The organism is Paenibacillus sp. CF384 (genome assembly GCF_900106745.1).
Lineage (GTDB): Bacteria > Bacillota > Bacilli > Paenibacillales > Paenibacillaceae > Paenibacillus_Z.
The window spans coordinates 57,672-115,342 of the sequence record NZ_FNNV01000019.1 but is presented as its reverse complement, the minus strand read 5'-3'; the positions used below and the strand labels follow the sequence as shown (position 1 = coordinate 115,342).

General features: G+C 47.8%; 54 protein-coding genes (2 of these 54 cut by a window edge). 43 read left to right on the top strand and 11 right to left on the bottom strand.

The window, feature by feature from the left end; translation table 11 throughout:
- From BLW29_RS25560 to BLW29_RS25495, 15 genes are all read left to right on the top strand, one after another.
- A protein-coding gene (locus BLW29_RS25560) for an ATP-binding protein (protein ID WP_305728489.1) crosses the window boundary here: on the top strand, positions 1-260 show its 3' portion. The gene continues 31 nt to the left of window position 1, outside the view; the window shows 260 of its 291 coding nt (coding positions 32-291); the start codon falls outside the window, past its left edge; its stop codon occupies positions 258-260.
- 27 nt (positions 261-287) lie between these two features.
- Positions 288-1,535 carry a molybdopterin-dependent oxidoreductase gene (locus tag BLW29_RS25555; RefSeq protein ID WP_090984959.1) on the top strand — a complete coding sequence of 416 codons (1,248 nt, stop codon included), beginning with the start codon at positions 288-290 and terminating at the stop codon, positions 1,533-1,535.
- A gap of 320 nt (positions 1,536-1,855) precedes the next feature.
- Positions 1,856-2,068, top strand: coding sequence for a hypothetical protein (locus BLW29_RS25550; RefSeq protein WP_090984957.1), 213 nt, complete (start codon positions 1,856-1,858; stop codon positions 2,066-2,068).
- Complete coding sequence (locus BLW29_RS32175) at positions 1,986-2,312, top strand: spore germination protein (RefSeq protein ID WP_143044466.1); 327 nt, start codon at positions 1,986-1,988, stop codon at positions 2,310-2,312. The genes BLW29_RS25550 and BLW29_RS32175 overlap by 83 nt, the downstream gene beginning before the upstream one ends.
- 182 nt (positions 2,313-2,494) lie before the next feature.
- Positions 2,495-3,364: a helix-turn-helix transcriptional regulator gene (locus BLW29_RS25545; protein ID WP_090984955.1), complete on the top strand. Its 870-nt coding sequence runs from the start codon at positions 2,495-2,497 to the stop codon at positions 3,362-3,364.
- Between the two features lie 211 nt (positions 3,365-3,575).
- Entirely contained in the window at positions 3,576-5,579 is a 2,004-nt protein-coding gene (locus BLW29_RS25540; RefSeq protein WP_090984953.1) for an ABC transporter substrate-binding protein, read from the top strand.
- A gap of 98 nt (positions 5,580-5,677) precedes the next feature.
- Complete coding sequence (locus BLW29_RS25535; protein WP_090985053.1) at positions 5,678-6,676, top strand: ABC transporter permease; 999 nt, start codon at positions 5,678-5,680, stop codon at positions 6,674-6,676.
- Entirely contained in the window at positions 6,673-7,830 is a 1,158-nt protein-coding gene (locus tag BLW29_RS25530; protein WP_090984951.1) for an ABC transporter permease, read from the top strand. The genes BLW29_RS25535 and BLW29_RS25530 overlap by 4 nt, the downstream gene beginning before the upstream one ends.
- Positions 7,831-7,841: 11 nt before the next feature.
- Positions 7,842-8,861, top strand: a complete 1,020-nt coding sequence (locus tag BLW29_RS25525) for an ABC transporter ATP-binding protein (RefSeq protein WP_090984949.1) — start codon at positions 7,842-7,844, stop codon at positions 8,859-8,861.
- Between the two features lie 15 nt (positions 8,862-8,876).
- A complete protein-coding gene (locus BLW29_RS25520) occupies positions 8,877-9,896 on the top strand; it encodes an ABC transporter ATP-binding protein (protein WP_090984947.1) in 1,020 nt (339 codons plus the stop codon).
- Positions 9,893-10,300, top strand: coding sequence for a hypothetical protein (locus BLW29_RS25515; RefSeq protein WP_090984945.1), 408 nt, complete (start codon positions 9,893-9,895; stop codon positions 10,298-10,300). The genes BLW29_RS25520 and BLW29_RS25515 overlap by 4 nt, the downstream gene beginning before the upstream one ends.
- Positions 10,275-10,739: a hypothetical protein gene (locus BLW29_RS25510; protein ID WP_090984944.1), complete on the top strand. Its 465-nt coding sequence runs from the start codon at positions 10,275-10,277 to the stop codon at positions 10,737-10,739. The genes BLW29_RS25515 and BLW29_RS25510 overlap by 26 nt, the downstream gene beginning before the upstream one ends.
- Positions 10,740-10,772: 33 nt before the next feature.
- Positions 10,773-11,537 (top strand): DeoR/GlpR family DNA-binding transcription regulator, encoded by a 765-nt coding sequence (locus BLW29_RS25505; RefSeq protein ID WP_090984942.1) that lies wholly within the window; start codon positions 10,773-10,775, stop codon positions 11,535-11,537.
- Between the two features lie 13 nt (positions 11,538-11,550).
- Positions 11,551-12,672, top strand: coding sequence for an acyltransferase family protein (locus BLW29_RS25500; protein WP_177186824.1), 1,122 nt, complete (start codon positions 11,551-11,553; stop codon positions 12,670-12,672).
- A gap of 164 nt (positions 12,673-12,836) precedes the next feature.
- A complete protein-coding gene (locus BLW29_RS25495) occupies positions 12,837-14,930 on the top strand; it encodes a glycoside hydrolase family 43 protein (protein WP_177186823.1) in 2,094 nt (697 codons plus the stop codon).
- A 94-nt stretch (positions 14,931-15,024) separates the two neighbouring features.
- On the opposite strand, the gene BLW29_RS25490 is transcribed toward BLW29_RS25495, so the two are convergent.
- The gene (locus BLW29_RS25490; protein WP_090984936.1) at positions 15,025-15,531 is read right to left on the bottom strand and encodes an Rrf2 family transcriptional regulator; all 507 of its coding nucleotides are present in this window, start codon (positions 15,529-15,531) and stop codon (positions 15,025-15,027) included.
- 223 nt (positions 15,532-15,754) lie between these two features.
- Between BLW29_RS25490 and BLW29_RS25485 the strand changes: the two genes are divergently transcribed.
- From BLW29_RS25485 to BLW29_RS25440, 10 genes are all read left to right on the top strand, one after another.
- The gene (locus BLW29_RS25485) at positions 15,755-16,249 is read left to right on the top strand and encodes a cupin domain-containing protein (protein WP_090984934.1); all 495 of its coding nucleotides are present in this window, start codon (positions 15,755-15,757) and stop codon (positions 16,247-16,249) included.
- Between the two features lie 14 nt (positions 16,250-16,263).
- Positions 16,264-16,752, top strand: coding sequence for a cupin domain-containing protein (locus BLW29_RS25480; protein ID WP_090984932.1), 489 nt, complete (start codon positions 16,264-16,266; stop codon positions 16,750-16,752).
- A 58-nt stretch (positions 16,753-16,810) separates the two neighbouring features.
- Complete coding sequence (locus BLW29_RS25475; protein WP_090984931.1) at positions 16,811-17,269, top strand: cupin domain-containing protein; 459 nt, start codon at positions 16,811-16,813, stop codon at positions 17,267-17,269.
- 43 nt (positions 17,270-17,312) lie between these two features.
- Complete coding sequence (locus tag BLW29_RS25470; RefSeq protein ID WP_090984930.1) at positions 17,313-17,966, top strand: FMN-dependent NADH-azoreductase; 654 nt, start codon at positions 17,313-17,315, stop codon at positions 17,964-17,966.
- Between the two features lie 396 nt (positions 17,967-18,362).
- On the top strand, positions 18,363-19,322 hold the full coding sequence (locus tag BLW29_RS25465; RefSeq protein WP_090984928.1) for an ABC transporter permease: 960 nt from the start codon (positions 18,363-18,365) through the stop codon (positions 19,320-19,322).
- Between the two features lie 40 nt (positions 19,323-19,362).
- Positions 19,363-20,277, top strand: coding sequence for a carbohydrate ABC transporter permease (locus BLW29_RS25460; RefSeq protein WP_090984926.1), 915 nt, complete (start codon positions 19,363-19,365; stop codon positions 20,275-20,277).
- Between the two features lie 69 nt (positions 20,278-20,346).
- On the top strand, positions 20,347-22,044 hold the full coding sequence (locus tag BLW29_RS25455; RefSeq protein ID WP_090984924.1) for an extracellular solute-binding protein: 1,698 nt from the start codon (positions 20,347-20,349) through the stop codon (positions 22,042-22,044).
- A gap of 122 nt (positions 22,045-22,166) precedes the next feature.
- Positions 22,167-23,810: a helix-turn-helix domain-containing protein gene (locus BLW29_RS25450; protein WP_090984922.1), complete on the top strand. Its 1,644-nt coding sequence runs from the start codon at positions 22,167-22,169 to the stop codon at positions 23,808-23,810.
- 128 nt (positions 23,811-23,938) lie between these two features.
- Positions 23,939-24,994, top strand: a complete 1,056-nt coding sequence (locus tag BLW29_RS25445; protein WP_090984920.1) for an ABC transporter substrate-binding protein — start codon at positions 23,939-23,941, stop codon at positions 24,992-24,994.
- 16 nt (positions 24,995-25,010) lie between these two features.
- Positions 25,011-25,811, top strand: a complete 801-nt coding sequence (locus tag BLW29_RS25440) for a (2Fe-2S)-binding protein (protein WP_090984918.1) — start codon at positions 25,011-25,013, stop codon at positions 25,809-25,811.
- Between the two features lie 56 nt (positions 25,812-25,867).
- On the opposite strand, the gene BLW29_RS25435 is transcribed toward BLW29_RS25440, so the two are convergent.
- The 5 genes from BLW29_RS25435 to BLW29_RS25420 form a co-directional block, all read right to left on the bottom strand.
- The gene (locus BLW29_RS25435) at positions 25,868-26,962 is read right to left on the bottom strand and encodes a Ger(x)C family spore germination protein (RefSeq protein WP_090984916.1); all 1,095 of its coding nucleotides are present in this window, start codon (positions 26,960-26,962) and stop codon (positions 25,868-25,870) included.
- Entirely contained in the window at positions 26,959-28,059 is a 1,101-nt protein-coding gene (locus BLW29_RS25430) for a GerAB/ArcD/ProY family transporter (RefSeq protein ID WP_090984914.1), read from the bottom strand. The genes BLW29_RS25435 and BLW29_RS25430 overlap by 4 nt, the downstream gene beginning before the upstream one ends.
- Entirely contained in the window at positions 28,056-29,495 is a 1,440-nt protein-coding gene (locus BLW29_RS25425) for a spore germination protein (RefSeq protein ID WP_090984912.1), read from the bottom strand. The genes BLW29_RS25430 and BLW29_RS25425 overlap by 4 nt, the downstream gene beginning before the upstream one ends.
- Before the next feature lie 185 nt (positions 29,496-29,680).
- On the bottom strand, positions 29,681-29,845 hold the full coding sequence (locus BLW29_RS31550; RefSeq protein ID WP_177186822.1) for a hypothetical protein: 165 nt from the start codon (positions 29,843-29,845) through the stop codon (positions 29,681-29,683).
- 7 nt (positions 29,846-29,852) lie between these two features.
- Positions 29,853-31,781: a hypothetical protein gene (locus BLW29_RS25420; protein ID WP_090984910.1), complete on the bottom strand. Its 1,929-nt coding sequence runs from the start codon at positions 31,779-31,781 to the stop codon at positions 29,853-29,855.
- A 236-nt stretch (positions 31,782-32,017) separates the two neighbouring features.
- Between BLW29_RS25420 and BLW29_RS25415 the strand changes: the two genes are divergently transcribed.
- From BLW29_RS25415 to BLW29_RS25390, 6 genes are all read left to right on the top strand, one after another.
- Positions 32,018-33,211 carry an ROK family protein gene (locus BLW29_RS25415; RefSeq protein WP_090984908.1) on the top strand — a complete coding sequence of 398 codons (1,194 nt, stop codon included), beginning with the start codon at positions 32,018-32,020 and terminating at the stop codon, positions 33,209-33,211.
- A gap of 167 nt (positions 33,212-33,378) precedes the next feature.
- A complete protein-coding gene (gene xylB / locus BLW29_RS25410) occupies positions 33,379-34,893 on the top strand; it encodes a xylulokinase (protein ID WP_090984906.1) in 1,515 nt (504 codons plus the stop codon).
- Positions 34,894-34,895: 2 nt separating this feature from the next.
- On the top strand, positions 34,896-36,770 hold the full coding sequence (locus tag BLW29_RS25405) for a glycoside hydrolase family protein (protein WP_256208900.1): 1,875 nt from the start codon (positions 34,896-34,898) through the stop codon (positions 36,768-36,770).
- A 19-nt stretch (positions 36,771-36,789) separates the two neighbouring features.
- On the top strand, positions 36,790-37,701 hold the full coding sequence (locus BLW29_RS25400) for an ABC transporter permease (protein WP_090984904.1): 912 nt from the start codon (positions 36,790-36,792) through the stop codon (positions 37,699-37,701).
- A 25-nt stretch (positions 37,702-37,726) separates the two neighbouring features.
- A complete protein-coding gene (locus BLW29_RS25395) occupies positions 37,727-38,611 on the top strand; it encodes a carbohydrate ABC transporter permease (RefSeq protein WP_090984902.1) in 885 nt (294 codons plus the stop codon).
- Positions 38,612-38,734: 123 nt separating this feature from the next.
- Positions 38,735-40,369 carry an extracellular solute-binding protein gene (locus BLW29_RS25390; protein ID WP_090984900.1) on the top strand — a complete coding sequence of 545 codons (1,635 nt, stop codon included), beginning with the start codon at positions 38,735-38,737 and terminating at the stop codon, positions 40,367-40,369.
- A 101-nt stretch (positions 40,370-40,470) separates the two neighbouring features.
- Here BLW29_RS25390 and BLW29_RS25385 read toward each other — a convergent pair whose 3' ends face one another.
- Entirely contained in the window at positions 40,471-41,013 is a 543-nt protein-coding gene (locus BLW29_RS25385; protein ID WP_090984898.1) for a TetR/AcrR family transcriptional regulator, read from the bottom strand.
- Positions 41,014-41,118: 105 nt separating this feature from the next.
- Here BLW29_RS25385 and BLW29_RS25380 point away from each other — a divergent pair, with 105 nt between their 5' ends.
- A complete protein-coding gene (locus BLW29_RS25380; protein ID WP_090984896.1) occupies positions 41,119-42,108 on the top strand; it encodes an SDR family NAD(P)-dependent oxidoreductase in 990 nt (329 codons plus the stop codon).
- A 413-nt stretch (positions 42,109-42,521) separates the two neighbouring features.
- Here the strand turns inward: BLW29_RS25380 and BLW29_RS25375 are convergent, their stop codons facing one another.
- Genes BLW29_RS25375 through BLW29_RS25365 form a run of 3 tightly spaced genes read right to left on the bottom strand, consistent with a single transcriptional unit; the run spans position 42,522 to position 46,272 of the window.
- Positions 42,522-43,619 (bottom strand): GerAB/ArcD/ProY family transporter, encoded by a 1,098-nt coding sequence (locus tag BLW29_RS25375; protein ID WP_177186821.1) that lies wholly within the window; start codon positions 43,617-43,619, stop codon positions 42,522-42,524.
- A 27-nt stretch (positions 43,620-43,646) separates the two neighbouring features.
- A complete protein-coding gene (locus BLW29_RS25370; RefSeq protein WP_090984892.1) occupies positions 43,647-44,759 on the bottom strand; it encodes a Ger(x)C family spore germination protein in 1,113 nt (370 codons plus the stop codon).
- Between the two features lie 7 nt (positions 44,760-44,766).
- Entirely contained in the window at positions 44,767-46,272 is a 1,506-nt protein-coding gene (locus BLW29_RS25365; RefSeq protein WP_256208899.1) for a spore germination protein, read from the bottom strand.
- A gap of 196 nt (positions 46,273-46,468) precedes the next feature.
- Between BLW29_RS25365 and BLW29_RS25360 the strand changes: the two genes are divergently transcribed.
- The 4 genes from BLW29_RS25360 (at position 46,469) to BLW29_RS31920 (ending at position 48,898) form a co-directional block, all read left to right on the top strand.
- On the top strand, positions 46,469-47,308 hold the full coding sequence (locus BLW29_RS25360) for an alpha/beta fold hydrolase (protein WP_090984890.1): 840 nt from the start codon (positions 46,469-46,471) through the stop codon (positions 47,306-47,308).
- A 69-nt stretch (positions 47,309-47,377) separates the two neighbouring features.
- A complete protein-coding gene (locus tag BLW29_RS25355; RefSeq protein ID WP_090984888.1) occupies positions 47,378-48,502 on the top strand; it encodes a hypothetical protein in 1,125 nt (374 codons plus the stop codon).
- A complete protein-coding gene (locus BLW29_RS25350; protein ID WP_090984886.1) occupies positions 48,486-48,665 on the top strand; it encodes a hypothetical protein in 180 nt (59 codons plus the stop codon). The genes BLW29_RS25355 and BLW29_RS25350 overlap by 17 nt, the downstream gene beginning before the upstream one ends.
- A gap of 98 nt (positions 48,666-48,763) precedes the next feature.
- Complete coding sequence (locus BLW29_RS31920; RefSeq protein WP_256208897.1) at positions 48,764-48,898, top strand: hypothetical protein; 135 nt, start codon at positions 48,764-48,766, stop codon at positions 48,896-48,898.
- Positions 48,899-49,383: 485 nt separating this feature from the next.
- Here BLW29_RS31920 and BLW29_RS25345 read toward each other — a convergent pair whose 3' ends face one another.
- Complete coding sequence (locus BLW29_RS25345) at positions 49,384-49,854, bottom strand: GNAT family N-acetyltransferase (protein ID WP_090984884.1); 471 nt, start codon at positions 49,852-49,854, stop codon at positions 49,384-49,386.
- Positions 49,855-50,085: 231 nt separating this feature from the next.
- Here BLW29_RS25345 and BLW29_RS25340 point away from each other — a divergent pair, with 231 nt between their 5' ends.
- The 7 genes from BLW29_RS25340 to BLW29_RS25310 all read left to right on the top strand — a co-directional run.
- A complete protein-coding gene (locus tag BLW29_RS25340) occupies positions 50,086-52,284 on the top strand; it encodes a helix-turn-helix domain-containing protein (RefSeq protein ID WP_090984882.1) in 2,199 nt (732 codons plus the stop codon).
- A 246-nt stretch (positions 52,285-52,530) separates the two neighbouring features.
- A complete protein-coding gene (locus BLW29_RS25335; RefSeq protein WP_090984880.1) occupies positions 52,531-53,505 on the top strand; it encodes an ABC transporter permease in 975 nt (324 codons plus the stop codon).
- Between the two features lie 67 nt (positions 53,506-53,572).
- Complete coding sequence (locus tag BLW29_RS25330; protein WP_090985048.1) at positions 53,573-54,418, top strand: carbohydrate ABC transporter permease; 846 nt, start codon at positions 53,573-53,575, stop codon at positions 54,416-54,418.
- A 112-nt stretch (positions 54,419-54,530) separates the two neighbouring features.
- Positions 54,531-56,198 carry an extracellular solute-binding protein gene (locus BLW29_RS25325; protein WP_256208903.1) on the top strand — a complete coding sequence of 556 codons (1,668 nt, stop codon included), beginning with the start codon at positions 54,531-54,533 and terminating at the stop codon, positions 56,196-56,198.
- Positions 56,199-56,353: 155 nt separating this feature from the next.
- Positions 56,354-56,578 carry a hypothetical protein gene (locus tag BLW29_RS25320; protein WP_143044464.1) on the top strand — a complete coding sequence of 75 codons (225 nt, stop codon included), beginning with the start codon at positions 56,354-56,356 and terminating at the stop codon, positions 56,576-56,578.
- 138 nt (positions 56,579-56,716) lie between these two features.
- Positions 56,717-57,196, top strand: coding sequence for a GAF domain-containing protein (locus BLW29_RS25315; protein ID WP_090984875.1), 480 nt, complete (start codon positions 56,717-56,719; stop codon positions 57,194-57,196).
- Between the two features lie 277 nt (positions 57,197-57,473).
- On the top strand, positions 57,474-57,671 hold the start of the coding sequence (locus tag BLW29_RS25310) for a FecCD family ABC transporter permease (protein ID WP_256208894.1). The gene runs 861 nt beyond the window's last position; only the first 198 of its 1,059 coding nucleotides appear in the window; the start codon lies at positions 57,474-57,476; its stop codon lies beyond the right edge, outside the window.

Below are 57,671 nucleotides of genomic sequence, written 5' to 3'. Positions count from 1 at the left end.
CTGTGGCGTCTGTACCTGAGGGACCGAGAATTCGCATCACGGTTTATGACGAGGGAAATGGTGTCCCTTCAGGCGAAGAAATGAAAATTTTCGAGCGCTTTTACCGGGTGGACCGCTCACGCAGCCGCGAGAGCGGCGGAGCGGGGCTTGGTTTATCGATTGCTAAGCTGTTCACGGAGGAAGCTGGCGGAACAATTGGAGTCGAACCGAATCCATCAGGAGAGGGCAGCCAATTCTGGTTCACTTTATACCAGGCATGATTGTTACCGAGTAGGAGGGGAATAGGCGTGGGAGAGCTGCTGAGTAGAATTCGCAAAGGATTCGGCAAGAAGCTGGCGCTGCTTCATACTTGGAACGGATGGATCGTTGTGATCCTTGCTTTATCCGGGCTCATGCTGCTAGGCGGATACTGGAGAGGCGTCTTAGGCGAAGGCAGGGTCTGGCTGAAATGGATCCATATCGTCATTGGGATTGCTTCTATGCTGCCGGTAGTATTCTATTTGCTTCTGGCGGCTAAGCACTGGAAGCAGTTGAAAGAGAAGCGGTGGCAGAAGCTGAATATCTTGGTAGTGCTAGGTTTACTGCTCGGCTGGTTTTTGTCCGGCGTACTGCTCTGGCAGTTCAGGGCAGTCGGCCCGAGATTAGCCAATTCAGCACTTTGGATTCATGACATGCTGACTTGGGGCGGAATACCTTATGTCATCTACCATTCTATTACTAGGCTGAGGTGGCTGAAGGAACCGGGCAAGCGCACTGTGAAGACTGGTCGAGAAAAGGCAATGCCTGCCTCCGATAAGGTGGTCCCCCAATCGGTTTATTCACGGCGAGCTTTTGTAAAATGGACAATCGGGGCAGGAATTGCCGTGGCAGTTGGCCCTTCATTCCTAAAGTGGCTAAACAATTCAATTGGCAGCGGGATTGGCGAAAGTAGTACGAACATGAACCAATTGGCTGCAAATAATGGAAACCAATTGCTTCCGGCGCCACAGGCTCTCCCTGCTTCGTCGCCTCCGATTGGCGGAGGAGCGCAAGGGAGGTTCCGACTCTATACGGTTACGCCGATTCCTAAATTCAACAATAACAACTGGTCTTTTACAATCGACGGGCTAGTCGACAATAAAATGATCTGGAATTGGGAGCAATTCGTAGCGTTAAAGCGAAAGGCACAAGTTAGTGATTTTCACTGCGTAACAGGTTGGTCAGTGTACAACAATACATGGGAAGGAATCCGGTTGAAAGATATGCTTCAGCAAGCTGGCATTCAGCCAGGTGCCAAGACGATCAAATTTCACTCTGCTGATGGGGTGTATACAGACATGTTAACCTTGGAGCAGGCGCAGATGGAAGATGTTATGATTGCGGTTCTGCACGATGGAAACCCGATCTCCAATGATTTTGGAGGTCCAGTGCGACTCATCGTCCCCAAGATGTATGCCTATAAGTCGGTCAAGTGGCTTAGCCGTATCGAAGTAATCGAGGGGACAGATATTGGGTATTGGGAGCAACGAGGCTATTCGAGCGATGCATGGGTATAGACATTAAAAAAAGGGGATGTTCTACCCTACCGACGATCTGTTGAGATGAAAGCGAAGGGAAGCGCTGCCGCAATGGAGGCTGTTTGCAACCCATTGTAATAACGCCAATCTTGCTCTTCTAATTCGATAGGCTCCGGCTGCCTTTTGGCGTCCGGAGCCTTTTTCGCATAGTTTGTTGTTTACGCAGCTCCCGTTAATTGGCAGTGTCACGAGGCAGCGACTAAGCTATCCATTCAGGATTGGAAGCCTCGTAGAGGAATGATCCATTTCGTTCTGGGTATATTACTTCAATATACCTAAATTTGGGAGAATGGATTCACATGTTGAAGACAGAGCAAACAGACCTAGAAGCGTTGCTGCGGATGTCGAGCCAATCGAGTGATTTCAAAGCGGGCAAGATCTCTTGTTCGAACCGGCAGCTGCACATCGCGTATTTCACTACTTTAATCGATCAAAAGCTGCTTCAGGAATACGTCATCCAGCCGATACAGAAATGCGCCTCGACGGCTATCATCGAAACGCTACAATATTGAGATTACGGATCAAATCGATGTTATTCAATCGAAGCTGTTTAAAGGTGCGGTTATCTGTAGGCTTCATGAATCGGATTCCGTATGCGCCTTGATTCACTTGGATAACAAGCGGGGAATCCGGACAAATAACGATACGGAGAACGAGTTCAGCGTTATTGGTCCGAAGGTGGGTTTCGTCGAGGATGAGGATACGAACTTAAGTTTGATCAGGGCGCTGCTTCAGGAAACAGCGAAATCTCAGTGAATAGTCGCAGCGGGGATGGCGAATGTCGTCGAAACTAAGTTTGTTGTCGACAGCGCCTTGCCTCCGTTAAGGAGTCATGCAAAAAATTATAACCGCTCAGAAGGAACTCTTTATTACGTGTAGAAATTACACATAATAGTAAGCGCTTCCATATCCTGATCGTATAAACGGAGGATGATGTGATGCATATTTACAAGGCAGTCGACTTTATCCATCAAGATGAGGGAATAGCGCTTTATAAAGTAGCCAATCACACACATGAGCCTGAGCACACTCACAACTTTGTCGAGCTGGTTTATATCTTGCACGGGACCGGAAATCATCAGGTGAATAATCAAAGCTATCATGTTCGCAGAGGTGATTTATTATGGATGAATGTCGGTGACAGACATTCCTTCCATGCCGAGCAAGACATGCAGTACATGAACATATTAATTCAAGCTGATTATTTAAATGAGCAGTCGACTACATATGAGCCTGAGCGCAGCTTGATCAACCATAGGCTGTTTCAGGAGTTTCAGCAGCCTATGCAAGGTGCCTTGCAGCACATTCGTTTTCAGGGCAAATCCATTCTGGAGCTGGAGGAGCTGCTCGAATCGATGTTCGGAGAGTACCTCTCGAAGAAGAACGGTTATCGTGCGATGTTGTGCGGTTATACGATGCTGCTGCTCGCATCGTCGTTTCGCAGAATGCAGGACAATCTGCAGACGCAGTTGACTGTAGACATCCATGAAATATTACCGAAGCTGTTGTCCTATATCGAGCAACACTACGCATCACCAATCACACTGCGGGATTTAGCCAAAGAAAGCTATTATTCGCCGCATTACATCAGTAAGACATTTAAATTATGCTGCGGCTACACGTTTACCGAATATTTGCAGGAAGTGCGTCTTCGGGAAGCGAAGCGTATGCTGTTAGAATCGACTGAATGCGTGGGAGCGATCGGCAGAATGGTCGGCTATCCGGATAAGGCGCAATTTTATCGGTTATTCAAACAATACTTCGGCATAACGCCCCAGCAGCTTCGAGAACAAGCATTGAAAACTTGAACGATGAGACTATGAGAAAAGTCCCGAATGGGGCTTTTTTGTCATTTATGGCCGTAAATCGCCGAATGTTGTCAGGGAGTAGACAATCTTTACTTCTTTCCGAAAATACGGTAAAAACCAAAAACATTTATTGAAATATGTGGGTTTATCGCCTAATAATTGTGGTGAGTCCACAAACTCAAAAATAAACAGAAGTATCGGAGGGTTGTAAATGAAGGTGAGACTGTTGGCGACTGCTCTTGTAACCGCTCTCATTTTTACAACGGCTTTAACCGGGTGTTTTGACAATTCGAAGAACAATTCGAATTCATCGAACTCGGCGAACAAGACAAATACAGAAAGCACCAGTAACACCAATGAGACGGTAGCAAACAACAAGTCAGACAACACATCAGACAATACGAATGCTTCATCGGAAGCAACCGGGGATGGAGCGATTACGGAGTTCCATCAATCCTCGTATTTGGACGGCAAGAACCTTCCGGATGTGAAAGACCGCTTACCTGCAGATTACAAAATCACTAACGAGGTAGCAGAAGGACAATTGAAGTATGAAATCGGATCCTTCGGCGGAACTTTGAGAACGGTTACATCGGTGCCGAACTGGGATGCAGACGTTTTCGTCATGGATAATGAACCGCTGCTTAATACGCCGAGTATTCTCGGAGAAGAACTTACAGGCAACGTTCTGAAGGATTATTTGCTCAGCGAGGATCAGAAATCCATCTCGTTCCAAATGCGCAAAGGCTTGAAATGGTCTGACGGCGAGCCAGTAACGACGGAGGATATCCGGTTCACGGTCGAGGATGTACTGATGAACGAGGAGCTGACCCCGATCTTCCCGCTCTATCTCCGTTCGGGTGGTGTGGCCGAAGGCGCTCCGCTTAAATTGGAAATTATCGACGAGTATAACTTTAAGCTTTCCTTCGATCGTCCATACGGCGGTCTCTTGATTCGCTTAGCGATTCAAGGCTGGCGCGGATACACAGAGCTGCTCAAGCCTGCTCACTTCCTGAAGCAATTCCATACCAAATATATCAAGCTTGATCAGTTGGAGTCGGCGATTAAGGAAGCCGGTTTCAAACCAGGCGAGTGGGTCAACCTGTTCAACTATAAAGATATTACGAACTGGAAATTGAACCATTCCGAAGCCGTCGGTTTCCCTGTCCTCTATCCTTGGATCATTACGAAAGCGACGCAAAGCATGACGACTTATGAGCGGAATCCTTATTATTTCAAAATCGATAAGGCAGGCAATCAGCTGCCATACATCGATAAAATCGAAAGCACCCTCGTAAACGATATTGAAATGGTTAGTTTGAAAACCATTGCCGGCGAGGTTGATTTCTCACGTGAATCGGCATCGCTCGTGAAGATGCCATTGTACAAGGAAAACGAGAAGAACGGGTATAAAGCCATGCTGAATAACATGCATGTGACTCCGACCGATATTTTCCTTAACTTGACCTATGAAAAAGATCCAAATTGGGGGAAAGTGGTCCAAGATGTCCGTTTCCGCCAAGCATTGAACATGGCCATCGACCGCCAAGAGCTTATTGATACGATCTACTATGGTTTTGCCAAACCGGGCAACATCGAGGATCCGACATTCGATTTGGATGGCGCCAATAAATTGCTGGATGACATGGGCATGAAGAAAGACGCAAACGGCAAACGGTTAGGCCCAGACGGCAAAGTATTTACGATTCCAATCGAAGTTGGAGCCCAAGCACCGGACATCGTTCCTTATACGCAGCTTATCGTCGAGATGTGGAAGGCACTTGGTCTTAACGTCACGATGAAAACGATCGACCAGACGCTTTGGTCGCAGCGCAATACTGCGAATGATCTTCAAGCGACGGTCATCTGGACGCACACACCGCTCTGGTACATGGGTGATTGGGGTCAAGGCATGTGGGCTCCGTTATGGGATCAGTGGTACACCAGCTCAGGCAAGAACGGTAAGGAACCGCCTGAGGATGTGAAGAAGCTGTATACGACGATTAGTGAGGCACTTGCTACGGACCCGGAAAATGCCAAACGCATGATCGAAGAAGTGAAGCAACAGATGAAAAACAATGTGTACTACTTCGTACCGCTCAGCGATGTGAAGCAGCCAATTATTGTGAATGAGAAGCTGAAGAACATTCCTAGTGACAGCAGCTTTGCAATTGGAACCGACTTCTCAGGCGAGCAATTCTTCTTCGGCAAATAAGATGTCCGAACCTAAAGGAGCCCAGACCTCATGAGAGGAGGCCTGGGCTCCCGGGTTCGTGTATGGATCTGCGGCTTACATTGAATGGAGGGAACCGCATGATAAATTTTATTAGCTATCGATTATTACAGCTCATTCCGCTGTTGATCGCCATAAGTATTATCGTATTTGTCATTATTCAGCTTCCTCCGGGCGATTTCTTAACCAACTATATTCAGCAATTGAAGCTGTCGGGCAATGATGTTTCGGAGAGCGCCATCCTTAATTTGCAGCGGGAATACGGACTGGATAAATCACTCATCGTGCAGTATGTCTACTGGATCAAAGATATCGTGCTGCATGGAAATATGGGTCGTTCCTTCCAATACAACATGCCGGTTGCGGATGTTATCTGGCCTCGGCTCGGTTTAACGATAACCATTTCATTGATATCGCTCGTGTTCGTATGGCTTGTCTCGATCCCTATCGGCATCTACTCGGCTACGCATCAATACTCCATTCTTGATTATGTGTTTACCTTCATCGGATTTATCGGCGTTGCGGTTCCCGGCTTTCTGATTGCCCTCGTACTCGTCTATTTCATCTTCATTGAAACCGGCGTATCGATAACAGGGCTGTTCTCGCAGCCGTATCTCGATGCGCCATGGAGCATGGCGAAGGTGCTGGATATGCTGCCGAGGCTCATATTGCCTGTCATCGTAATCGGAATGGCATCTGCCGCATCGCTGATTCGAGTCACGCGGGGCATGCTGCTCGATGAATTGTCGAAGCAGTACGTCATTACGGCCAGAGCGAAAGGCGTATCGGAAGGTAAATTGCTCTTCAAATATCCGGTTCGTATGGCTATCAACCCGCTCATCAGTACGATCGGATGGACGCTGCCGGCGCTTATTTCCGGAGAGGTCATCGTGTCCATCGTCCTCAACCTGCAGACAACGGGGCCGATGCTGCTCAAGGCGCTCATGACGCAGGATATGTACTTGTGCGGCAGCTTTATTCTGGTAACCAGCTTCATCACGGTATTAGGAACTCTGCTCTCGGATATTTTGCTTGCGGCCATCGATCCGCGTATCCGCTTCGGAGGTGTTTCGGAATGAGCGGCTTATCTACCGTTATCAATCAAATTCGTAAACCGAGAACACGCCGAAACAAAACGGCCGATACCATTAACGTCGAAGTAGCCTCGCAATGGCAGCTGATGTGGTGGAAGTTCAAGAAACATAAGCTCGCGATGATTTCAGCGGTATTATTAATTCTGATGTTTTTGATCGCCATATTTTGCGAGTTTGTTGCTCCTAATCTATCCGGTACACGTTATACGGCTTATAAGAATGCCCCTCCGCAGAAGATTCATTTCGTTGATCCGGATACGGGCTTTCAGTTCCGGCCGTTTGTCTACGGTTTGACAGAGAAAGTCGATCAGGAAACCTTCCTGCGAACCTTCAGTGAAGATACCACCAAAAAGTATCCGATCCACTTCTTCGTCAAAGGCGAACCTTATGAAATGTGGGGATTTATCTCTTCGAGCATTCATTTGTTCGGCTTAGGCGATAAGGAGGGTGCGCTCATTCTGATGGGAACGGATCAGCTGGGCCATGATCTATTCTCACGTATCATCTATGGAGCACGCATTTCCTTGTCGTTCGGTCTTGTCGGGATTATCCTAACGTTGATTATCGGACTGCTGCTCGGCGGAATATCCGGCTACTTGGGCGGCGTATCGGATACGATTATCCAGCGCATTATCGATTTTCTCATTTGTATTCCGACGATTCCGCTCTGGATGGCGCTGTCTGCCGCAGTGCCGCGAGACTGGTCGACAACCAAAATGTATTTCGGTCTCATCATCATCTTCTCTGTTATCGGATGGACAGGTCTCGCTCGTGTCGTGCGCGGTAAAATTCTATCGCTCAGAGAAGAGGACTTCACGATGGCGGCTCGGCTTGCAGGCGCCAGTGATTTGCGAATCATTCGGAAGCACTTGCTCCCGTCCTTTGCCAGTTACATTATCGTAAATGTCACGCTTGCGATTCCCGCCCAAATTCTAGGGGAAACCTCACTTAGCTTTCTTGGCATTGGGCTGCAAGCGCCCGCTGTATCTTGGGGCGTATTGCTGCAGGATGCGCAAAACCTGGAAACCTTGGCACATCATGCTTGGCTGCTATGGCCTGCCGCCTTCATCATGTTAACCGTGCTCATGTTCAACTTTCTCGGAGACGGGCTTCGGGATGCTGCAGATCCTTATAAATAGGAGGTGGACCTATGTCACAGCAAGAGAATGTCATATTGGAAATGAAGGACGTCAAGGTGCAGTTTCGATTGGATGAAGGACTTCTGAAAGCAGTAGACGGAGTCGATCTGCGAATTAAACGCGGGAAGACGTTAGGCATCGTTGGCGAAAGCGGCTGTGGAAAAAGCGTAACCTCACAGGCGCTGCTGCGCATCGTTCCGAAGCCGGGAGAAGTGCAAGGCGAAATCCGGTTGTCGCGCAAGAAGCCGGATGGCACCTACGATGTTGTCGATCTTGCCAAGCTCGATCCCCGCGGCTCGGAAATCCGAGATATTCGCGGCGGCGAAATCGCCATGATTTTTCAAGAACCGATGAAGGCATTCTCGCCGATTCATACCGTAGGCAACCAGATCATGGAGGCCATACTGCTGCATGCAACGGACAATAAGGATGAAGCCTATCGGCTTGGTGTTGAGATATTGAAGAAGGTAGGCATGTCCAATCCGGAGCAGCGGATGAGCGAATATCCCCATCAATTGTCCGGCGGCATGCGCCAACGGGCTATGATTGCGATGGCGCTATCCTGTAATCCGGCCATCCTGATTGCCGACGAGCCGACGACAGCGCTAGACGTCACGGTACAGGCGCAGGTGCTCCAATTGATTAATGACCTGAAATCGAGCCATGATACTTCCGTCATTTTTATTACGCATGATCTCGGCGTTATTGCTGAAATGTCGGACGATGTTGCGGTGATGTATCTGGGGAAGGTTGTTGAATATACCGACGTGGATACGCTGTTTCATAATCCGCAGCACCCGTATACCAAAGCGCTGCTTAATTCCATCCCTTCATTAATACGGTCGAACAAACGGCTGGAATCGATTGAAGGTACAGTGCCGTTTCCGATGAACTTACCGAAGGGCTGCGGCTTTTATACGCGATGCAAGATGGCGAAGGATGGCGTGTGCAATGTGGAAGATGTGCCACTGGTTGAAGTGGCCGCGGGACATTCGGTACGCTGCTTGCTTGTGGACGAGGTCAATAACTGAAGCGGAGGTTGAGCCATGACGCAAGAGGAGTTTGTATTAGACGTCCGTTCGATGAAGAAATATTTTCCCGTTAAAGAAGGATTCCTCAAGAAAACGGTCGGCTTCGTCAAAGCAGTCGATGATATCCATATTCAAATTCGGCCCGGTGAAACGCTTGGTCTGGTAGGGGAATCCGGCTGCGGCAAGACGACGCTCGGAAGATGCGTCTTGAGGGCAATTGAGCCGACTTCGGGTTCCACGCTATTTCGTGACAGACAAGGACAAGTCAAAGATGTCATGAAATTGAACAATCAAGAGCTGAGGGCCATCCGCAGAGACATGCAGCTTATCTTTCAAGACCCCTATTCCTCGCTCAACCCACGGATGACAGTGCTCAATATTATTGCGGAACCGCTTATTTGTAACGGAATGGCTCGCGGCGAGAAGCTCAAGGAACGTGTCAGGGAGCTGATGGAAATGGTGGGCTTAGACAGCCGGCATCTGGAGCGGTACCCGCATGCTTTCAGCGGCGGACAGCGTCAGCGGATCGGAATTGCCAGAGCATTGGCAACGAATCCGAAGTTTATCGTGTGCGACGAAGCCGTGTCCGCGCTTGACGTTTCAGTACAAGCACAAATTATCAATCTTCTGCAGGACTTGCAGGATAAATTAAATTTAAGCTACTTGTTTATTTCGCATGACTTAGGCGTCATCCAACACATTTCCAACCGGGTCGGCGTGATGTATGTCGGCAAAATGGTAGAAACGGCTGCGACCGAGACCTTATTCAGGAAACCGCAGCATCCGTACACCGAAGCGCTGTTATCTGCCAAGCCCGTGCCTGATCCACGTAAAAAGTCCAATCGGATCATCCTGTCGGGTGAAGTCGCCAATCCCGCCAAACCGCCATCCGGATGTTACTTCCATCCGCGATGTCCCTATGCGAAGGACATCTGTAAATCGCAGGCTCCGGAATGGAAACAGGTCGGCGAAGGACATTATTCGGCCTGCCACTTTGCCGGAGAGCTGCAGCTGCAGGGGGCTGCATCGCTATGACCGCCATCATGTTGATTTTGCTCATTTTCTTAGTTTGTTTGTCGCTTATCATGCTTGCTTCGATCTGGTACATGCGGTTTATGATGGCCAAGATCTTCGGGGAGAAGCATCATGATTTGGAAGTGATTTCATCCTCAGGCATGATTCCGGAGACTTGGTCGCGTAAATTTACGGTGAAAATGATCCAGCTTCATGAAACGGGCAATGAGGAAGGGGTTCGCAGCTTGCAGCAAGCAGCTGCTCGCAGCTACTTGAAGAGGCTTCGCCGGTTAACCGTTTATGTCCAGAAAACCAATCTTGTGGACAACGAAGAGACGCGAAAGCAAATGCTGCTAAAGCTTCAGAACGTCATTAGAGAGTGGAGTGATGAAGCACAGCATGGATCCTTTACTGCAAGAGCATAAGAAGGTAACCGCTGCCGGTTATCTATCCGTTCTACTAACGGCTGTCACTTCGTTCATCGGCATATTGAATTGGCTGGCGCTGCGAGGGCTTGTCATATATTTACTGGGTTACTATAATGTCAATCCTTTCTCTTGGCAGGCTATCGATTACATCATGTTCATTTCGCTAGGCATTGGTTGGCTGGCTTATGTCTATTACAGTCAATTTCATTTTAAAAAACGGGCTTTGGCTGGTCGCGTTTGGAAGTCTTTCACCCGATTTCTAGCCGTCCAACTAGGGCTGCTGTTCGCTTGTGGAGTTCCCTACTTCGTGCTGGGAAGCGGTAATCGACCTAAGGATGAGTGGTGGCTGCTAGCTTCAGAGGGAGTCGGCGCATTGGTGCTTACACTATTGTCAATTTGGCTAGGCAGAAGAGCTTCAAAAGCCTCAGACCGGTAATCGGATGATGCAGCCTGGTAAGGGGGGACAGTTATGATTGTCGCGGAAAGGCATCAACACATCCTTCGGATGGTGAACGAGAAGGGAAGCGTTCGTGTTACCGAGCTCAGCCAATCGTGCAACGTAACAGAGGAAACGATTCGCCGCGACTTGGATCGCCTGGAAGGGGCAGGGAGACTGCAGCGCAGCTACGGAGGCGCCATTCGCATCGGCCCGCAGACGCACGAAACATCGTACTTGCTTAGAGAAACGGTACATGTTGCGGAGAAACAGCTTATCGCGGTGGAAGCTGCAAAGTTTGTCGCGCCTAATGATCGGATCGTGCTGGATGCCAGCACAACGGCGTGGCACCTCGCTGTGCAATTGCCCGATATTCCCCTCACGGTATTGACGAATTCGTTGAAGGTAGCCTTCGTGTTAAGTGAAAAGAAAAATGTAGTTGTGATCAGTACGGGCGGGATGCTTGTACCTAACTCACTCTCGTTCGTCGGCCCTTTAGCCGAGCAATCGTTGGAAGAATATCACGTCGATAAAGCGTTCATCTCCTGCAAAGGGGCGCATATGGAACGCGGCATTTCGGAATCCAACGAGCTGCAAGCCCGCGTGAAACGGAAAATGATCGGAATGGCCGAGCAGGTTTATTTATTGGCGGACTACAGCAAGTTTAATACGCAAGCCTTTATGACGATAACGAGCTGGGATCGCATTGATCGACTCATTACGGATGCTGAAACATCTGCCGAAGATGTGCAGCAGCTTCGGCGCCGATCGATTGAAGTTATCCAGCTTAAGGAATGAGGAGTGCGGAGTCATGGAACGCAATGCCGGACTGGATATTATCCGCAGCACCGCGATTTTACTCGTATTGTTCTGCCATGGGATGGGGTTCTTTTTCATGCCGTACCATGATTTTAACCCGCTCAATTATGTGACCGGCTACTTAGGCGTAGAATTGTTTTTTGTGCTTAGCGGTTTTCTGATTGGACGGATCTTGCTTCAAGATGTCGTGGAGAACGGATCCCTATCCGGGCTCAAAACCTTTTATGTTCGTCGTTGGTTTCGAACGCTGCCGCTCTACTTCTTTGCGGTAGTCACAACATACCTGTTCTTTAACGATCACATGAATCTTACGAACCTTGTTTTTCTGCAGAACTTTAATGAACAGCATTTAGGCTTTCTGCCGATATCATGGAGTTTATCGATTGAGGAATGGTTCTATCTGCTGATTCCGTTCCCGCTGCTGCTGGCCGGGAAATTTCGCAACAAATCAGCCGCTTTCTTCGGCATTTCCGCTGTGCTCATCCTTGTCTTTCCCATCCTTCGAATGATGGAAGTGCACGCCAATCAGCCGGTGTGGGATTACGGCATTCGCAAGCAAATCCCATTACGCCTGGACAGTCTGGTGTTTGGCGTCATTCTAGCCGGTATCAAGTGCTATCATGCCTCTCTCTATCGAAAGTACTTGGCCGGTAAGGCATCCTTGCTCGTTGCGGTGGCCGGATTGATCGGCTTTAGCGGTTTCTATGTCTATAACGGCATTCAGGCGCAAACGATGGACCAGTCCTGGTTTGCCCGGACGATTCTCTTTAGTCTGGTTTCCTTATTTATCGCCTTGCTCATTGCGGTAGTTGAAGTGAATATCCCTAAGCTGGAACGGCTTCCGAAATGTCGTGCGTGGGTCGGTTTCATCAGCTCCCAAAGCTACGGGTATTACTTGTTTCATTGGAACCTGTTCATCTGGTTCAGTAGGGAGAACACGACGGCGAGTGTCGGTCACAGCTTGTATTTGCTAATCTTTGCCCTCGTCTTGTTAATCGGGTTTACGTTTGTTATGCATCGCTATTACGAGGTTCCGTTCTTGAAATTAAGGGAACGTATGACGAAGAAAACAAAGCGGACTGATGTCAGTGTCCCGCTCTCCAACGACGTTTGAGTGTAACGGGAAAGGAACAAACATAATCCAGTAGAAACGCCGGATGGACCCGCGATATGCTGCGGTTCGATCCGGCGTTTTTATATACTCAAAATTGATCCTATAGTATACACTTGGAGCATCATATCTTTCATATCTTTCCAAGCGAAAGGACGGAGCTAGCGGTGAAGCAATTAGGGAAATTGACAACGGGACTTCCGTTGTCCAAGCATGCCGGAGTTTACGAGAATCCGCTGTACAAAGGTGCCGAATCGAGCGGAGCATACTCCTCGGTTCATCCCGATCCGTATGTATTGAAGCACAACGGATTGTACTATTGTTTTGCTACCGGAGGAGCGGGTGTGCCGGTTATGCGTTCCGCTAATCTCGTCGACTGGGAGCCGCTGGGGTATGCATTCTCCATGCCTGATCGCGAGGGCTACTGGGCGCCTGCTGTCATTTACCTTAACGGAATCTTCTATATGTATGTATCCTCCGTTGCTCTGGGCGAAACCGATCCTCATTACGAGTATTTGCTCGTTGCGACATCTGATCGGCCGGAAGGGCCTTTTTCCTATGTGAAGACGTTATACGACACCTTTACCATCGATGCGCATGTCGTAAAGGATGAACAAGGACGGTTGTTCCTATTCTACTCGGACAACAATACGATGGGCATCGACAGAGATCGTCCGGGGACGGTTATTCTCGTTGATCGCTTGCTTGATCCTATTACGCCTGAAGGCAAGCCCCAGCTTGTCGTCAAACCGACGCTTGATGAGGAAATCTATGAAGAGAATCGGTTTGGCGATGGCCGCAACTGGCATACGATTGAAGGGGCATGCTATCTGCATCGCCGGGGGCGAGGGTACGTCATGTACAGCGGGAACGCTTTTACCAAACCCTATTATTTCATTGGTTATTCCATGACTGTTGACACAGGCAGCGGTATTGCCGAGAGAGAGTGGAAGAAGGTTCCGAGTGAGCATGTGTACGAACCGCTGATGCGTCGGAATGACGATGTTGAAGGCGTGGGTCACCATTCCGTAGTCAAGGCTCCGAATAATGTGGATGACTGGATCGTTTATCACGGACGGGACAACCATCAACAGCGCATCCCCCACAAGGAGCAGCGCCAGATGCGGATTGATCCGCTTCTTTGGAAGGGCGATCGGATGTGGGTGCCGGGTCCTTCGCATACGATGCAGGATGCGCCGGCGATGCCTGTATTCCGCGATCTGTTCGAAACGGCAGAAGTGGAGAGCTTGTCCCCACGATGGAGCATCGATTCCGGGGCTTGGTCGGCAGGCGGATACGAAGCACTGCAGAATAGTCTCGTAGGAATCGGGACGGCGCTGTCAACGGAGTCATTCACTCACTTCGTCTATGAGCTGAACGTCAAGTGGGAGCCCAACCATATGGGCGGATTGTATGGGGCGTACATCGGCTATTCCGATATGCGCAATCATGTACAAGTACTGCTGGATGTAGGAAAGAAGGAACTGATTGTTTTCTCTGTAATGAACGGTTTGAAGAGTGAACCCGTGCGGGTCAAGCTGGATCAGGCACTCTGCTACTCGGTGTTCCATAAGCTGACGATAACCAAGGTTGGTCAACTAATCGAGGTACTTGTGGATGATGTACCTACACTGGAAGGACGATTCCCGGTATCATCGGGACGTATAGGGCTGGTTACTCACTACACCCGTGCGAAGTTCGCCGGCGTTGCCGTCACGCCGCATGCGCAATTGAACGCGAAGACCACGGAAGCCTTCATCGGCATGCTTCAGGTTGATGAAGAAGATGATCATGCCGCGACGTGGCAAGTCAAAGAAGGCGTTTTGTATTGTGCAGCCAGCAATAAACCATCGTTGTTATGGATGAAAGAAGAGATGCTCGGCAAGCCGTTTCAGTTTCGTGCTGACCTTCAATTCGAGCAAGGAGGCGGTTCGGGTTCGGCAGGCATGTTCCAGCTGTGTCTGTCAGAGACGCCAAGCCGGTTGTCCGGACCGGCGTTTACATTGACGCTGGATCGCGCTGGTCTTGAAGTTAAGGTAGAGGGAACGGACGGTCAGGTTGTGCTTCAGGCAGAGCTGCCTGCGTACTTTGATTTTAGAGACGTGCATACGCTTGAACTGCGCCAGACCCGGAACAATTGCTTGATTCTGTTGGACGAGTATCTAATTTATCAAGGGGAGAGATGCGGAGGAACGATGCTGGGCCTCGGATTCTCAGTCCCTGCGCAGCTTTCCGGAATCGAGATTACCGAGCTCTCATAATAGAAGAGCAGCATTGTCATAAACACACAAAAAATCACAGCCGTATGTGGCTGTGATTTTTTGTGTTTGAGTCCTATCCTCGAGCGTAGAGAGATCAACCACTATTACCCTGAGCGAAATAGTTACGCGTATCTTGGCGAGACTTAGGCGTTAATACGCGATCGAGCTCTTCGTTCAGCCAACTCAGCGATTTGGTGCGAAGTTGATTACGCATGGTTTCCTCGGCATCGCGCATCGTTAAGTTAATGACGCAGGGAGTGGCCTTGGTGCATGCCGCAAACTCCTCGTCCTCACGGCACAGATAACTGTTATCTTTAATATTTTTGCATTGAAAAATAGGCGCTTGGCCTTCAACGGCTTCTACGACATCCCAAAACGAGATTTCCGCAGGAGGCTTGGCTAATCTATAGCCGCCTTTTACCCCGGGAACGGATCTGACGATGCCGGCTTTCGTTAATTTTCCGAAAATTTTCGACAGATAGGTCTCGGAAATGCCTTGAAACGCTGAAAGCTCTTTAATTCCTATAGTCTCATCAGACGGAATGTCGATTAAATATACCAAGCAATGCAGCGCATATTCAACACCTATACTGTACTGCATGCAAACACCTGCTTTCTGGACGTGAAACGTAATACTAACATCTTAGGGGGGATTCATACCCTTGTCAATTGAGGCTTGGCGGAATTTGTAAGTTGAAATGCGCTGCCTTTCATTTGACATCCTCGATGTTAATGGCTATATTATAGACAATCCTTATAGACGATAAACGTTGTCGACGATTAATAAGCGAGATAGAGAACAGGATTAACGGAGGTTAGACTGCATGAGCAATCATCACGAAGAAGCAAAGGAACGCAAAGCTGTTTCTCACCGGAATAAAGAAATCGAGTGGCAGCAAGTGGAACACGTACCGGGTGAACGAATCTGTATTCGCGTAACAGGCGAAGACACGAATGGCGCATACTCCATCTTGGATCTGGTTAAGGATTCTTCCTACGGTTCATCATTTGGCCCGCCCATTCATGTTCATGAAAGAACCGACGAGATTTTCCGCGTCATTGAAGGAAAGGCTCGATTCTATTTAGACGGCAAGGAGATCGATGCGGAAGCGGGCGATATCGTTGTCGTTCCCAAAGGCACGGAGCATACTTTCGCAAATTTCGACCTTAACACTCCGCTGCATCTGCAAATTACGTTTACTCCCGCGGGCGATGAGCTTGCATTCCAGGACTGTGTCGGCAAGACAATCGAAGAAATCATTGAACTGTCCAGAACCAAATATCAGGTCATCTTCACTGGGCCACCACTTGAACAATAAATGAGGGCAATTGCATGACACATCATGAACAAACTGACAAAGAACTACATGCCATTTTTCGACAAAATGAGGAAGCGGAGTGGATCGACTTGATCCATACCCCCGGAGAAAAGTATAGAATCCGCATTAAAGGCGAAGATACGAATGGAACATACTCCTTGATTGAAGTCATGATGGACCCGAAGGATGAACCGCCGTATGGACCGATGCTTCACATTCACCAGAGAACCGATGAAATATTCCGTATCTTGGAAGGACAAGTTCGATTTCGTGTAGATGGAGAAGAGTTTGATGCGGGAGTGGGCGATATCGTCAACATTCCCAAAGGTACGCCTCATGCTTTCGCTAATTTTGGCGACTCTCGTTTACATGTGCAGATCATGTTTATTCCAGGTGGAGAAGAAGCTTTCTGGCAGACAATAAACGGGATGCCATTAGATGAAATGGAGAAAGTATGCAAAACATTTCACGTAGATATAGTGGGTCCGCCACTTCATAAATAACGTAACGAATGCACTGTCATTTTCATAAAATCAAAGCACTTATTTGGAGGCTACTAATATGTCAGCAGTTTTGGATGTCATGGGACCACGTATTCAACTCTTAACAGACTTATCGGAAAATAGGGACTACTCCCTGATGAAGGCTGAAGTTCCGCCGGGTGTAATCGTTCCTGTTCATAGTCATGATGATCGCGAAACCTTCGTTGTTCTTTCAGGTGAACTCGAGGCTTTCACAAACGACAGCTGGAGAGCGGTTACCGCCGGTGAAACGATCGATATTCCGGGAAACGTAAAGCACGCTTGGAGAAACGCCTCTAACGAAACCGTAACCTTGTTAGTCGCATCGACGGCGAAAATGGGCGAATTCTTCAATGAAATAGGACGACCGACTGATACTGTGCCACCAGGCCCTCCCGCGCCTGAAGTGTTAATGCATTTCGTTACAGTAGCTCTGGCTTATGGTTATTGGCTAGGTACCCCTGAGGACAATGCATCAATTGGCATCTCGCTTGGCTAACATTACCTAACACAGGACTTCCACATCAGAAGGAGAGAGACACATGAATAAAATGCTTATCATTAATGCCCATCCGAAGGTAGAATCGGAAACGTCTTTCAGTTCGAACGTTCTTCATCATTTTGTGAAGACCTATAAGGAATTGAATCCAAGTGAGACCATCGAACAGATTAATCTGTACAGCGAAGAAGTACCGGCAGTCGACGAAACGGTACTAAGTGCATGGGACAAGCTTGCGAAAGGCGAGAAGCTTACTGCCGATGAACAGAAAGTAACATCGCGGATGGCTGAAGTGCTGCAGCAATTCAAGAGCGCCAATAAATATGTCATCGCAATGCCGCTGCATAACTTTAATATTTCCTCCAAGCTTAAAGATTATATGGATAACATCCTGATTCCTCGCGAGACATTCAAATATACGGAGAATGGTTCGGTAGGGCTGTTAAATGACGGTCGAAGCCTTCTTGTTATCCAAGCCAGCGGTGCCGTGTACACCAATAATGACTGGTATACGGAAGTTGAATTTTCCCATAAATATCTCAAATCCATGTTTCATTTCCTCGGCATTGAAGATTATCAGATCGTCAGAGTTCAAGGAACAGCTGTATTAGATCGGAATGAAATATTGGCGAAAGCTTATAAAGAGGCTGAGGGAGCCGCGTCCTATTTAGCCAAAGTTCCTGAAATGAAGCACTGATAGCCTATAAAAAACAATAAGCAACCACATTGGATTGAATCCAATGTGGTTTTTTTTGTGTGAAGTTTATGCAAAGGCATCATCGGCTCGTTTGTTCTTCATGGTTAATTAATATATTGCCGATTTAAAAACATATTAAATATGTTATATTTTTGAATAAATCGTATTGACAGTTCGTGAATCTGGGTAATTTGCCCTTATTGATCAAAACTGAGCTTCATTCAGAAGAATCATGATTTGTCGAATGCTGTTGGAAAGTATTTACTATGATAAGGCTTGATTAAATATATTAAATATATTATGTTTGTATAAGGTTAATGAAAACGATTTCAGTAATCGATTTCATTAATTTGAAAGGCTTCGATTGACCATATCCTGTAGAAGGTGGGAGGAGTAATGATTGCAAAAGATGCAAGAGTTGAAGTCATGCCCGAAGTGGCTCGGTTAAACAAGAACAATGCATGGGCTAAGATTTGGAGTTTCAGATCGATCTACTTATTTATGCTCCCGGCTTTTATCTGGTATGTCGTTTTCTGCTATTACCCGATGTACGGTATCCTGATTGCGTTCAAAGATTTCAAATACAACCTGGGGATCTTGCACAGTCCTTGGGAAGGCCTGCGGTATTTCAAACAATTCTTGGGCGATTCCAGTTTCTATTCGGTGCTTTACAATACGCTGTCCATTAGCTTCCTCAAGCTGTTACTTGGATTCCCGGCGCCGCTCATCCTTGCATTGATGCTCAACGGCGTTATGCATAACAAATTAAAGCGAATCTTCCAAACGATTTCCTATCTGCCACACTTTGTATCTTGGGTCGTCGTTGTGACGCTGATGCAGAAAATTCTTTCTCCTAACGTGGGACTTGTCAATGACATCAGGGATCATATGGGGTATGAGCCGATCTTCTTTATGGGGATGCCATCCTTATTTTATCCGCTGGTCGTCATTTCGGATATTTGGAAGGGCGTAGGATGGGGCTCGATCATTTATTTGGCCGCTTTGACCAATATCGATCCACATTTGTACGAAGCAGCGGAAATGGATGGGGCAGGTCGGTGGAGCAAGCTGTTTAAGATTACGCTGCCATGTCTGACGCCTACGATTGGTATTTTGCTGATCTTCTCGCTCAGCGGCGTTCTGAACGCCGGCTTTGACCAGATCTGGTTGATGCAGACACCTGCTACACTCAGCGTCTCGGAGATATTAGATACTTATGTATTGAAAACAGGTATTCAGCAGGGACAATTTGCTTACTCCACGGCTATCGGCTTGTTCAAGTCCATGATCTCGCTGATTCTCATCGTGGTCGTGAATAAAGTGTCCAAAAAAGTGAGCGACGTATCGCTATGGTAATCAGGCCAAATCTATTACATGAATCTAAGGAGGTGCAGGTATGGGTGTGAGAAAACTGTCGGCATCCGATAGATTCTATTCCACAGTGAACTATGCGCTGCTGCTCATATTCTGCCTGACGGCACTCTATCCCTTTATCTATTTCTTGGCGCTATCCTTCAATGACGGCTATGACGCTATGAAGGGCGGTATCTACTTCTTCCCGAGGGTCGGTACGCTTGAGAACTACACCAAAGCATTCAATAACCCTCAAATTCTCAATTCCTTTTGGATTTCCATTTCCCGAACGGTTATCGTAACCGTGGGTTCTACACTGCTGACGGCCTTGCTGGCCTATGGGCTTTCGCGGAAAGGTTTGCCGGGCAGAAAGTATATCGTCTTCTTCTTCTTCTTCACAACTCTGTTCAGCGGAGGTCTTATTCCGACCTTCATTCTGTACCGTGAGCTGCATATCCTGAACACGTACTGGGTGCTTGTCCTTCCGTCGCTGTATAGCTTCTTCAATGCCATCATTATGAAGACGTTCTTCGATGGGATCCCGTTAGGTTTATCGGAATCGGCGCGAATCGACGGTGCAAGCGAGTTAAGCGTATTCTGGCGAATTATTCTCCCGCTTTCGATGCCTGTAATGGCTACCATAGCGCTGTTCGTCGGGGTAGGCGTCTGGAACGACTGGTTTACCGGGCAGTTCTTCATCCAGAAAGAAGATCTTCAACCTGCAGCCACGTTCCTGAACAAAATGATCAGTGAAGCGTCGTTCCAATCGATGACGGGTTCGAGCAGCGGATCGTCCATTAAGAACATGAACGAAAACCAGATGGCGCTGCGAGGCGTAACGCCTGAGGCACTCCGGATGACATTCGTAATCATCATTACGGCACCGATCATCTGCGTGTATCCTTTCCTTCAGAAGTATTTCGTTAAAGGCGTCCTGGTAGGTTCGCTCAAGGAATAGTCGTGTACCGAGTATAGAAGGCATTGCCTTTTATATATAAAAAATTAGCAACAGAAAGGGGCTTGTCTAATGCGTAAGACCAGACTCAAAAGTTCTCTTAGCTTGATGCTTGCCATCCCGATGATTGCATTATCCGTAACGGCTTGTGGAGGAAACAACAACGATCCGGGCACTACGAATTCAACCAATTCGGAGAACTCGGGAGAAAACGCTTCTAATGCACCTAAGGAAGCAACGCTATCCTTCCTAAGTGCTTGGAACGGTGGTGGCGCAGGGTATCCGCAGGATCAGGAAAACAATCCGGTTGCGAAAGTGGTTAGAGAGAAAACAGGCGTGACGTTAAAACTGGAATCCATCACAACAAGCGAAGTTGAGAAACTGAACACGATCTTCGCTTCCGATACGGTTCCGGATATCGTAAATGCGCCGTACTGGTCGACGACAGGCGGGGAAGGACAAGTCATCAAGAAAGCGGCTTTGGAAGGCCAGCTTCTCGATTTAACCCCTTATCTCGATAAATATCCGAACGTGAAGAAACTGTTGACGCAAGGCGTAGCGAAGGACTTTGCAGAATTCGACCTGAATAGTCCTGATCTGGAGGGCAAGCAATATGTCATTCCAATGCAGACGCCGGACGGCACTCCGGAGAGCATTCATAACTGGAACTACGGTCTCTATGCCCGTGGAGATATCCTCAAGGCGCTGGGTGTGAACGGTGCTGATATCGACACGGAAGACAAGCTCGCGGATCTGCTGACTCAAATCAAGAACGGCGGCTTCAAAGATATTAGCGGCAAGCCGGTCATCCCTTCCGGTACGATGCATAATGGATGGGACTATAGCCAATTCCTATCCGGCTGGTCCGATTACAACATTTCGGACTTCCGTCAGGAAGACGGCAAGCTGATCCACTGGACGCAATCCAAGGACCAAGAAGCTCGCCTGCTGTATATGAGAAAACTGATCACGGGCGGTCTCTTTGATCCGGAGGCGTTCAGCAATACCGATACAACTGCGAAAGAGAAGCTCGCTACGGGCAAGCTGGCCGTATTCGGCGCTCAAAGCATGATCGGCGATTTGCAGAAAACGCTCTACAAGACGAATCCGGAAATGCAGTACGAGCTGCTTGGACCTATGAAGAACAAGAGCGGCAACATTGTGACGCAAGTCGAGAAGCCAGGCCGTTCCGGCTTCCCGGTTATCTTCTTGAGCGCGAAGATCAAAGATCCGGATGCAGCTCTGCGTCTGATTGATTACTTGAACAGCGACGAAGGCCGACTGCTCGCTTACTGGGGTATTGAAGGCAAGGATTATACTATGGTAGATGGTAAGCCGCAATGGGTTGCAGACGTGAAGAAGCAATTCGACGATAATCCGGATGTGAAGCGCGACGAAGGTCTGAACTATCTCTCCGGCAGCTTCATGGGCGCATTCTCCTCCGAAGTCACTTGGCCGATTCCGGATGACCAGAAGACGCAATGGGAGAAACTCGAGGCAAGCTACTCGAAGAGACTTCCGATTCAAATTATCGATAAGGTCAGCGCGACTTATCTAGTAAGAGATTGGCCGAAATACCAAGAGTTCAGAGACAAAACGGCAAGCTTAAACTTTGACGAAGAGTTCCGCAAAGCCTGCTACGCGAAGTCCGATGACGAAGCGCTGAAGATGCTGCACGGCATTCAAGACAAGTTTAAATCTGCCGGTGTAGAAGAAATGGCGGCGTATGTCGGTGAAAAAGCTGCAGCGCGCGACGATATCGGCTGGTAATATGAGGTTGATTGGAAATTAGTAAAATAGACCAAATCGCATGTTCGTGCGGTTTGGTCTGTTTTATGTTTGGGAGACTACTTATAATGGATTATAGATCGTATTAGGGTGGTGATCTTGCTTTGGATGGTAGAGATAAGAAGGTTGAGCACAACGACGTATATGCTTCACTGGAAGGCTTACTATGTAAGCTTCGAGATATCACGCATCGTAAACAGCACAGGAATGAATGGGAGCTTAAGCTTCAATTTATCGAGAAACATATGATGCTCGTCATGGCCAGCGGTAAAGGCCGTCTTCATATAGATGGATATTCCTTAGAACTTCGGCAAGGAAGCGTATATGTACTAAAGCCGGGCCAACTCATTCAAGCCACTGTTCATTCGCTTGATGAACGGGGTTTCTATGAATTGGGATTCGATGTTTTCAGTGATGAACTTGCCTCTTCGGATTCGCTGCAGAGAGTTACTCGGAACAGCCCGTTTCCGGTGCAAGGGGAAGTGAACGTTTCATCGCCGGTATCCCTTCATATTGCATGCCGGACAATTGACGAATACATGAAGAGCGGAGAACCTTTGAAACGCTTCCGAAGTCAAATTCTGTTCCAAGAATTGATTGAAACCATTCTGGGGGAGGCGCTTCTCGTCCAAGAAATCGGCTTGGAAGCCGCTTTGGAATATGCAAAAGGATATATTGAGCAGCACTATCGGCAGGAACTGACGATCGAACATTTGGCCAAATTAGTAGGCATCAGTTCGCGTCATTTCATGCGATTGTTCAAGAAGAGGTATGGCACCGGCGCGATTGATTATTTGACGTTATATCGAATTAAACAAGCGCAGCAGCTCATTCGAGCAGGTGGACAAGATCGGCTTCGAGATATTGCAAGGCATGTCGGCTATCAGGATGATATTTATTTCCGGCGCAAATTCAGACAGGTCACAGGCATACCGCCAGCGGCATTTATGAAGAACAGCAGGAAGAAGATCATCGCTTATCATAACGCGAATATCGGGCAGCTGATCGCCCTTCAGATTACGCCTTGCGCAGCGCCGGCTGAACATCCTTGGACCGATTACTATAGAAGAAAATATGAAACGGACGCTGTAGTACCGCTCAGCTCGATTGAATGGGAGAAGAAAGAGGAAATTGGGCATGCCGCCCCTGACTTTATCATCGGGGTCGATATTCATGCCTCAATTGAGGAACAGAACGAGATGAAGGCCATCGCACCGGCTTATTTCGTGCCGTGGATGGAGAATGACTGGCGCATGCATTTGCGATTAATCGCCCAGTTTCTGGATATGTCTGCCGCGGCGGAAGTTTGGCTGGATAATTATGATCGTAGAGCTCGCTTCGTAAGAGAAGCAGTCCGGGACACAGTGAAAGAGGATCGTCTTCTCATCCTGAGAATAACAGGTGAGCACTGCACCGTATTGGCCGAGCGAAGTCTGGCTACGGTATTTTACGATGATTTGCAGCTGATGCCCGCGCATGGTGTAGATCGCATGAAACCGGATGAGCAAGTGAATCCTTCGCAGCTGGCGGCATTTGCGGCAGACCGAATCTTACTCGTCGTGGACGAGGATTCCCTTTCCCAATCTACGTGGAAAACCATAGCGAATTCCGAAGATTGGAACAGGTTGGAGGCGGTCGTGGGCAATCGCGTAGCATTCATTCCCGCGTATCCTTGGATTGAATACACGGCGTTTACGCATGAGTTCGTGCTTGAAGAGGCGCTCAATATTTGGCGCAATCGTGCATAAGTTTATGTCGTTATTATCAATATTCCGAAATCCAAAATTCATTTATACTCCTAATAGATGATAATGATAATCAATTCTATTTAGAGATTATCCTGTCGATAATAGTTTTCAGGAGGAGTACCGGAGAAATGAAACGAAACGTACGTTGGGTCAGGGGTTTAATTATCGTATTACTCATTATGGTTAGTACGGCTTGCGGAGCGACTAACACATCGACGAATAAGTCCGATACGGCAGAAGAGAATGCGAGCAACACTAGCAGCACAACTAACACTAGCAACACAGATAATGCTGCTAACACAAGCAACACAGGTAATGCAGCTGCAGAGGAAACCAATCAACAGCGCGTGGTGAAAACCTTGAAAGGGGACGTCAGCATTCCGGCCGACCCTAAACAGGTCATTGGCCTATCCGTCGTTTATCCGGAGTTTCTGTACGCGCTTGGCGTAACGCCGATTGCCGTTCAAAACTATCACCTGGAATTCCCTTCCTACTTGAAGGATTCCTTTAAAGATACGCTCAAAATGGGCATTGCACGAACACCTGATTTTGAAGCTATCCTTGCATCTAAGCCGGATTTGATTATTGCACCGACGTGGTGGTCGGATAAGGATTACGGTCAGCTTTCCAAAATCGCTCCTACCGTTCTTCTGCCGGAGCGGAGCAATTGGCGCGACGAATTACGCGATATTGGAGAAGTCCTCGGTAAGAAAGAACAGGCCGAGAAGGTCATTACTGATTTGCAGGCCAAGGAAGAGGATGCTAAGAAGAAGCTCGATGAATTAGCCGGCGATGAGACCGTGCTCTATATGGAGATTATGGATAAGGAAATCTTCATTTACGGAGAAAACAGCGATCGCGGCAAGTTTGTTCATAAAGGGCTTGGCCTGAGCGCCATTAAAAATTTCCCGCAGAGCGAGAACAGCCTTTCGATTTCACTGGAGAAAATCCCGGAGTACAACCCGGATCATATCATTCTGCAAATGAGCGACGATGCGAACCAAGCCGTGAAGGACCGGTACAAAGAAATGATGGATAGCTCTCTATGGAAGAACATGACGGCGGTGAAGAACAACCACGTTTATCTCATGGGAAGCAAGGAATGGTTTAACCTTGGCATGTCTCCGCTTGCCGATAGCAGCGCCATCGACGATGTTGTTCATGCATTTGAAGGAAAACAATAATAATGGAGGGTATGCTATGAGTACGAATGACTTGGAGCGACTCGAGGAGTTTTTTCTGATATCGAGAGTGCCAGAGAAACCCGTGCTCATCATGCCCGCTGTAGATTTATTAAATGAAGAGAAACTGCTGCATTTAATGAATATATACAGTCCGCTGATCCAAGCAAAAGAGCGGCCTGAAGTGGCAGCGATCTTCATCAGCTGGTATGCGTGCGTGTGCGCCGCGTTGCATCATATGATGTTTCACTGGAATGACGCTGTCTTAGACGTATCATTCTCTAATTTGACCGTTCATTTAGTTCACGGAGAATCCTATCCGGAGTTTTTATTTCTAATCAACAACAACAACCTCTACAGAGAGATTCCGGTCGAAGGCCGCGGTGCTTGGGTGAAGAAAGAGCTGGATTCTTTCTACAGGGAACAAGTAACGCCTCTGGTTCAAGTGCTGGCGCGCGCGGCTCGAATGAATCCGATTCTAGTGTGGGGGCAAATTGTGGATGCCGCTTATGATCAACTGGAGGAGGAGCTTGACGAGGTTACGGAAGAGGAACGAAGACAGGCAATCCTCGATCACTTCCAGACCCGTCTGATGGATATCGATGCCAGCGCATTCGGACTGCCGAAAAATCCTTTTGCAACGAAACGCAGGTATATCGAGCATCCTGAGAATCCGGATCATACAATGGCATTGAAGACGGCTTGCTGCCTAGCTTATCGTATACCTTTTCGCGAAAGCAAGGAATTTATTTATTGTTATACGTGCCCGCGTCTGAAAGAGAATGAGCGTGCATTAATGAAAGCGGCTGGTCAGTACTAACCAAATGAATGACGCTGTTGCGCTTGCAACAGCGTTTTATTTTGCCCATCCAACCATTAATCCAATATGCCGGTATTAAGGATCTTGATCTTAACGATTGTCTTCATCTTGATCGTCGGATAAACTTCCCGCCAGTTCATGCCTGCATACAGCTTCGGATGATAGGCGGCAACCCGATGTCCAAGCTGGAGGGAGTCGCAATTGGCCTTTTGCAAGGTTTCCATCACTTTAGCTACCTTCGGAGTGAGATCATCGGCGATTTTCTTTTCCATCTCTGTGAGCATTTTGCTTGTGTGTTTCTTCCATTTAAGTCCGTCTTTAATTAATTTAACATCCAATCTTAGAGAGACTTCGATTTCTCGAATGCGGTTATCCTTATAGATAATCGGGTAATCCGCTTTAGCATTCTTAACCAGAATCGAATAACTCTCTCCGCCAATTTCACCGACAATCAGCTGACTTTTACCTTTTGCGCCATCCATGAGATGGGCCAGCAAGGTGTCCTCAGCATCCAGGTTAATTCCGGTATAAGTTCCTTCCCGAAACAACGAGGTTCCTGCTAGACGAGCCCCGTCCCCATAAGGTTCGTACCGGGTGAGCGCGAAATCGTTGATGAAGGCATTTCCCTCGAACATATATTGGAGCAATTTGTTACGGGGGAATGTTCCTCTCTTATTCTCATCTTCAATCAAGCCAACCAGATAATCGGATACGGTCTGATCGTTCATCTTCTTCTCCAGCAATTTCGAAATATCGCCGTCATATAAAGCCAGATGGGCATAAGTTGGATTGTTTAGAAATTGGCCGGCGATATTCAGATAGTCCAGCGGTTGATCTTTGGCGAACTTGGGGCTTATCAGATAGAGTCTCGTCTGCTGTACGGACAGAATACCAGGGTGTTGCTTATTGACATGACTTACGGCGTCATAGAGGTCATCCCCTGTTGCCTCCAGATATAAATTATTCGGTTTGCCTCCCCCCGTACTTGCATTCTCAAGCGAGGAAGTAACGAAACTTGCCTTAAGCTGCTTGCTGTTCTCTTCGTAATCGATCCCGATCACATCGACAAAAAGCATGTTCTTCAGTTTATCCTGATCCCAGCATCCAGTCAGCAGCAGGCAGAGGATCAGTGCTGTCATCACTTTCTTCATAGTTGGTTCCTCCCGGTGCCTCGAAGCCCGGAAATCATGAGCAGGACGACTGGCAGAAGAATAACCAAAATTATGGAGAGGCGATCCTGTACCGAGGATAAGTTCAAAATGTCCATACGTTTGGTCAAGAATAAACCTCCCAGGAAGCAAAAACTTACGATAGTCCATACCCAACCATGCTGCTTGCCGAGACCTTGACTGCGTAGATGCAGGAATGCTTTTGCCGCCATGAAGAAATAGACATAGACCGTTGCCGAAACCACGCATACATAGAAAATGAGAAACAAGATATCAATGCTCTGCAGAATTTCAAGCTGATAGTTTTTTAATATGAAAATAAGCGGCTCCGGAATAAGGTTGAGCTGTTTAACGCTAAAGCTCATGGAGCAAATCAGGCATACCGCAACATAGAAGACTAAGGTAAAGGCATTAGCCAGCGTCATCGCAAGAAGCAGCATCTTCTTGCTTGAAGTCTTCACATACGGATAAGCATATAGGAGCAGATCATATCCTACATAAGCGCTGAAAGCGGTATAGACTCCCTTCATAACCGGATACCAGCCGGCATGCAGAACAGGCAGTAGATTTTTCACGTCAATTCCGTAAACTCCGCTAATTACGATGAGCAGCAAACTGACGTAAGCGAAGAACATAAAGGATTGTGATATAGAAGCAAGCTTCTTCAGTGTCGACGTTGCCGCAAAGCCGGATACAAGCAGCAGCATCAGTAAAATGATCCAGGTAGGCGTAACAACAAACAACCATCTTTTTAAGATGTCGGTATAGAGCAATGTCACCAGAAGCCCGGAAATGGCGTAATAGCATCCATACACCAAATTGACGAGAGCGCCAATCGGTTTGCCTACAATTAACGGTACATAGGCGTAGAAATTACATGCCGGATATCTGCCCCCGAGCCACCAAATCAGCATAATGCCTACTTGAGCAACCAGCCCGCTCAGCAAGACCGACAGCCAAGTGTCATGTCCGGAAACACCTGCTCCTACATGGGGGAGGGATAATACCTCGGTACCGAGCTGCGCCATAACCACGAGCGATAACAACTGTCGTCCGGTAATGTGGGCTTCCTTCTTCAACGTTTCCAACTCCTAGGATTTCGCATCCTTGTTCGGTTTTTCGCTGCCGTTCCGTCTGTCCGTTTGTTCAAGCTCCAAATCGGTGCGCGAAATAATGTATCCTTCATATCGTTGAAGGAGAAGGGAGGCGTGAAATAGGGAAGCCCCATCGTATCCATTTGACATAGATGGATACAAATGATCATCAAGAATAGGACAAGACCAAGCAGGCCGAACAACGAAGATAGAATGAGCGCTGGATAGCTTAGCAAACGAACTGCGCTATTCATCTCGTACGAAGGCATGATGAAGGAAGCCAGTCCGGTTAATGCGGCTATGATAACGGCCGTATTGGAAACCAAATTGGCCTGCACGACCACCGTTCCGATTACGATACCGCCAACTACGCCGATCGTCTGGCCGACGGGACTCGCGAGCCGAATCGTCGCTTCTCTTAAGATCTCAAGCAGGAGCATCATCGACAGTGCTTCGGCAAGCGGCGGAAACGTGACGTATTTCAGAGAGCTCTGCAGCGTATTCACGAAATTAATCGGCAGCAGCTGCTGATCGAAGGAACTGACGGCAACATAGAAGGCAGGCAGGGCAATCGTAATGATAAAGCAGCAGATCCGCAGAAGCCGAAAGATCGTGCCTAACAGCCAGCTTATTTGGTAGTCATCCGGACTTTGGAAAAAAGACCAGAACGACACCGGAAGGATGATCGTGTCCGGTGACCCTGCAGTTGCAATGACAGCCTTCCCCTCCATTAGATAAGCACGTGCGCGGTCAGGTCGTTCCGTAATAAGCAGTTGTGGAAACAGGGTGAATTTCTGGTCCCGGATCATCTCATCAATAAATCCCGGTGCCTCGACATAATCCATATCAATGCTATTGATTCTTCTATCCACCTCTTCGATGATCGCTGTATTCGCAATTGATTTGATATACATCACAGCTATCTTCGTCTGCGAAAGCTTACCAAGCGTATACGTCTTTACGACGAAGTCCGTAGAGTTAATCAGCTTGCGCATCAGATTAATATTCGTATCTAAATTTTCTATAAACGCTTCGTTCGCGCCGCGCAGCACTCGCTCGTTGATCGGAATATTGATGGAGCGCTCCTTCTTTAAATCCACTCCGAGCAGGTAAAGCGTACTCTCTCCGGCACGAAGCAGCACGGCTTTACCGTACATCAATGCCTTAATTGCGTCTTCCGTTTGCTCGGATTCCGTATAGTCGAGAATCGAAACGACATCGCGGATCGGCTCCTTCGGACGCAGAAGCAGCGGCTTTATGATGAAATCTTGAACGAGGGAGGAATCAATCAACGTATCGAAATAAAACAGCCTAAATTCCGTTCCTCCAATAAACAGCTGCTTCGATTGAAAATCGCTTTGTTCAGAGAAGAACTTTTTGAAATATTGCTCCGATTCTTCAATCGATCGATCCGTTATCATAGATTTCCCTCCTTTCCACTGGTTTTCTTATGTTAACCACGAATTCCAAAATTATGTAAAAAAGACATCTGCCCTATGAAGTGAGGGCGGATGTCTTCGGGGTTAATAATTAAACAAGATGTTCGTCGTCTGGTTGCCCTCTCCGCGGTCGAGAAAACTATAATTGACGCGATAATCATTAAATCTCATATCCGTTCATTGATCCTGTCGTACTTATAGTTGTTGTCTCGTGCGGTTTGCGCAATGGAATCGGCTAAACCTGTGAGCGATTGGCCCGTTACACGCTCCATGAAGCCTTGTGCAACAGCGATCACTTCCTCGTTCTGGTCAGGCAGGCTCTCAATCTGCACGAAGCTGTCATAATGACTTAAGAGTCGCCGGATCCAGCTTCGTTCTCAGCACGGCAGAGACAGCAGTAAACACGTAGAGCTGACCGTTGTAATACTCCGCCGTCAAGATGTTGTAACCGAACGCAGTGGATAGCCGCGACCAGATGATGCCGTCTCTTGAGACTAGGATGACGCCGTCCCAGCCGACAGCGACGAACATCCCTCCCGTATACTGGATATCGTGTAGTCCGGTATGCGATCCACGTGCTTCGATGCCGCTGTTGTAGCGCACGTGGTAGCTCCAGTTCTTGGCGTCCTCCGACCGGAATAGCTGCACATCGTCGGAATTGGCGTACATCATATCCGTAATGACTACGAACGAGCCATTGCCCCATGCCACGCCGGAATAATCATAATAGTTATTTTTATTCCCCGCCCAAGGAATCGTCTTCGTCCAATTCCGGCCGTCATCCGAACGAACCGCCATGCCATTCTCGCCTACTGCAAGCAGCGTCTTGCCATTCCATGCAATGCCGCGGAAAGCAAGATGTGGATTGACCACGTGTTTACGCCAAGTCTTCAGATCCTTCGATGATAAAATAATGCCGCCATCACCAACAACGTAGTAGCTGTCTCCCGCCATTACGGCTTGAATGAGTGTCTGCTGCGTAGGTGAAGCCAGCTTCGTCCACTTCAGTCCATCGATTGACGTCATCATCAGACCGCTTTGACCGACTGCGAAGAAACTTTTCCCCGTCCAGATGACATCGTAGAGCGGAAACTTTCCCTTCACGCTGCTATACTGATGGTTGTCGTTTGCGTTCACGACCATAGAACCGCGCCAATTCAGGGGTTCATTATTAGCTTGTGACGTAGGTGTCGTGCCGCCAACGCTCACCAGCTTGCCGTTAGCTGCTGCTGCGCCGGTTAGAAATACCGGAGGAAAGGATTTCTTAGGTTTGGTTACCCAGTTAATACCGTCTGCAGATTCGTAGATCACATCATAGCGATTGAGCGCATACTTCGATTTCTCATAGACAATGCCATCGATATAGAAGTCATCGCTGGGGACCTTGGACGTTGACCATGTCTTGCCATTGCTGCTTGTCATATAGACAGGATTATCTTGCTTGGTCTTGCCCAAGACGAAGCATCTCTTCGGCAAACATCTAATTTGCGTCCAGTTTTTATTCGCTGTGGAAGTAACCGACCATTTGATTCCGTCCTGCGAAACAAGTATGGCGCCGTCTGCCGCGAGATAGAAGCTTCCATTCATGTACGCCAGATCCCCATAAGTTCCTTTAACGGGGATGGATACTTTCTTCCAAGCCAAGCCGTCGGTCGAATAGAAGAGAGACTTTGCGGTTCTGGCGAGCATGACTTTCCCATTCCATGCGAGCTCATTGATATCGGTCTCGAGCTGCCCCGGATGTGCCGTCCATGTCACGCCGTCATCGGAAGTCGCGACCACGCTCTTAAATTGCTTCGTATAGGATTTGCCTGAAGCAACCACGACGAAGCGCTTGCCCGTAAATACGACATCCACAACGTTGCCCATTGGGAGGTAAGACGGTGTTTCCGACCAACTTACCCCGTCTGCGGAAGTCCAAACAGAAGTACCTTTCTCGGAGCTCTCATCGTTAAATCCAATGAACTGCCCTTTGCCAAAGACAATTTTGCTGAGATCTCTCTCATTCTCGGCTGTCGTCTTGTTAGTCCAATGGACGCCATCCTTCGATGTATACTGGCTTGTGCTGACGTAAATTCCGTTCCCATAGGCATAGTATTGCGCTTCAATGGGGGCATCGCCCCCGTATAGATACGACCAGTCCGTCTGCAAAACCTCCATCGTCGCCTTCCCTTCAGCATGGACAGGTGGAGATGGGAGAGCTGACAGTATTGCGAATAGGCTCAGAATTGTGAGCAGAATGCTTCTGTTGAACGTGTTGATCGGCATTGCCGGCAAGCCTCCTTCTAGTTGATAGTAATCATTAAATTCCAAAATAATACAACCCGACATTCGCAAAGTATATCAAAATATGTAAATGTTGAACAGGTTTCAAAAGGAAAAGCAGAAGGGGGCATGCTTGGCGGTTTGTTGTCGCAACTTGTCGTCATTTTTTTGAAAATGGTATACTATTTTTATTAAGTCCAATAATTGAATGAATAATATAATATAGCGAGGGATATCCAGTGATTGTAACGAAGACGAAGCGAGGGACTAATCTTGAAGATGTACAGGAAATGAATCGTTCATTGGTCATTCGCCTCATGCGAAGGAGGTCGGTATGCTCAAGAGCAGAATTAACGCAAGCCTCTGGACTCAATCAATCCACAATCACGAATATCATTAATGAGTTGATCAGTTGGGGAATCGTGGTGGAGACGGGGGTTATCGATGGCAAGAAAGGGCGTCGTTCCATCGGGATTAAGTTAAATAGCGAGTCTTATAAGATCATTGGCATCCGCTTGGCAAGGAAATCAATCACGGTCGCCCTGTACGACCTGGAAGGAATCCAGTACAGTAAGCAGCACATTCCGATCGATATGGCGGATGGATCAGCTAATGCCTTCAATCGGATGAAGGAGCTGATTCGGGATATGATCCGATCCAATTCGGTCGGCAACGTCGTAGCAATGGGGGTGGTTACGCCCGGTCCGCTGTTTCGAGATGAGGGTAGAATCGGTCTCATGACGAATTTCCCGGGATGGGAGAAAATAAACATTCAGGAAGAATTAATGAATGAGTTCGCCCTTCCCGTTTATATCGAGCATGATGCTAAAGCAGGGGCTCTGGCGCATTGGTGGTTTGGCAGATCCGATCAGGACCAAGGCGTTATGATCTATGTGGCTGCAGGACAAGGCGTTGGAGCGGGAATCGTCGTAGACGGCAAGGTGTTCCGAGGTTCACTCGGCTTGGCAGGCGAAATCGGACATATGAGCATCGATTATCAAGGTCCGCCGTGTGAATGCGGCAATAGAGGATGTCTTGAGCTCTATTGCTCTACCTCAGCGCTGCTGAAAACCTTAAACAAGGAACATGCTTCGCTCAAGTCGGTCTGGAAAGAATTAGAAGAGGATAAGAATAGCGAAACGAAAGAAGCTGTTAGACAAGCAGCGTGGTTTCTTGGTTTCGGTCTTGTCAGCATCATTAACACCTTTAATCCGGATCGGATCATCCTTGGCGATGAATTGGCCGAAGCCGGGGCATTGCTTCATGATACCGTGAAGGCGGTCATCAACGAGCACGTGCTGCCCGATGTATCGAGTAAATTGACCCTAGAACTTGCTTCTGACGACACGGATACCATGCTGGTCGGCTCTGCAATCGTAGCGATCGAGAGCATATTGGACCAGCCATCCAGTTATTTGAATTTGCAAGGCTAAAGGAAGAGCGTTTCAGCCCAGCCAGAAATTTCTGGCTGGGCTTTTTTTTATGCCTGGAAAGAAGGAAAAAATAGCATATTTATTACTTGATTAAATCAATTAATTCATTTATAGTAACAATAGAAATAATCAAATAGAATATTAATTGAATTAATGGAGGTCGCAGCATGTCATTACTGATGGGGATTGATATCGGAACCTCAAGCGTGAAATCCATGGTCATGGATACTTCAGGACGAGTGCTGGGATTCGCGCAAATGGAGTATGACATCAATATTCCTGTCTCAGGTTACGCCGAACAGAATCCGGATGATTGGTGGGAGTTGGTCAAGAAGACAAGCGCTCAAGCCATAATGAAAGCGGGTATAGATGGCGGGGCATTGGCGGGGATCGGTTTCTCAGGTCAAATGCACGGACTGGTGGCACTGGACAAAGAAGGTCAGGTGCTTCGCCCATCCATCATATGGTGCGATCAGCGATCGATTCCTCAGAAGGACGAATTGGAATCTCGAATAACGACAGAACAGTTAGGCAATATGGTGAAGAACTCCGTGTCAACCGGGTTCCTGATTCTATCGTTACTGTGGATGAAAGAGAATGAACCTGATCTCTACAGCCGAATCGACCGGGTTATGCTGCCGAAGGATTATGTCAGGTATCGTTTGACCGGTGAAATGGGAACAGACACAACGGATGCCTCCGGCACATCGGCTTATGATACAGCATCTCTTCACTGGTCGGAACCGTTGATGAGCTTAGTGGGAATCGATAGCAAGCTGTTCCCGGCGGTGGGCAAGCCTTGGGAGATAGCCGGTTATGTTGCCAAACAAGCCGAATCGGAAAGCTGCTTCAAAGCAGGAACTCCGGTTGTATTCGGAGGGGCCGATCAAGCGATGCAAGCAGTTGGAAACGGTATCATCGAATCCGGTGACCTATCGGTTACGATCGGAACCGGAGGACAGCTGTTCACGACCATCGATCAGCCTGTCTATGATAAGAGGCTTAGGACGCACACGTTTGTTCATGCGGTTCCGGATCGGTGGTATCTGCTGGGGGCGACGATGAGCGCGGGACTATCGTTAAAGTGGCTGTCTTCTCAGGTGCTGAAGAATTCCGATTATAAGGCGCTTGATAGGAAGGCGAAAGAGGTTCCCGCGGGAAGCGATGGACTGCTGTTCCTGCCTTATTTGGCCGGTGATCGTACTCCGCATATGGATCCGCATGCAAGCGGCATGTTCATCGGGCTCAAGCTGAACCACAATGATGCGCATCTGATCAGAGCGGTTCTTGAAGGGGTCTGTTATTCGCTTCGCGATGGCGTAGAGATTATCCGCTCGCTCGGGGTTGATCTGAAGCGGATCATTATTTCAGGAGGCGGCGCGAAGAGCCCGCTGTGGAGCCAAATTCTTGCCGATGTTCTGAATCGGGACGTTTATGTAAGCACCACGGAGGAGCAGGCATGCGTGGGAGCATCGATCATGGCAGGCGTAGGTGTGAAGCTATATGACTCCGTCGAGCAGGCTTGTAAGACTATCGTCAAGCTGCGCGAGAATCCGGTTCAGCCGAACCCTGGCAACCATGCGGTCTATGACCGGCAATATGCCGTCTATACCAAGCTTTATGAGCATAACCGGGATCTCTTTCCCATGCTGAATACCATTACGAATGAGAATGGAGTGTAGAAATGATGCTGAATGCAACTGGCGGCGGCAACTTTATGGAGCTTAAGAATAAACCGGCTGAACAAGTCTTGAACCTTGGAACGCTCAAAGCATTAACGATTGGTGCACTAGTGAGGGGCGGAGAAAGAAGCGAGGAGCTGCTATGCCTGCAAGGGGATAATGGAATTCCTGTAATCCGCATCCATTCGGAAGAGCGGACAGAGGTGAATCAACTGCTGCTCCTGGTTGACTTTTATACGGATGCCAGAGATAAGCCGCTGCCATTATCCGTTCCTTGGCAGGCAATCGGCGCGGGAGAACATGACCTTCTGCTTCGCTATAACGGACATATTGTCGAACTATTCGTAGACGGCGTGTTGGTGGATGAGGATTGGCCGATGGGCTCCGTTCAATTGGAGAATGCTGAAGTACGAACGTACGAGGGGACACTTGAAGCGCAGCTCTGGTCCTATTCCTTGACGGAGGCAGAACGGGAGAACCTCATTCGAGATCAGCAAGGAGTGGAGAGTCGTAAGACGCTGTACCTTGGGACTGAGCCGAGCTCTATTCAATATTGGAAGCCAAGAGGGTTTAATACCGGTGTTGGCGATTGCATGCCTTATTTCGACGGGGAAACGTTCCACATCTATTATTTGTTCGATCGTCGCGGCCACGCCAGCAAATGGGGCTTAGGCGCGCATCAATGGGCTCATATTTCTACGAAGGATCTGAAGGACTGGACGCATCATCCCATGGCTGTCGCCGTTACGCAGGAGTGGGAAGGGTCGATCTGTACGGGATCCGTTATTAAGGAGAACGACGTTTATTATGCTTTCTATGCGGTTCGTGCGGTGGACGGATCACCTGCTCAATTGACCTACGCGATTAGCGGGGATGGCATTCAATTCACCAAGTCCGAGGCTTACATCACGATTTCTGACCGATATTTGCTCTCCTCCGTAAGGGACCCGCATGTATTTAAGGACGCGGAAGGCGTCTATCATATGTTGATTACGACAAGTCTTGTAGACGGAGCCAAGCACGAGGGATGCCTCGCCCATCTGGTATCTACCGATTTGCAGAACTGGCAAGAGGAAGAGCCATTCATAGTTCCGGGTTACCATGGCGAGCCGGAGTGTTCGGACTATTTTGAATGGAACGGCTTGTATTACTTGATCTTCAGCAATGACGGACTTGCTCGTTACCGTTATTCCACAGAACCGTTTGGTCCTTGGCTGCGTCCGGCGATGGATACGATTGATAGTGTTCAGCTGCGGGTGCCGAAGACGGCTGCTTTCCCTGAAGGAAGGAGAATGGTTACAGGCTTCTTGTCCGGACCGGGTCGTTACGGAGGCGAACTGGTTATCCGTGAGCTTGTCCAGGAAGAGGATGGATCGCTTGGACTCAAGATCCCGGCCGAATTTAACGGTTTATCCAACCAGGTTGTTACACAGCAAGAAGAGCTCTTATCCCTTACTAATTTGAATGGATTCGCTGAACAGCTCATTGGAAAAGTGGAAGGCGAATACGAGCTGGCCTTCGAAGCCGTTCCCGAACATCCGACGATGTTCTATGGATTTTCAGTAGCCGCGGATTCCGATTTCAAGCGAGGCAACGATATTCGATTCGAGCCTTCCAACAATAAGCTCGGCGTGCATGATACGATCTGCGTCGGTTTCCAAGAGGATGAGGTTTCGTCCATCTATCATGTGAAAGGGTTGGACGGACGTGTTCGCATTGAGGCTGTCGTGAAGGAAGGGTTCATCGACATCTGTATCAACGGCAAACGAACATCCATTAGCCGAATAAACAGAGAGAATGCTTATCTGCGATTCTTTGCACAGTTCGGAACCGTAAGTTTCCATAACATCACGATTCGATCCGTTCCGAAGAGGTAACAAGGAGGAGTTGTTCACCATGCAAAGCAAAGGGATGCTGGCTAATATGCTGAGGCGATGGCAACTGTATGTGCTTCTGCTCCCGTCTTTACTCTACATCCTGCTATTCCATTACGTCCCCATGTATGGCGTCGTCATTGCCTTCAAAGATTTCAAGTCCAGCAGGGGGATCCTCGGCAGTCCCTGGGTTGGATTCGAGCATTTCCATGCTTTCTTCGATTCTTTCGTATTCGACATGGTCGTGACGAACACAATCAAGCTAAGCGTGTTCTCGCTCGCAATCGGGTTTCCGATTCCGATTCTGTTCGCCCTGATGCTGAATCAGATTCGGAATCGGTTTGCTCAGCGATTCGTGCAAACGGTTACTTATGCGCCGTATTTCATCTCAACCGTCGTATTAGTGTCGATGTTGAACGTTTTTCTAGCGCCGAGCACGGGAATCATTAATAACTTCATTACGCTCTTCGGCGGTGATGCAGTTAATTTCATGGCCCGGGAAGAGTGGTTTCGTACGGTCTATATCTCCTCGGGCATTTGGCAGACGATGGGCTTCAGCGCCATCATCTATCTTGCGGCGCTAAGCGGCGTCAACCCGGAGCTGCATGAAGCGGCGACGGTCGACGGCGCAACCAAGCTGAGGCGGATTTGGCATGTCGATCTGCCATCGATTGCTCCGACGATTACGATCCTCTTCATCCTTGGAATAGGCAACATCATGTCCGTAGGCTGGGAGAAGGCGTTCCTGATGCAGCAAGGCATGAACTTGCCGATATCGGAGATCATCTCTACTTACGTATACAAGGTTGGCCTGCTGAATGCGCAGTACAGCTTTGCAACGGCGATAGGTCTATTTAATTCCATGATCAACTTCACGCTACTTATTATGACGAACTATGTATCCAGAAAAATGTCCGGAAACAGCTTATGGTAGCTTCCGAATGGAGGAATCAAGACGCATGAAATCCTTGTCCCTGAGCGACAGAATTTTCACCGTCATGAATTACACGCTTATGGCAGTGATAACGCTATGTATCCTTTATCCGCTCTATTTCATCGTCGTGGCTTCGTTCTCCGATCCCAACATCGTCAATCGCGGAGGCATCCTTCTTCTACCTGAGCGGTTGTATACGGAAGGGTATGCGAAGATTCTCGACTATAAGCCGCTTTGGACCGGTTACCTGAACTCCATTGTCTATACATTGTGCGGCACCTTCGTTAACCTGGTCTTTACGCTTACGGGTGCTTACGCGCTCTCAAGAAAAGATTTGGTTGGTCGCAAGCCGATTATGATGCTGTTCATCTTCACGATGTTCTTCAGCGGGGGACTTATTCCCAGCTATCTTCTTATAAACAAGCTAGGCATCATGGACACCATGTGGGCGTTGATCCTGCCGGCTTCCGTATCCGTCTGGAATATCATCATCACGCGTACCTTCTTTCAAAGTACGCTTCCGGATGAACTGCTGGAAGCGGCTGTTATGGATGGATGCTCGGACTTCAAATTTTTCCTGTCCATTGTCCTCCCTTTATCGAAGGTTATCGTGGCCGTAATGGCACTATTCTACGGCATCGGTCATTGGAACTCGTTCTTCGAACCATTGATCTATATCACGAGCGAAAACAAATTCCCGCTGCAGGTTATTCTACGGAACCTGCTGATTACGAACGAAGTTGGAAACGAAATGCTGTCGGACGCGATGTCCATGGCCGATCGACAACGTATTGCCGAGCAATTGAAGTATGGCGTCATCGTTGCCTCGTGTCTTCCGCTGCTGACCGTGTATCCATTCCTGCAAAAGTATTTTACGCAAGGGGTTATGATCGGTTCGATTAAAGGCTAATGCAAATGGCTTACTGGCTTACGGATCTATATTTGAAAAGGAGGTGATGGTGAGCTCGTTATCGGTTGAATGATCGCATTAGGGGAGTCAACTCAATTCAAATGAAGAGGAGAGAAGCGTACAATGAAGAAGATGATTGCTATTCTCTGTACGGCATTGATGCTGCCGGGGATTCTCGCAGGCTGCTCATCGAACAGCAGCAATGAGCCTTCGGGGAATAATAAGGCAGCGGAATCCACAACGACGAAGGGAAATTCCGGTGCTCCGATCCATATCGTCCGGCCAAAAAACCCGCAAAACCTTCCTGTTAATGAAATGATCTGGTATAAAAATTATACAGAAGTATCCGGCATTGATATTGATTGGGAAGAGATTCCGTCGGAGTCCGCCTCGGAGAAAGTGAATCTGATGCTCTCTACGGGTGATCTGCCGGAGGCGTTCCTGCAATCGCTGAATACCAGCATGATCATGAAGAATGTGGATCAAGGCATCTTCCTTCCTATTGAAGATTACATAAAGGATATGCCGAATTTCTCCAAAGTATTGGAGATGCGCCCGGAATACAAAGCGCTGATCACTGCGCCGGATGGCCATATTTACGGACTTCCTTATATTGAAGAGATGTACGGCTTAATCAGTAATCAAGGCATTCTTCATATCTATAAACCTTGGCTGGATCAGCTCGGATTGCCGATTCCGAAGACGATTGACGAGTACCGCGATACGCTTAAGAAATTCGTGGAATCGGATATGAACGGCAACGGCAAGAAGGATGAAATCGGATTGGCGCTGGCTAATAAAGATGTAACATCGGGCATCGGGCATTGGCGCAACGCAAACGACTTCGGGCAGTTTTTCGGACTATGGGGTCAGGCAGACCGTAACGATAGCCTAGGCGTAGACGAGAACGGCAAAGTCTTCAGTACATCGACCACCGATGCGTACAAGACCGGTATCAAATATTTGCACGACATGTACAAAGATGACTTGATTGATCCGGAATATCTGATTACCGACAGTCCGAAGCTTCAAGCCAAGCTCCGAAATCCGGAAGTTATCGTCGGAAGCGTACTAACCTTCTCCATAAGTGATGTCGTGGATAAGGAACGCTCCAAGGATTATGTAGCCGTACCTTATCTAACAGGACCAGGCGGGGAATTCGGCACGCGTGAGAACCTTGTTGAAATGCATAATCCGGTTGCTTTCGTACTGACGAAGGAAGCCAAAGATCCGGCGAGAATTCTAAAATGGGCTGACGGTTTATACGATCCAAGCTGGTCCGTTCAAACCAACTGGGGCCCGCTCGGCTATCAGTATAAGAAGAATGACGCAGGCGTAATGGTATTCGATGATTTGAAGGATGGACTGAAGACTTACAGCGAAATGCGCAACCGGAATACGATTGGCGGCGGGACACCGGTCGCGGTATTGACGGAGTACTATGATACAGTCGTCGAATATCCGCAGGATGCGAAGCGCCTGTTGGATGACATGAAGGCTGTTGGATTCATCGATAAGCATCTGAAAGACCCTTTCATTCCGCACACGATATTCTACGAGCCGGAAGTGGCGGATAAGATGGCACTTCTCTCCGCCCAAGTTTATCAGTTAATGGACAACAATCGGCGCAAGTGGATAACAGATGGCGGGATCGATGAAGGTTGGGATAAATACTTAAAGGATCTCGATAAAGCAGGCTGGAACGAATTAATCGGTTACGTGCAAGAGGCTTACACGCGGTATCTTGCAAATCAGTAAACCCATAAACGTCGAGAAACCCAACGTTAGAAAAAACGTTGGGTTTCTCGACGTTTAAAAGAAGTGATTTTCCGCCGGAGGACGGAGAGTTCTTACTCGAATTACAGGACTATTCGGAGCAAGTCCTGAATCATATGGCGAAGATCATCTGTGCTCTTGGCAACCGTTTTATAGCCACGTAATGCACTAATTATGAGGTGCGCCAATCTCATGGGAGTAATACCTCTTGCAGTGGAAACGTTCTGCTCCAGGAATGCGGCCAGCAGGGTTTCGAGTTTCCCATAGCTTGTATCAAGTGCCTGCCGGGCGAACTGGTAAGAGCTGTCCGTTATTTCCTTATGTTCCGGCGAATGCAAAGAATCGTCGAAGCTACGGATTGCCCACACATCAATGGCATATAAAATGTTTTCTTCCGTCGTTTTAGGGGTAGATAACCCTTCTTTGATCTCCTCTATGAGGAGATCGCCATGGTAAACAATTGCGGCGTTAAACATTTCCTCCTTGTTCTTGAAGTATAAATAGAGACCAGCGCGAGAAATACCCGCCGCCTCCGCAATTTCATTCATCGATACCCGTTTGTAACCGTACTTAAAGAACACCTCTAGCGCCGTCGCAACAATATGCAGTTTCTTGTTATCGTCCATATTTCCATTTTATACACTTTACATGATTTGTCTACTTGTATAGTATAGACGTATAGACATTTTATGTTTTATGTCTAATTCTATATTAAGAGGAGCAAATCACATATGTTGACTGAACAAAAACCGTTACTTTCGGGATTCGGTCCAGAGACGACCGCTCAAGAAGTGCTAACTGGATATGACCTCAGTGGTAAGGTGGCAATTGTGACAGGCGGACATGGAGGCATAGGTCTTGAAACAACGCGTGCACTTGCAAGCGCAGGCGCTACGGTCATAGTCGGTGCCCGTGATGTGAATAAAGCGCATGAAGCTCTTGCTTCTCTTAATAATGTCGAGGTCATCAAACTTGATCTCGCGAATCCCTCTTCCATAGACGAGTTCACGGCTGTATTCCGTAATTCCGAACGTGCGCTCGATTTCCTGATTCTGAACGCTGGTGTTTGTTTCCCTGCAGTGACTCATGACGTGCGAGGTTTCGATACCCATTTTGCAACAAATTCGCTTGGACATTTTCAACTAACTGTAGGTTTATGGGATGCTTTGAAGCAATCCGGGAACGCTAGAGTTGTATCCTATTCGTCCGTTGGCCATATGACTGGACCCATCGATTTCGAGGATCTGCATTTCACGAAGAGACCGTATAACAAGTTTGTCTCCTACGGTGAATCTAAGGTCGCATGCTCCTTGTTTGCAATTGAGTTGGATAAACGAGGCCGTGAGCACGGCATACGGGCATTTGCGGTTCATCCCGGCGCCATCCTCTCGGGTTTAACCCGGAACATGAGCAATGAGGAGTTGGCTTCTTGGGGCGTGACTCGGAACGAAGACGGCAGCTATACATCTTCCGGAGGCTTCAAAACCGGGGAGCAAGGCGCCGCAACAGCAGTTTGGTGCGCAGTCAGCCCAATGCTGAATGACATGGGAGGCGTCTATTGCGAAGATGGAGATATCGCTGAGGTTGTACCGGCAGACAGCCAACTCCCTCGCGGAGTCCGTCCTTGGGCTATAGATCCGGTGTCTGCTGAGAAGCTTTGGACAATCAGCGAAGAACTCCTGCAAATTCCGCACGGGACGATTCCTAGGAGTCGTGATTAATATTGTAGGAAAAGGACTATTTATGAAAATTGGCGTCACAGGTCTCCTTCCTGCGGCGCCATTTCTCATCTTCGGGCATTTGTAGCCCTCTTGAAAATTCTAACGAATCGTAGCGGGCTTATTTGGTGCAAATGAGCCGACTTGAAATTCTAACGAATCGTAGAAGGCTTATTGGGTTGCAAAATGCCCATTATGTCTCGAAATCAGCTAAATAAGACCTCCACGATTCGTTAGAAATAATTGGAGCTCATTTTCGCTTCAATAAGGCTTCTAGGATTCGTTAGCGTGTACCGTCTTGAAGTGGCCAGGGCGAAACCGAAGAACAAAACTAGATACAAATAGAAAATAAGGAACTTACTCAACAACGTACATGCTCGCGGATTGCCAAAGCTTCTATGCCAGCGTAGAGAAGGCTAAACGCGTAAGTTCCTTGAAAACAACGAGAAGCAGAACAGTACAGGGATGTAGAGGAAAATAATATATTCTCCGATGCTAAAGTAAAATTCGGTTACCATGTGAACCTGCTCATCATTCTTTGTAAGAAATAGCAGGATTAGAATGAGCCCTATAAATACTTTTAAGCTTGTCCGTTGTTTGGTTTTTAGGGTCTGTTTCATCGTGTGACAGGCTGCCCATAGTCCGAGAGATATAATGGCTAGTATTTTGACGATCCATATGGTAATTAAGAGGGTTTCCATGCGCTGCATAAGAGGATAATCAAGCGTTGAAATTAAACTTAAAGTAGGCCACATAATGAGCTCCAGTTGACTTTGACTAAAGTACATGATGCTTAATACAGACAAACTCAAAAATAATATACCGCCTACCAAAACAGCCCCAAAGGCCCAAGGCTTTGCTTTCTTCTGCTGCCTAATGAAGGGGTAGATGACAAGAAGGATTTCGCATCTAATATATTCATGCGCCATTTGCCTGGCGGATTTAGCGATGTCGGTTACAGGGTGATTGAAAACGGGAAAAATATTATCCGGATGCAGGCGAGTAAGAACCGCTAATAACTGAGGCATGATAAAAATAAAAATACTTATCGTTCCCCACATACATAATCCTGTAATGGACTGAAAACCACCTGAAATGGCGTAATAGACAACAATCAAAATAAATGCACCGATTGGCCATATATTGGTGTACGGAAAGACCCATGCATGGATGATTTGAAGATAATTTCTAAAGGTTACGAAAGAACCCAATACGAAATACAAGACCAGGATTAGATTAATAGCAGTCCCTAACGGTTTACCGAAATGCCTGTTGTTTATCATCACAAGATTGGCTTGTTCGGGCTTTTGGCGCATAAGGATAAAGAACATCATCCAGACGAGCAGCGCGATGAAGAGCGTGGCTATAATGACCGAAATCCAAGCGTCATGGCCGGCACTGAAAGCGATACTATGCTGAAAACTCATAGTCCCGAAACTCGCTAAACTTACATACATCAAAAAAAACAAGTGGATGGGTGAAACAGAAAATTTATCGCTGACTACTCCATTCACGTGCATGGTCCCCATTCGTTGGTGTCTTTATTTTTGTATACCGGATTTGATGATTTTTACTTTAGCGCTGACCGTCGACTTCATAGAAGGATAAGCTGCATAAAACTCGGAAGCATTCCACCCTCGGATCTTGCTTCGAAAGAAGCTGCCAAACCCAACCGGATCGATGCCTTCTTCGCAGCAGGATCGTATGAATTGCTCCAATTGTTCGGATAAGTACTTTTCAAGCTTCGTTTGTAACGGAGCCAGATCAGATCCCGCGTATCGTTCAGGAATCCCTTTTAAAACAACCTTAGCCGTAATATTCACCTTAACCGAATAAGTGTACTGTGAGCCGTTCATAGTCGTTTTATTTTTAAAGGAAGCTTTTGATGTAATCACTCTCAAAAAAGCAACGGATTCATGTTCATGATTGGAGTTTTCCAAAGGGAGCTCCAAGCTGCCGTTTTTACCGTTTTCAATTAGCATTTTGAGCCATAATGCATCCATGTTTCCCTTTTGTTGTATGAATTTCACGCCTTTTCGATCATTAAATAGAACAATGCCCTCGGTCTGGGCATTCTTCTTGTTGTCTAATGAAATAAACGGTAAAAAAACATCTCTTCCTTCATCGTAAAAATGGAATAGGATGGTTTGCAAGTCGCTATGAGGCAGATTAGCTTTTTCTGCATTTTGAATAATCATATTCATAATAAATAAGGGGTCATGTGTCGGGATGGTTGCAGCTAACAACTCGGAAGCTCTCTCGTTGGCAACAGCCAATTGAAGGTTACCGGAGATGGATACATCTTTAGCAAGGAAATTCAGAATCGAGCCCATGTTCTGCTTAGCATAGTCCTTTCCAAATACCATCATTCTCATTTGACCGTATTCGATAGGTTTATTGGTTTTGAAATTTAGCAGCGGCATCATGTCATAACTGTTAGTGGAAGTAGCCGTGAGCAGCTTCACTTTCGTTTTCTCTTTCTCCATATAATCTCCAATAAGTACACTGGTCAGTACCTTTCGGTCATCCTTGTCATAGCCGGCTGTCTGAACAATCTCGATTTGATCGATGAACTGTCCATTGCCGCAGGAAGCAAGAAGCATACTTAGAGCCAATAAAAGCAAAGGAAGATTACCATATATCCTGCATCCCAACTAGAAGTCACTCCTCATCGAAATCACGTTTAACTTTTGCCTTGTGGGGCATATAGCGAACGCTTGTAGTGGGTTTAAGAAAGCTTGGTCGTGTATTGATTTGCGAATAAGAGGAGCGGACTAAGCTATCCTTGAGATCATTTGTACGTAGCGGAAAGAAGGGAACCGTATACGGATATCCCAACGAACGGAGCTGGGATAAGTGGATAATCACCACGCTCACGCCTAATGCAATCCCCAAACTCCCCCAAATAGCGGCGAGAAATATAATCGGAAACCTTAGAAATCGAATGGCATTGGACATCTTATAGATTGGCGTTACAAAAGAAGCAAGAGCAGAGAGTGAGACAATAATAATGAGAACATTGCTCGTTAACGAAGCTTCAACTGCTGCTTGACCAAGAATGATTCCTCCAACAATGCCTAGGGTTTGACCGATGCGACTTGGAAGGCGGGCACCGGCTTCCCTTAGAAACTCAACCGTAATCTCTAAGAAGAGAGCTTCGATGAGTGGGGGGAACGGAACGCTTTGTCTGGAATAGATCAGACGTCCAAGAAGTTCTTTAGGAATAATATCGTAATGAAACGTAATGATGGCTACATACATAGCGGAGGCCAGGAGTGAGAATGCAACGCCAAGAATCCGAATGATTCGAAAAAACGAGCCAAGCAGCCAAGGCGTATAGTAGTCCTCTGGTGATAGAAAAAAATCAGACAAATTGGATGGGCCTGTAATAAAGTAGGGGGATCCATCACAAACGACAGCTACCTGCCCCAATACAAGTGAGTATACGACTCGATCCCTGCGCTCCGTTGTTGTAAATAAAGGGAAGGGGGTGAAAGAATTATCCGCAATCAGTTGATCTAATTGAGTCGTATCAAAAATAACATCGAAATCAATCGCTTTTATGCGTTTTTCCATTTTAGCTACATTTTCTTGATTCGCAGCTTCTGCTAGATACAGCAAGGAAACTCTGGTCTTGGACAACGTCCCGACTGTAAATTCTTTAATGATCAAGTCGGGGCTGTTTAATTGCAGCCGAATTAGCTTCAGATTATAATCCACGTCTTCTATGAAACCGACCTTTGGTCCAACTACGCTAAATTCTTCTTCCGTAGCATTGCTTGTCCGAAGGCCTTTTTTGCTTATAATCGGAACAAGTGCATACGAATCAAGCTCAGCGTCGCTGTGCACGAGTAAAAGGCCTTTCAATACACCTAATTGAATGCTCTCCATGTCATGGCTTATCTGAGTTTCTTCTATTGGAATATGGGCGACGATTTCACTGATTTTAGTTAATGAAGTGGATGGATCTACTTGTTGAAGCGATTTGATGATGAAATTCAGCATATCGATATCTACTAGTGTTCGATAATAAGAAAGCTTTATTAATGTTGGCGCGGTAAGCATAAAGGAGAGATCGATCGTAATAAAGTCACTTGACTGATGGCAAGCCGTAAGAAATTCCTTTATTGTGGCGTGATTCAATTGGTTGTTCGGCATGGTTGTCATTCCCATCGTCTCGTTTAGCTTATATTTTGGATGAATACGAAGTTTATTATTCAACTTATAGAACGATCGTTCTCGTGTTTAGGGAATGGATAAATTGGAGCGGGAAGGGAGAAGATACGGAAGCTTTTCCATGGAAATGGAGATGTTTATAAGGAATGACTAATTATGAATAACTAAACTAGAGGAGAAATGGTGCATGAATGCTATAAACTTGACTGCTCAAACCGTACCGACATCTTATATAGAAGCAGGTGGAACCAGGTATGCTTATCGAAAATTAGGTAAACCATCAGACATTCCGCTTGTCTTGTTAAATCGTTTTCGTGGCACAATGGACGATTGGGATCCAGCATTTGTGAACGCGTTAGCGATGAATCGGACGGTTATCTATTTCGACAATCTCGGTATTGGCCTTTCATCGGGAGAAACGCAGGATCAGATCGCTGGCATGGCAGAGGGTGCTGTTGGACTTATCAAGGCGCTGGGGCTTGAACAGATTGACCTTCTTGGCTTCTCGATGGGGGGATTCGTGGCGCAGCAATTGACGGTAGCGAATCCTAAGCTTGTCAGGAAGCTTATACTGGCAGGTACGTCAGGCGCTTCTAAGGAAGACGAACAAACGGTAAAGGAAGCCTTTCAGGTCGCGATCAAACCTGTGAATACAGAGGAAGATTTTCTTTACATCTTCTTTGAAGACTCAGAAATAAGCCAAGCTGCGGGACGTGATTACTGGTCTCGATTACAAGAACGACAAGACGATCGAAGCCCGTTGGTTAAGGCGGAATCGATTCAGGCTCAAGGAAATGCGCTGGGAAGCTGGAAGCAGCAATCCGTCTTCGACAAGCTGAAGAACATTCCTCAGCCGGTTCTGGTGGCGAACGGCAGCAGAGACTTGATGGCGCCTACTTTTAATTCGTATCTGCTATACAAGCAAATACCAGATGCTCAGCTAATCCTGTATCCGGATTCGGGACACGGCTTTCTATTCCAGCATGCTTCTACCTTCGCCGAGCACATTCACCTTTTCCTTCGCTAAGCGAAATATATCACCTCTAGGATTCTTCCTCGTGATTGTTGTATCATGAATTGAGGTGATGGAGCAGAAATGGTTATCAAATCGATTCAAACCAATTATCATAGCTACCTCAACGAGATTAAGGGCGATATGGACCCGATCATCAAAGCAATGCGAAATCAAAATGGAGAGAGATGGCGCGGCAAAGCTTGGAAGGGGCCGATGAAGACGGTAAGCGGCTATTTCAAGCAAGCTAAGCTGGTTAAAGGGATCTCCTGGACCACGCTCCCCATCATTGGCCCGATCGCAGCAGGCGTCGCGACTGGGAACTACGCACAGTGGCCGCTCTGGATCGGCATAGTGGCAGCCATCGTGCTTATTCTCGTCATCTACTATTTGCTCGTCCAAGCTTATATCAATAAGATGGCTGCAATCGGACAGCCTGAGTTTCACGTGGAAGCCTTCAAAGCCAAACGCCCACGAGAGTACGAACAGGTATGGGCTCCTTTTGTGAAGAAGGATGACTTTACCTTTGATGGTTTGTATACGCTCGTAAATGCCGTTTTTAGTCAGAATGATCAGGATCCTTCAAGCGTCGCTTACGTAGTAGCTTACTCGCAAAGTCAGCACGACTTCATGCAGAATAGCATTGCGGAGCTGAAGTCCACCATTGCCGAGCAAGAAGCGGCAATCGCGACACTGGAAGATGAATTGATCGCGTCCGATAGCGCGGTTTACACGTTAACCAAGGTTCTTAAGGCCGTAACGGAAAATCAATATCGATACGTCAACGACTCGCTTGCATTTACCGATTTGGATTTCGTATCCGGCTTTTCTTTATACCGCCAGGAAGGCAATACTCTGAAATTAATCATGGACAAGGGGACCACGGGGAAGAAAAGAGACCTTGATTTGGATAGCGATCATGACGTTGCAGCTGTAGCCGCAGCTAAAGATCAGCTGGGACAAGCCTACTCGAATAACCCGTATCCGGGCAGGCATGTTGTCTCGTTTCGCATGGACATGCTGGAAGGGGAAACGTGGGTGTGGTGTTTTCACTTTGATGATGACGATGAGCGTGCCTTGTCTCTGATTTTGGATAATGCTATCATAGAGTCAAGACAGATTCGTAGAGTGATCCATGCGTTTTGCCTGACGATCCAGAAACGAATGATTTCTCTGAAGGAGGTTGACTTGGATGCCGGAGCCAATTAATGCTGCTAATCTCGCTGGTACTATTCGAGTGGTAAAGGATGTTTCGCAGCAATCGATCATTCAGAAGCGCCGGGAACAGCGCGAGCAGCTGCTGAAGCGGATCGGTCAGCTGACTTCCACGACAGAGCAAACCATTGAACGCCTATATCAATTAACTCGATAATCGTAAAGCCTTCTGGTAGAGACCAGAAGGCTTTTTCTGTTTAATAGACGGATTCTAAGGCAATACTGACTACTATTCTCTCAAGAAGGGTGAATAGTATGAGTAAGAAGAAGATTGTTCCATTTTGCCCGAAGCCGGTTCCTGTCAAAGACCGCACCCAAGAAGAGATTCTAGACAATCGCCGGGCTAAGAGAGAGGCCATGTTGGAGAAAGTTAAACAGAAAACGAAGTAGAATATTGACTATTATAGTTTCCGGTAGAGCATGAGGGGGAAATGCTGCTTAATAAGCAACATTTCCCCCTCGGTATGAGCAAAGACAGCCAAATATTGCGCGTTGTGCAACATTTAGCTATGGAAAGGTAGTCAGGAGGCTAGTTAGGGAGAAAATGTTGATTTATGCGCAGCATTTCCTCCATTAGCCTCCGTTTTCGTTAGAAATGCTGCCTAATTAGCAACATTTCCTCTACATGCACGGGACTTGGGGCAACCCCTCTGCGAAGAGCGCATGCATGGTCGCATCCAGCTTTAACGGTTGTGACAGTGGCTATTTGGCATCAATTTGCCTTTTTTGTTTTCTAACGGTTGCCAGCGAGCTTATTTGATCATTTTCCACAAGGAATCGGCCAATATGCTACAAATAGCCTCTGTCGCAACCGTTAGAGTTTCAAAACGGCTGATTTGCATGAAATAGCCACGCTGACAACCGTTAGCCCTTCCTCACAGACGCTTGATATACCAAGCGTCACACGCAAAATGCTCCGATCCGGCAAGGGGAGCATCAAGCTGTGCGAAGCCATGTTTGGCGTAGAAACGATTGGCTGCGTGCATATTCGATAACGTTTCCAGATAGCACTGCTTGTAATGCTTGCGGGCAAACGTTAGAGCAGTATCCAATAATGACGCCGCAGCGCCTGTACCTCTCGCATGAGGCAGCAGATACATCTTTTGCAGCTCGCAAACCTCGTCCGAATCGGCAAAAGAAGCGATGCCGCAGCCGCCGATCACCAAGCCATCTTGTTCCACGACCCAATAGCCCCGACCCTCAGGCCGATAATAGTCGGCAAGCCGGCTTAAGCTATCATCCTCCCACGCCAATCCTGCACGATTGCCTCCGAATTCAATTAAGCAGGCTCGAATGATTCGTTCGATGGCTGCATTATCTTGTGGCTCTAATTCCCTAATAAGCACGGATACAACCTCCATTCCAGCTTCTATTATAGCGCAAATGAGTAAGGCTAAACGGTTTGCGCCGTGTGGAGCCTACTATCAAGATTATGGAAATTTAGTTAATTTCCTATCATCCGCAACATAGACGATGAATACGGCTATCGGTATAATGAGAAGTAATGTATGAACGCGGTTACATCAAGGGACTCCATATGATACATGCAAACTTTCCTATGAAGGAATGATGTTACTTTGACCCGTACATGGCTGCGTAAGATGATATGGTCCTACCTCCCGATATTCTTCATCATGTTCTCCTTTCTCTTCTTCGTATTCTTCCAGACGCTCGTCGAGCAGAGCAATCGCAATACCAAAGAATCCAGTAAAGTATTCGCAGGTCAGCTGCTCCAAACCGTCGATGTCAGCTTAAAGACGCTGGACACGATGATGATTCGCGAGCTGGTATCGAGCAAGCTGTTGAACGATTTCTTCCTGGCCAAAGGCAGCGACAACGTCTTTCTAAACTATCAGATTGTGAATCGGATGCTGCAATTGCAGTACGAAATGTCGATCATCGACTCCTATTATTTGGTCCGCTATAAGGATGGCATCGTCTTCAGCGGGACAACGACCAAGCTGAACGAATTCGAAGATATCGCCTTTATTCGCAGTCAGCGATATAGCAAGGACAGTAATCTCTCTTCGTGGAGTGCAATAAGGCCCTATCGCGAGCTGGTTGCCCAGAAGCCCAAGAATGTCATCAGTCTCGTACATAAGGTCTCCGTCGGCAACGACGCGGACGGACTAGTAGTCGTGAATGTCAGCGCGGCCTCGCTGCGGAACATCATCAAAGAGATGTATGATCCGGCGCAAGCATTCGTCCAGTTGTATGATCATGATGGCGAGCCGCTCTTAAAGCAGGGGGAAGCGCACGAAAACGGAAAAGTATTGGCGAGCCTGACTTCGCCGTACTCCGGCTGGACGGTAGAGAGCGGCATCGTGAACGGGAAAATGGTGTCCGTCATGTCGAGCCTCTCGAGTATCTGGCTCGTGCTGGGATTGATTATTTTCCTGGCCGGAGGCGTCTCGATTGTGTACATTACGCGCAAAAGCTATAAGCCGATCGAAGAGCTCGTCTTCCGTATTCAGGATCAATTCGGATCTGGGAAGCCCACGCTGGGACGGCTCGCGGTGGATGAGTTTACGTTCATCGAGACGGCGATTAACAACTTTGCCGAGCAGACCAAGCTGTTTCGCAAAGAAGCCGAGGCAGCGGCTGCCCGGAAGCAGAAAGCCACCTTCAGGGAGCTGCTGCAATTTGAGCGAGGCGCGCAGGCGGAAGCCGGTGATCTGTCCGCGCTGCCGCAGCATGATAAACAGCGGGTATTCGTGATTGAAATCGATCATCCGGAGCAAGTATTTAATCAGTATAAAAGCCGCGACCAGTCGCTGTTTAAATTCGTGATTAGCAGTGCGGCCCATGAATTATACACGCAGCACAATATTCCGATCTGGCTGGAATGGACAACACCGCTGCAAATGACAGGCATCCTGTTCATTCCGGACGCTTCAAACGATAAGGCAGAATCCATCTGCGAGCACATCACCACGTGGATTAATGAACATCTGGCTTTCTCGGTGACCATCGGACTTGGAGAAGCGGCCACAGGATGGGCGGGAGCTTCCAATAAACAAGCATTGGAGGCACTGACATTCAAGGCTGCGCTGGGTCACAACCGGGTCATCTACTACAGCGATACGCAGCAAGGACCGACAGCCAAAGCGACCAACAAGCATTTGCAGGCCATTCATCGGCTCATCCAGCAATTTCGCCTTCACGAAGAGAACTGGAGGGAAAGCTTCGACGCCATGTTCAGCGGCATACGAGGCTGCTGTCTGCCCAAGAGTGAGATCGACGAGCTTTGCCGTTATTTTGTCGCCCATATGGATCTCCAGCTCTCGCAAGCTTCGAAGGATTATTATGAGATATGGACGTCCGAAGCGGCGGTTACGCTGCGCCAGATCATCGACGAGTTCGATACGCTTGACGAGCTGCAAAGCTTGTTCAGCGTGACGCTGCAGTCCTTCGCGGATAAGATGGGGCACATGTACAGCGGTCGCCTGCATCATCAGCTGCTGCAGAACATCCGAGATTACATCGGACAACACTATGCCAACCCGGATTTATCGCTCGAATATCTCGGAGATAAGTTCGGCATCAGCGCCAAATATATCAGCCAGCTCTTCAAAGAAGAGTTCGGCGAGAACTTCCTCGATTACCTGTCCCAGCTGCGCATCGCCGAAGCGAAGAAACGACTGCTCGAGGAGCGGGATTCCATCCAGGAAGTCGGCGAGCACGTCGGTTACTTGAATGCGGCAACGTTCCGGCGAGTGTTTCGTAAAGTGGAAGGTATATCGCCAGTGGATTTCCGCAAGCGCCATGCGATGTAAATATAGAGGCTGTCCTTGAGCAGAAGCATTGCTCGGGGGCGGCCTTTTTTTGGTGCGCCCACATGGCAATCGGAAAGTTGAGCGCTGGCGGAAAGTTGAGCGTTAGCGGACGAAAATCCAGTAACGGCGCGGCTTTGGAAAAATGATTATGCGGTGGATTAGTGGTTGTTGCGGGCGGTGGCTTGCGTCCATTATCGTAAAAAGCAATCAAGGCCAACACTTCAATAGGGGATGTGATGAGACAACATGCCTTCATCGACAGGAGTCATCGAAAGGGAGAAAGCGCAAGCACGTGTCAGCGGCACCTCGCTCCTGCTGAGGGATCGGGGCAAACGTGTGAAGCGGCACTGGCAGCTCTATTTGCTTGTTCTGCTCCCGCTTGCCTATTTGTTTATTTTCAAATATATCCCCATGTACGGAGCCCAAATCGCCTTTCGGGATTTCAGTCCGGTACGCGGCTTCTTTGGAAGCGAATGGGTCGGTTTAACGAACTTCACCACCTTCTTCAAGTCGCCTAACTTCTGGATCCTCATTAAGAACACGCTCGTGATCAGTATTTACTCGCTGCTCATCGGATTTCCCGCACCGATTATATTAGCCCTTGCACTGAACGAGGTGCGAAGCATGCGTTTCAAACGAATTGTCCAAATGGTGACGTTCGCGCCGTATTTCATCTCGACGATCGTCATGGTTTCCATGATCATTCTGTTCCTGTCGCCTAGACTCGGCTTTATCGATCATATCTTGCGTTTGTTTGGCATGGAAGCCGTAAACTACATGGGGATTCCAAGCTATTTCAGCAGCATCTTCGTATGGTCGAACGTATGGCAGGGCATCGGATACGGCGCGGTTATTTATCTGGCGGCGTTAGCCGGCATTAATACCGATTTGTATGAAGCGGCCCGAGTGGACGGGGCTTCGCGCATTCAGAAAGTGTGGCATATCGATATCCCCGGCATCATGCCTGCGGCGATCATTCTCCTTATCTTGAATGTCGGGCAGATCATGAACGTGGGCTTTGAGAAAATCTACTTGATGCAAAATCCGCTCAATACGAGCACCTCCGAGGTTATCTCGACTTACGTGTACAAGATCGGTCTGCTTGGCGCGAACTTCAGCTTCTCGGCCGCCGTCGATTTATTCAATTCGGTCATCAATCTCATTCTGCTGTTAAGCGTCAATTATTTCGCAAGACGCATATCAGACAGCAGCTTATGGTAGGGGGTGTTCACAAGTGGCGCGTACGAACGCAATTCGAGAATCGTTCGGAGACAAGCTGTTTCTGACGATGGTTTATGCCTTCTTGACGATCATTCTGCTGGCGGTGCTTTATCCGCTCCTGTATATCGTAAGCTCGTCCTTCAGCTCCCCGCAGGCCGTAATCAGCGGGCGAGTATGGTTGTTTCCGGTGGATTTCAGCTTAGCGGGATACAAGGCGATTTTCTCCAACCCGATGATTATGACGGGGTACGGCAACTCGCTCTTCTACACGGGATTCGGGGTCTTAATCAACGTAACCTTGACCGTCATGCTTGCGTATCCGCTCTCTAAATCGACGTTCTACGGCAGACAGGCCATCATGGTGATCTTGGTCATTACGATGATGTTCAGCGGAGGTCTGATCCCGTATTACTTGACGGTGAAGAATGTCGGCATCCTGGACACCAGATGGGCGATGCTCCTGCCTGGGGCGATGGCGGTCTGGCAGGTTATCATTGCCCGAACCTTCTTCCAATCCAGTATTCCCAAGGAGCTTGGCGAAGCCGCGGAGCTTGATGGATGCTCGGACTTAGGCTTCTTAATGCGGGTCGTATTGCCGCTCTCCAAGCCGATCTTGGCCGTACTGGTGCTCATGTATGCGGTGGGACATTGGAATGCGTACTTTGAAGCGCTTATTTTCCTGAAATCGCAGGAGCTGTTTCCGCTTCAAATCGTACTGCGTAACATTCTAATCCTCAATTCCATCGACTCCAGCATGATGGTGGACGCCAACAAAATGTCCGCGATGCAGGGACTGCGAGATTTGTTGAAATTCTCGCTGATCGTCGTCGCTACGGTACCGGTGCTCGCGATTTATCCGTTTGTTCAGAAGTATTTTGTACAGGGTATTCTGATCGGCTCTCTGAAAGGATAATCGGGCTTATTCCGTCCTGGAGGTGATACCGGAAGTTAGCTGCAGCGAGGCATGTGCGGGAAGAGAGAAGCATGATAATATTGAGATTATCGAGGAGGCGTCTGTCTTGAAGATGAAGAGAAGCTCGAAAATGCTAGCTTTACTAGTCATGATCGCGTTAATCATCACGGCATGCAGCAGCAGCAACGGAAACGGTAACAGCAATAACGGTAACAGCAGCGAGGGCACGAATAACGGATCGGGCGATAAGGTCGATACCGGCAAAACGGTCACGCTCAATACGTTTATTAGTGTTTCGCCGAGGATTGAGGACATCAATACGAATGCAGTAACGACCTATATGGAGAAGAAGCTCAATATCAAATTCAAGTTCGATGCAACGCCTAGTGCCAATGCAGCGGACAAGAAGAAGCTGATTCTGGCGAGCGGTGATTATCCGGCCGTCTTCCTCTCCGGCAACTTCACCCAAGCGGAGCAAATCGATTATGGCAAGCAGGGTATTCTCATACCGCTGAATGACCTGATTGACAAATATGGCGATGAAATCAAGCGCGCATTCACAGAGGACAAGGATCTGAAGGACGCGATTACAGCTCCGGACGGCAACATCTATTCGCTGCCGCACATTAACGATTGTTTCCACTGCTGGTATTCGCAGAAGCTGTGGATTAACAAGACGTGGCTGGATAAGCTGGGTCTGAAAATGCCTACAACGACGGACGAATATTTCGAGGTGCTGAAGGCGTTCAAAACGCAGGACCCGAACGGCAACGGCAAAGCGGACGAAGTTCCGCTGTCCGGCGCATTCAATACTTGGCATGGTATTCCGTCCAACTTCTTAATGAATGGCTTTATTTATGATAATGATGAGGATTTCTTCTACTTGAAGGACGGTAAAGTGCAGTTGGCGGCTAATCAGCCGGAATGGCGTGATGGGTTGGCCTACATTAACAAGCTCTTCGCTGAAGGGTTGATCGACAAAGAATCGTTCACACAGAATATCGACCAGATGGCGCAAGTGGGCAATAAAGAAGGCGACAATGTTATCGGCAGCGTGACCGCAGGTCACATCGGCATGGCCTTCAGTTTGGCCGAAGGGCAGAACCGTCATAAGGAATATGTAACGGTACCGCCGCTTGCAGGTCCTGGCGGAGTTGCTTATGCGGGTTATTATAAGGCCTACGGTAACGGACAGTTCGCCATTACGAATAAGGCTTCGGAGGAAGAGGCCATCGCAGCGATCAAAATGGCGGATTACATGTATTCCGAAGAGCATGCGATCATGAACGAGTACGGGCTGGAAGGAAACTTCTGGGAGAAAGCGCCGGATGGCGAGAAGGATGTACACGGCAATCCGGCCAAATACAGCTTGAAACCGAAGTATTGGGATATTACGACGACGTCCAACGATACATGGGATCAAATGGGCATCACAAGAAGGACGCGTGATATCCGTGAATCTTGGACAGCGCCGGCCGATATGTTCTCTCAACAGGGCTATGAATTCCGTCTCTTCACCGAAACGGCGAATAATTACGAGAACAAGCAGCCGGAAGAGACGTTCCCGCTTACCATCTTCATGGATGAGAACGATGCGAAGGAAACGATTATGCTGCGCACGCAGATCAACGAGTACATTCGCTCCAATATGGCGCAGTTCGTGACAGGCTCGAAGCAGCTGACGGATTCCGAGTGGGATAGCTACGTGAAAGGCTTTGAGGGCTTGAATCTTGCTCACTATCTGGATATCTATCAAAAGGCGTACGATAGCAAGAAGTAATTAGCGGCAGCATATAGGCTGTGCGGCCAGGAGTGTGTTCACTCCTGGCTGCACAGCCTTTTTTGAGGGGTTGTGGAAATTTATAACAATCGTTATGCTGGATCAAGTACTAGTTCAACCATGCCTGATGAAGGATGTATAAGGAGATGAAAGCAGTGACGAACAAAATTGTACCAATCGCCATAATAGGGGTATTACTCTGGATAGGCGGAGCCATTCTGGGAGGACTCTATTATTTTAACAAAATCGCAGATCCGGATAACTTCTATGCTGACCCAAGTCCCGTACCGCTTTTCTTGTATACATTAATCTCGGGAATTGGTTTGATCGTGGCCATATTCTCCGTTATCGTATATGTCACCTCATTGCGAAAAAGATAGATGATAGCAATCCAGACCCGTTTGACCTGTCAATAATTATGACTTCATGTATAAATACGACGATGGTATACTGAATGAAGTATAGCCAATTAACCCGTACTGTAGTTGAACAGTCCGCAGCGATAAAGGAGTAAAGTGATGTTTCATACGGAAGCTTACAAAGGTTCACGAGAAGATAATTATGAATTGTTAATTCGTCAATTGCAGGCGTTGCTTGACGGAGAAAGTGATAGCATCGCTAATTTATCCAACGCTTCGTCGTTGCTCAATCAGTTTCTGGATAACATCAACTGGGTAGGATTTTATCTATATAAGGGCAGTGAGCTAGTGTTAGGTCCATTCCAAGGCTTGCCTGCTTGCGTACGAATCCCGCTGTCTCGAGGTGTGTGCGGTAAAGCAGCCAGCGACAAAGCGACGGTTCGTGTGCCCAATGTCCATGAGTTTCCCGGGCATATCGCCTGTGATGCAGCGTCTCAATCGGAGATTGTCGTTCCTATCATCAAGAACGGCGAGCTGGTAGGCGTGCTTGATATCGATAGTCCGATTCTGGAGCGTTTCGACGAGCTGGATCAGCAGTACTTAGAGAAATTTGTGGATGCGTTAGTGTCCCATTTGTAATAAGAATGAAGTCCGCGTGATTGACCGCGGGCTTTTTTTGTTGCGCCATTGGAGTAGGCAACTTAGCTTTCGCCCAGCAATATGCACTTTCTGTGTACGGGATAAGTAAACCCACAACTGCCATGTGCCGGGCTCTGGGTTTTTGCTGCGTTATTGAAGGGTTTGGGAAATCTTAGCATTGACCTTGAGAATAATTATCAATAAAATCAGAGAAGGGCTGTACGCCATGCGCGGGACTTAGCTGACAATATTGGTTCATCGGACTGGAGTAGTTACATTGTTATCATTCACGAAAACGCAAAGCCCGGTCCAGCAACCGGACAATCGAGTACGCGTTCATGCGAGGCCATGGACCGCGACTTTCATTATGATCGGCGGGCTAATCGGACTAGCTCTGTCGATTGCTTTATCCGTTTCCTTCGGAGCAGCCGATATTAAGTTTGCTGAAGTATGGGGAGCTATATTTCATTATCAA

What these genes read in the sequence shown, in the direction of transcription:
- BLW29_RS25550 (WP_090984957.1), top strand. Translation starts at nt 1,856, where the DNA reads ATGTTGAAGACAGAGCAAACAGACCTAGAAGCGTTGCTGCGGATGTCG.
- BLW29_RS25545 (WP_090984955.1), top strand. Translation starts at nt 2,495, where the DNA reads ATGCATATTTACAAGGCAGTCGACTTTATCCATCAAGATGAGGGAATA.
- BLW29_RS25540 (WP_090984953.1), top strand. Translation starts at nt 3,576, where the DNA reads ATGAAGGTGAGACTGTTGGCGACTGCTCTTGTAACCGCTCTCATTTTT.
- BLW29_RS25535 (WP_090985053.1), top strand. Translation starts at nt 5,678, where the DNA reads ATGATAAATTTTATTAGCTATCGATTATTACAGCTCATTCCGCTGTTG.
- BLW29_RS25530 (WP_090984951.1), top strand. Translation starts at nt 6,673, where the DNA reads ATGAGCGGCTTATCTACCGTTATCAATCAAATTCGTAAACCGAGAACA.
- BLW29_RS25525 (WP_090984949.1), top strand. Translation starts at nt 7,842, where the DNA reads ATGTCACAGCAAGAGAATGTCATATTGGAAATGAAGGACGTCAAGGTG.
- BLW29_RS25520 (WP_090984947.1), top strand. Translation starts at nt 8,877, where the DNA reads ATGACGCAAGAGGAGTTTGTATTAGACGTCCGTTCGATGAAGAAATAT.
- BLW29_RS25515 (WP_090984945.1), top strand. Translation starts at nt 9,893, where the DNA reads ATGACCGCCATCATGTTGATTTTGCTCATTTTCTTAGTTTGTTTGTCG.
- BLW29_RS25510 (WP_090984944.1), top strand. Translation starts at nt 10,275, where the DNA reads ATGGATCCTTTACTGCAAGAGCATAAGAAGGTAACCGCTGCCGGTTAT.
- BLW29_RS25505 (WP_090984942.1), top strand. Translation starts at nt 10,773, where the DNA reads ATGATTGTCGCGGAAAGGCATCAACACATCCTTCGGATGGTGAACGAG.
- BLW29_RS25500 (WP_177186824.1), top strand. Translation starts at nt 11,551, where the DNA reads ATGGAACGCAATGCCGGACTGGATATTATCCGCAGCACCGCGATTTTA.
- BLW29_RS25490 (WP_090984936.1), bottom strand. Translation starts at nt 15,531, where the DNA reads ATGCAGTACAGTATAGGTGTTGAATATGCGCTGCATTGCTTGGTATAT.
- BLW29_RS25485 (WP_090984934.1), top strand. Translation starts at nt 15,755, where the DNA reads ATGAGCAATCATCACGAAGAAGCAAAGGAACGCAAAGCTGTTTCTCAC.
- BLW29_RS25480 (WP_090984932.1), top strand. Translation starts at nt 16,264, where the DNA reads ATGACACATCATGAACAAACTGACAAAGAACTACATGCCATTTTTCGA.
- BLW29_RS25475 (WP_090984931.1), top strand. Translation starts at nt 16,811, where the DNA reads ATGTCAGCAGTTTTGGATGTCATGGGACCACGTATTCAACTCTTAACA.
- BLW29_RS25470 (WP_090984930.1), top strand. Translation starts at nt 17,313, where the DNA reads ATGAATAAAATGCTTATCATTAATGCCCATCCGAAGGTAGAATCGGAA.
- BLW29_RS25465 (WP_090984928.1), top strand. Translation starts at nt 18,363, where the DNA reads ATGATTGCAAAAGATGCAAGAGTTGAAGTCATGCCCGAAGTGGCTCGG.
- BLW29_RS25460 (WP_090984926.1), top strand. Translation starts at nt 19,363, where the DNA reads ATGGGTGTGAGAAAACTGTCGGCATCCGATAGATTCTATTCCACAGTG.
- BLW29_RS25455 (WP_090984924.1), top strand. Translation starts at nt 20,347, where the DNA reads ATGCGTAAGACCAGACTCAAAAGTTCTCTTAGCTTGATGCTTGCCATC.
- BLW29_RS25445 (WP_090984920.1), top strand. Translation starts at nt 23,939, where the DNA reads ATGAAACGAAACGTACGTTGGGTCAGGGGTTTAATTATCGTATTACTC.
- BLW29_RS25440 (WP_090984918.1), top strand. Translation starts at nt 25,011, where the DNA reads ATGAGTACGAATGACTTGGAGCGACTCGAGGAGTTTTTTCTGATATCG.
- BLW29_RS25435 (WP_090984916.1), bottom strand. Translation starts at nt 26,962, where the DNA reads ATGAAGAAAGTGATGACAGCACTGATCCTCTGCCTGCTGCTGACTGGA.
- BLW29_RS25425 (WP_090984912.1), bottom strand. Translation starts at nt 29,495, where the DNA reads ATGATAACGGATCGATCGATTGAAGAATCGGAGCAATATTTCAAAAAG.
- BLW29_RS25420 (WP_090984910.1), bottom strand. Translation starts at nt 31,781, where the DNA reads ATGCCGATCAACACGTTCAACAGAAGCATTCTGCTCACAATTCTGAGC.
- xylB (WP_090984906.1), top strand. Translation starts at nt 33,379, where the DNA reads ATGTCATTACTGATGGGGATTGATATCGGAACCTCAAGCGTGAAATCC.
- BLW29_RS25405 (WP_256208900.1), top strand. Translation starts at nt 34,896, where the DNA reads ATGATGCTGAATGCAACTGGCGGCGGCAACTTTATGGAGCTTAAGAAT.
- BLW29_RS25400 (WP_090984904.1), top strand. Translation starts at nt 36,790, where the DNA reads ATGCAAAGCAAAGGGATGCTGGCTAATATGCTGAGGCGATGGCAACTG.
- BLW29_RS25395 (WP_090984902.1), top strand. Translation starts at nt 37,727, where the DNA reads ATGAAATCCTTGTCCCTGAGCGACAGAATTTTCACCGTCATGAATTAC.
- BLW29_RS25390 (WP_090984900.1), top strand. Translation starts at nt 38,735, where the DNA reads ATGAAGAAGATGATTGCTATTCTCTGTACGGCATTGATGCTGCCGGGG.
- BLW29_RS25385 (WP_090984898.1), bottom strand. Translation starts at nt 41,013, where the DNA reads ATGGACGATAACAAGAAACTGCATATTGTTGCGACGGCGCTAGAGGTG.
- BLW29_RS25380 (WP_090984896.1), top strand. Translation starts at nt 41,119, where the DNA reads ATGTTGACTGAACAAAAACCGTTACTTTCGGGATTCGGTCCAGAGACG.
- BLW29_RS25365 (WP_256208899.1), bottom strand. Translation starts at nt 46,272, where the DNA reads ATGACAACCATGCCGAACAACCAATTGAATCACGCCACAATAAAGGAA.
- BLW29_RS25360 (WP_090984890.1), top strand. Translation starts at nt 46,469, where the DNA reads ATGAATGCTATAAACTTGACTGCTCAAACCGTACCGACATCTTATATA.
- BLW29_RS25355 (WP_090984888.1), top strand. Translation starts at nt 47,378, where the DNA reads ATGGTTATCAAATCGATTCAAACCAATTATCATAGCTACCTCAACGAG.
- BLW29_RS25350 (WP_090984886.1), top strand. Translation starts at nt 48,486, where the DNA reads ATGCCGGAGCCAATTAATGCTGCTAATCTCGCTGGTACTATTCGAGTG.
- BLW29_RS31920 (WP_256208897.1), top strand. Translation starts at nt 48,764, where the DNA reads ATGAGTAAGAAGAAGATTGTTCCATTTTGCCCGAAGCCGGTTCCTGTC.
- BLW29_RS25335 (WP_090984880.1), top strand. Translation starts at nt 52,531, where the DNA reads ATGCCTTCATCGACAGGAGTCATCGAAAGGGAGAAAGCGCAAGCACGT.
- BLW29_RS25330 (WP_090985048.1), top strand. Translation starts at nt 53,573, where the DNA reads ATGGTTTATGCCTTCTTGACGATCATTCTGCTGGCGGTGCTTTATCCG.
- BLW29_RS25325 (WP_256208903.1), top strand. Translation starts at nt 54,531, where the DNA reads ATGAAGAGAAGCTCGAAAATGCTAGCTTTACTAGTCATGATCGCGTTA.
- BLW29_RS25315 (WP_090984875.1), top strand. Translation starts at nt 56,717, where the DNA reads ATGTTTCATACGGAAGCTTACAAAGGTTCACGAGAAGATAATTATGAA.